This is a genomic window from Pseudomonas sp. LARHCG127 (assembly GCF_052871455.1).
This window is the reverse complement of the sequence record NZ_JBIXJT010000020.1, coordinates 1-57,437: the sequence shown is the minus strand read 5'-3', so window position 1 is coordinate 57,437 and position 57,437 is coordinate 1. Positions and strand designations below refer to the sequence as shown.

The 57,437-nt window shown below is 62.5% G+C and carries 46 protein-coding genes (1 of these 46 running past the window's edge); 27 read left to right on the top strand and 19 right to left on the bottom strand.

Going from position 1 to position 57,437, the window contains the following annotated elements; all coding sequences use genetic code 11:
* Positions 1–703, bottom strand: partial view of a cation:proton antiporter gene (locus ACIPQ1_RS26005; RefSeq protein ID WP_411386890.1) — the beginning only. 1,010 nt of this gene lie to the left of the window's left edge; 703 of the gene's 1,713 nt are visible here — the first part of the coding sequence; its start codon is at positions 701–703; its stop codon lies beyond the left edge, outside the window.
* A gap of 188 nt (positions 704–891) precedes the next feature.
* Here ACIPQ1_RS26005 and ACIPQ1_RS26000 point away from each other — a divergent pair, with 188 nt between their 5' ends.
* The 3 genes from ACIPQ1_RS26000 (at position 892) to ACIPQ1_RS25990 (ending at position 2,502) form a co-directional block, all read left to right on the top strand.
* Positions 892–1,128 carry a glutaredoxin family protein gene (locus ACIPQ1_RS26000; RefSeq protein ID WP_250962347.1) on the top strand — a complete coding sequence of 79 codons (237 nt, stop codon included), beginning with the start codon at positions 892–894 and terminating at the stop codon, positions 1,126–1,128.
* Between the two features lie 91 nt (positions 1,129–1,219).
* Positions 1,220–1,540, top strand: a complete 321-nt coding sequence (locus ACIPQ1_RS25995; protein ID WP_446535024.1) for a transcriptional regulator — start codon at positions 1,220–1,222, stop codon at positions 1,538–1,540.
* Positions 1,541–1,611: 71 nt separating this feature from the next.
* Complete coding sequence (locus tag ACIPQ1_RS25990; protein WP_446535023.1) at positions 1,612–2,502, top strand: pseudouridine synthase; 891 nt, start codon at positions 1,612–1,614, stop codon at positions 2,500–2,502.
* A 384-nt stretch (positions 2,503–2,886) separates the two neighbouring features.
* Here the strand turns inward: ACIPQ1_RS25990 and ACIPQ1_RS25985 are convergent, their stop codons facing one another.
* Together ACIPQ1_RS25985 and mobA are read right to left on the bottom strand one after the other, a co-directional pair.
* Positions 2,887–3,108 (bottom strand): YgdI/YgdR family lipoprotein, encoded by a 222-nt coding sequence (locus tag ACIPQ1_RS25985; protein WP_003199454.1) that lies wholly within the window; start codon positions 3,106–3,108, stop codon positions 2,887–2,889.
* 75 nt (positions 3,109–3,183) lie between these two features.
* The gene (gene mobA, locus ACIPQ1_RS25980; protein ID WP_411386892.1) at positions 3,184–3,786 is read right to left on the bottom strand and encodes a molybdenum cofactor guanylyltransferase MobA; all 603 of its coding nucleotides are present in this window, start codon (positions 3,784–3,786) and stop codon (positions 3,184–3,186) included.
* Positions 3,787–3,864: 78 nt separating this feature from the next.
* Here mobA and moaB point away from each other — a divergent pair, with 78 nt between their 5' ends.
* Both moaB and ACIPQ1_RS25970 read left to right on the top strand, forming a co-directional pair.
* Positions 3,865–4,404 carry a molybdenum cofactor biosynthesis protein B gene (moaB, locus tag ACIPQ1_RS25975; RefSeq protein ID WP_250962343.1) on the top strand — a complete coding sequence of 180 codons (540 nt, stop codon included), beginning with the start codon at positions 3,865–3,867 and terminating at the stop codon, positions 4,402–4,404.
* Between the two features lie 22 nt (positions 4,405–4,426).
* Complete coding sequence (locus ACIPQ1_RS25970; RefSeq protein ID WP_411387485.1) at positions 4,427–5,614, top strand: molybdopterin molybdotransferase MoeA; 1,188 nt, start codon at positions 4,427–4,429, stop codon at positions 5,612–5,614.
* 59 nt (positions 5,615–5,673) lie between these two features.
* On the opposite strand, the gene ACIPQ1_RS25965 is transcribed toward ACIPQ1_RS25970, so the two are convergent.
* Entirely contained in the window at positions 5,674–5,982 is a 309-nt protein-coding gene (locus tag ACIPQ1_RS25965) for a hypothetical protein (RefSeq protein ID WP_446535022.1), read from the bottom strand.
* A 309-nt stretch (positions 5,983–6,291) separates the two neighbouring features.
* Between ACIPQ1_RS25965 and yegS the strand changes: the two genes are divergently transcribed.
* The gene (gene yegS / locus ACIPQ1_RS25960) at positions 6,292–7,209 is read left to right on the top strand and encodes a lipid kinase YegS (protein ID WP_434571509.1); all 918 of its coding nucleotides are present in this window, start codon (positions 6,292–6,294) and stop codon (positions 7,207–7,209) included.
* Here yegS and ACIPQ1_RS25955 read toward each other — a convergent pair.
* From ACIPQ1_RS25955 to ACIPQ1_RS25945, 3 genes are all read right to left on the bottom strand, one after another.
* Positions 7,193–7,852, bottom strand: coding sequence for a response regulator (locus ACIPQ1_RS25955; protein ID WP_250962340.1), 660 nt, complete (start codon positions 7,850–7,852; stop codon positions 7,193–7,195). The genes yegS and ACIPQ1_RS25955 overlap by 17 nt on opposite strands.
* Complete coding sequence (locus ACIPQ1_RS25950; protein ID WP_250962385.1) at positions 7,849–8,742, bottom strand: sensor histidine kinase; 894 nt, start codon at positions 8,740–8,742, stop codon at positions 7,849–7,851. The genes ACIPQ1_RS25955 and ACIPQ1_RS25950 overlap by 4 nt, the downstream gene beginning before the upstream one ends.
* Before the next feature lie 220 nt (positions 8,743–8,962).
* Positions 8,963–9,430 carry a hypothetical protein gene (locus ACIPQ1_RS25945; RefSeq protein ID WP_446535021.1) on the bottom strand — a complete coding sequence of 156 codons (468 nt, stop codon included), beginning with the start codon at positions 9,428–9,430 and terminating at the stop codon, positions 8,963–8,965.
* Between the two features lie 479 nt (positions 9,431–9,909).
* Here ACIPQ1_RS25945 and ACIPQ1_RS25940 point away from each other — a divergent pair, with 479 nt between their 5' ends.
* Both ACIPQ1_RS25940 and ACIPQ1_RS25935 read left to right on the top strand, forming a co-directional pair.
* Complete coding sequence (locus ACIPQ1_RS25940; RefSeq protein WP_053120553.1) at positions 9,910–10,833, top strand: chemotaxis protein CheV; 924 nt, start codon at positions 9,910–9,912, stop codon at positions 10,831–10,833.
* Positions 10,834–10,904: 71 nt separating this feature from the next.
* Positions 10,905–11,714: an MOSC domain-containing protein gene (locus ACIPQ1_RS25935; protein ID WP_250962338.1), complete on the top strand. Its 810-nt coding sequence runs from the start codon at positions 10,905–10,907 to the stop codon at positions 11,712–11,714.
* Positions 11,715–11,945: 231 nt separating this feature from the next.
* Here the strand turns inward: ACIPQ1_RS25935 and ppnP are convergent, their stop codons facing one another.
* The 6 genes from ppnP to ACIPQ1_RS25905 form a co-directional block, all read right to left on the bottom strand.
* Entirely contained in the window at positions 11,946–12,230 is a 285-nt protein-coding gene (gene ppnP / locus ACIPQ1_RS25930) for a pyrimidine/purine nucleoside phosphorylase (RefSeq protein ID WP_014337306.1), read from the bottom strand.
* A gap of 93 nt (positions 12,231–12,323) precedes the next feature.
* Complete coding sequence (locus ACIPQ1_RS25925; RefSeq protein ID WP_250962337.1) at positions 12,324–12,866, bottom strand: exonuclease domain-containing protein; 543 nt, start codon at positions 12,864–12,866, stop codon at positions 12,324–12,326.
* Positions 12,867–12,928: 62 nt separating this feature from the next.
* Entirely contained in the window at positions 12,929–14,899 is a 1,971-nt protein-coding gene (locus tag ACIPQ1_RS25920; protein WP_446535020.1) for an acetyl/propionyl/methylcrotonyl-CoA carboxylase subunit alpha, read from the bottom strand.
* 131 nt (positions 14,900–15,030) lie between these two features.
* The gene (gene atuD / locus ACIPQ1_RS25915; RefSeq protein ID WP_446535019.1) at positions 15,031–16,188 is read right to left on the bottom strand and encodes a citronellyl-CoA dehydrogenase; all 1,158 of its coding nucleotides are present in this window, start codon (positions 16,186–16,188) and stop codon (positions 15,031–15,033) included.
* Positions 16,189–16,214: 26 nt separating this feature from the next.
* Positions 16,215–17,831 (bottom strand): geranyl-CoA carboxylase subunit beta, encoded by a 1,617-nt coding sequence (gene atuC, locus ACIPQ1_RS25910; RefSeq protein WP_446535018.1) that lies wholly within the window; start codon positions 17,829–17,831, stop codon positions 16,215–16,217.
* Positions 17,832–18,008: 177 nt separating this feature from the next.
* Positions 18,009–19,799: an acyclic terpene utilization AtuA family protein gene (locus ACIPQ1_RS25905; RefSeq protein ID WP_446535017.1), complete on the bottom strand. Its 1,791-nt coding sequence runs from the start codon at positions 19,797–19,799 to the stop codon at positions 18,009–18,011.
* Positions 19,800–19,979: 180 nt separating this feature from the next.
* Here ACIPQ1_RS25905 and ACIPQ1_RS25900 point away from each other — a divergent pair, with 180 nt between their 5' ends.
* From ACIPQ1_RS25900 to ACIPQ1_RS25890, 3 genes are all read left to right on the top strand, one after another.
* The gene (locus ACIPQ1_RS25900) at positions 19,980–20,606 is read left to right on the top strand and encodes a TetR family transcriptional regulator (protein WP_207965822.1); all 627 of its coding nucleotides are present in this window, start codon (positions 19,980–19,982) and stop codon (positions 20,604–20,606) included.
* Positions 20,607–20,720: 114 nt separating this feature from the next.
* Positions 20,721–21,497, top strand: a complete 777-nt coding sequence (locus ACIPQ1_RS25895) for a substrate-binding periplasmic protein (RefSeq protein ID WP_446535032.1) — start codon at positions 20,721–20,723, stop codon at positions 21,495–21,497.
* A 70-nt stretch (positions 21,498–21,567) separates the two neighbouring features.
* Complete coding sequence (locus ACIPQ1_RS25890; RefSeq protein WP_250962331.1) at positions 21,568–22,581, top strand: GNAT family N-acetyltransferase; 1,014 nt, start codon at positions 21,568–21,570, stop codon at positions 22,579–22,581.
* A 110-nt stretch (positions 22,582–22,691) separates the two neighbouring features.
* Here the strand turns inward: ACIPQ1_RS25890 and ACIPQ1_RS25885 are convergent, their stop codons facing one another.
* Complete coding sequence (locus ACIPQ1_RS25885; protein WP_092327046.1) at positions 22,692–23,240, bottom strand: RNA polymerase factor sigma-70; 549 nt, start codon at positions 23,238–23,240, stop codon at positions 22,692–22,694.
* A gap of 281 nt (positions 23,241–23,521) precedes the next feature.
* On the opposite strand from ACIPQ1_RS25885, the gene ACIPQ1_RS25880 reads away from it, so the two are divergent.
* Together ACIPQ1_RS25880 and ACIPQ1_RS25875 are read left to right on the top strand one after the other, a co-directional pair.
* Positions 23,522–36,526 (top strand): non-ribosomal peptide synthetase, encoded by a 13,005-nt coding sequence (locus tag ACIPQ1_RS25880; RefSeq protein WP_446535016.1) that lies wholly within the window; start codon positions 23,522–23,524, stop codon positions 36,524–36,526.
* A 198-nt stretch (positions 36,527–36,724) separates the two neighbouring features.
* Entirely contained in the window at positions 36,725–37,531 is an 807-nt protein-coding gene (locus ACIPQ1_RS25875; RefSeq protein ID WP_446535015.1) for an alpha/beta fold hydrolase, read from the top strand.
* A 170-nt stretch (positions 37,532–37,701) separates the two neighbouring features.
* Here the strand turns inward: ACIPQ1_RS25875 and dsbG are convergent, their stop codons facing one another.
* The 3 genes from dsbG to dsbD are packed head-to-tail and all read right to left on the bottom strand — an operon-like array spanning position 37,702 to position 41,041.
* Complete coding sequence (gene dsbG / locus ACIPQ1_RS25870; RefSeq protein WP_411386901.1) at positions 37,702–38,469, bottom strand: thiol:disulfide interchange protein DsbG; 768 nt, start codon at positions 38,467–38,469, stop codon at positions 37,702–37,704.
* The gene (locus tag ACIPQ1_RS25865; RefSeq protein ID WP_411386902.1) at positions 38,445–39,314 is read right to left on the bottom strand and encodes a TlpA family protein disulfide reductase; all 870 of its coding nucleotides are present in this window, start codon (positions 39,312–39,314) and stop codon (positions 38,445–38,447) included. Before ACIPQ1_RS25865 ends, dsbG begins: the two co-directional genes overlap by 25 nt.
* Positions 39,314–41,041: a protein-disulfide reductase DsbD gene (dsbD, locus tag ACIPQ1_RS25860; RefSeq protein ID WP_411386903.1), complete on the bottom strand. Its 1,728-nt coding sequence runs from the start codon at positions 41,039–41,041 to the stop codon at positions 39,314–39,316. Before dsbD ends, ACIPQ1_RS25865 begins: the two co-directional genes overlap by 1 nt.
* A 176-nt stretch (positions 41,042–41,217) precedes the next feature.
* On the opposite strand from dsbD, the gene ACIPQ1_RS25855 reads away from it, so the two are divergent.
* From ACIPQ1_RS25855 to ACIPQ1_RS25835, 5 genes are all read left to right on the top strand, one after another.
* Complete coding sequence (locus ACIPQ1_RS25855) at positions 41,218–41,898, top strand: response regulator (RefSeq protein ID WP_411386904.1); 681 nt, start codon at positions 41,218–41,220, stop codon at positions 41,896–41,898.
* Positions 41,895–43,229: an ATP-binding protein gene (locus tag ACIPQ1_RS25850; protein ID WP_250962324.1), complete on the top strand. Its 1,335-nt coding sequence runs from the start codon at positions 41,895–41,897 to the stop codon at positions 43,227–43,229. Before ACIPQ1_RS25855 ends, ACIPQ1_RS25850 begins: the two co-directional genes overlap by 4 nt.
* 284 nt (positions 43,230–43,513) lie before the next feature.
* A complete protein-coding gene (locus ACIPQ1_RS25845) occupies positions 43,514–44,035 on the top strand; it encodes a GNAT family N-acetyltransferase (RefSeq protein WP_250962323.1) in 522 nt (173 codons plus the stop codon).
* A gap of 96 nt (positions 44,036–44,131) precedes the next feature.
* Entirely contained in the window at positions 44,132–45,544 is a 1,413-nt protein-coding gene (locus ACIPQ1_RS25840; RefSeq protein ID WP_186705311.1) for an aspartate aminotransferase family protein, read from the top strand.
* Positions 45,545–45,628: 84 nt separating this feature from the next.
* Complete coding sequence (locus ACIPQ1_RS25835) at positions 45,629–45,856, top strand: MbtH family protein (protein ID WP_063322270.1); 228 nt, start codon at positions 45,629–45,631, stop codon at positions 45,854–45,856.
* A 190-nt stretch (positions 45,857–46,046) separates the two neighbouring features.
* Here ACIPQ1_RS25835 and ACIPQ1_RS25830 read toward each other — a convergent pair whose 3' ends face one another.
* Positions 46,047–46,943 (bottom strand): LysR family transcriptional regulator, encoded by an 897-nt coding sequence (locus ACIPQ1_RS25830; protein ID WP_411386905.1) that lies wholly within the window; start codon positions 46,941–46,943, stop codon positions 46,047–46,049.
* A gap of 103 nt (positions 46,944–47,046) precedes the next feature.
* Between ACIPQ1_RS25830 and ACIPQ1_RS25825 the strand changes: the two genes are divergently transcribed.
* Complete coding sequence (locus tag ACIPQ1_RS25825; RefSeq protein WP_446533336.1) at positions 47,047–47,892, top strand: type 1 glutamine amidotransferase domain-containing protein; 846 nt, start codon at positions 47,047–47,049, stop codon at positions 47,890–47,892.
* A 161-nt stretch (positions 47,893–48,053) separates the two neighbouring features.
* Here ACIPQ1_RS25825 and ppsR read toward each other — a convergent pair whose 3' ends face one another.
* A complete protein-coding gene (gene ppsR / locus ACIPQ1_RS25820) occupies positions 48,054–48,872 on the bottom strand; it encodes a posphoenolpyruvate synthetase regulatory kinase/phosphorylase PpsR (RefSeq protein ID WP_003199510.1) in 819 nt (272 codons plus the stop codon).
* Positions 48,873–49,056: 184 nt separating this feature from the next.
* Here ppsR and ppsA point away from each other — a divergent pair, with 184 nt between their 5' ends.
* The 8 genes from ppsA (at position 49,057) to ACIPQ1_RS25780 (ending at position 57,253) form a co-directional block, all read left to right on the top strand.
* Positions 49,057–51,432, top strand: a complete 2,376-nt coding sequence (gene ppsA, locus ACIPQ1_RS25815; protein WP_186705308.1) for a phosphoenolpyruvate synthase — start codon at positions 49,057–49,059, stop codon at positions 51,430–51,432.
* A 232-nt stretch (positions 51,433–51,664) separates the two neighbouring features.
* A complete protein-coding gene (locus ACIPQ1_RS25810; RefSeq protein WP_446533337.1) occupies positions 51,665–52,654 on the top strand; it encodes an alpha/beta fold hydrolase in 990 nt (329 codons plus the stop codon).
* Positions 52,655–52,780: 126 nt separating this feature from the next.
* Positions 52,781–53,272: a ribonuclease E activity regulator RraA gene (gene rraA / locus ACIPQ1_RS25805; RefSeq protein ID WP_207965835.1), complete on the top strand. Its 492-nt coding sequence runs from the start codon at positions 52,781–52,783 to the stop codon at positions 53,270–53,272.
* A gap of 25 nt (positions 53,273–53,297) precedes the next feature.
* A complete protein-coding gene (locus ACIPQ1_RS25800) occupies positions 53,298–54,293 on the top strand; it encodes a zinc transporter ZntB (RefSeq protein ID WP_446533338.1) in 996 nt (331 codons plus the stop codon).
* Positions 54,294–54,356: 63 nt separating this feature from the next.
* Positions 54,357–54,602, top strand: a complete 246-nt coding sequence (locus ACIPQ1_RS25795) for a hypothetical protein (RefSeq protein WP_014337331.1) — start codon at positions 54,357–54,359, stop codon at positions 54,600–54,602.
* Between the two features lie 2 nt (positions 54,603–54,604).
* Positions 54,605–55,429, top strand: coding sequence for a mechanosensitive ion channel family protein (locus ACIPQ1_RS25790; RefSeq protein ID WP_003199523.1), 825 nt, complete (start codon positions 54,605–54,607; stop codon positions 55,427–55,429).
* Between the two features lie 91 nt (positions 55,430–55,520).
* On the top strand, positions 55,521–56,111 hold the full coding sequence (sigX, locus tag ACIPQ1_RS25785; protein WP_003183614.1) for an RNA polymerase sigma factor SigX: 591 nt from the start codon (positions 55,521–55,523) through the stop codon (positions 56,109–56,111).
* Between the two features lie 107 nt (positions 56,112–56,218).
* On the top strand, positions 56,219–57,253 hold the full coding sequence (locus tag ACIPQ1_RS25780) for an OmpA family protein (RefSeq protein WP_250965642.1): 1,035 nt from the start codon (positions 56,219–56,221) through the stop codon (positions 57,251–57,253).
* Positions 57,254–57,437 lie beyond the last annotated feature (184 nt).

Below are 57,437 nucleotides of genomic sequence, written 5' to 3'. Positions count from 1 at the left end.
ATCCGAGCAGGTGGGTCAGCCATGCTGTCAGCAGCACGATCACCAGGGCCAGCAGCACGAACAGTTCCGCGGACCGGGACGCCGCCACTTCATGGAAAAGCCGTGGCAGCAGCAATCGGCTGGCCAGCAGCAGGCCGCCAAACAACACCAGGGTCTTGCCCAGGGTCAGGGGCAGCGCCCAATACCACGGGTGCTCGCTGCTGCCGGCGAAGACTGGCACCAGGGTCAACAGCAGCACTGCGACAACGTCCTGGAATAACAACACACCGATGGCGTTCTGGCCGTGGCTGCTGAAGATCTCGCCCAGGCTGGTCAACTCCTTGCTGACAATGGCGGTGGAGGACAAGGCCAGCCCGGCCCCGAGCAGCAACGCGGCGATCGCTGGCGCGCCGCACACAGCCAGCAATCCCGCCAGCAGCGCGCCCGAGCACAGCACCTGCAGACTGCCCAGGCCGAACACGACCCGGCGCAGTTCGAGCATTTTCGACAGGGAAAATTCCAGGCCCAACGAGAACAGCAGGAATACCACCCCAAGCTCGGCAAGGTCTGGCAATTCTTCGCTGTCGTTGACCCAGTCCAGCGCGGTAGGCCCCACCGCCAACCCGACACAGAGATAACCCAGTACGGGAGGCAGGCGCAGCCGCCTGAACAGGGCGATGACCACCAGGGACGAGGCGAGGATGATCAGCAGGTTGGCAAACAAGGGGAACTCCGTTTCAAGGTACAACGCACAGCGTAGAAGGGAAAACGTGACAAGCGTCGCTGGAAAAGCATTTGCGTTCAGTGATTTGCATCAGCGTTTTACCGAAACACCCTGAGGCGAGCCAGCGACTCGACGGTTTTCCGAGGCGGGCCTAGAATGACCGTCTATCTTTTTTGGGTCTACCCGCCATGCCTCCTGAATGCCAATTGTTCGGTACCCTGGGGTGCCATCTTTGCGAAGTCGCCGAAGCTGAGTTGATGCCTTTGGTTGAACATGGATTGTTGGTGGAATTGGTGGACATTTCAGAACGTGAAGACTGGGTGGAGGACTATGGGCTGCGTATTCCAGTGCTGCGCAGGCTGGATACCGGTGCCGAGCTGGACTGGCCCTTCGATACCGAACAGATCGTGGCATTCCTCCGTTGAACGGCTCGTTCGTCAGTTCCTGACACTGTGGTTGGCGAAAATATCGCGCTTCGGTTACTGTATGCCCATACAGCTATCTGGAGTGCACCCCTTGGTCAATGTCGAACAACTGAAAGCCAGCGTAAACAGGATGTCCGCGGACGTTGTGCGTGAGGCGGTCCTGGAGTTGCGCCTGGATGGCTTGGTGACCGAAGGCAAGACACCCTTCAATAAACTGCATTTCAATACCTGCTTCGCGGAGATCGAAGCGTTGTTCCAGCGCGCCGGCTATCACAAGCAGTTGGATGTGGTGGGTTACCAGGGCTTGCTGTACGCCCTCTACGATCCGGGTCGCTGGGAGGCGGTGGACGTACTGCGCTGGTTGAAAGAGTTCACCGAAGCGGCGGCAAAACCGACGTCGGCCACGGCGTAAAGCAATCATCGCTGGGCTGGCTGGGGCGACTGTCGGATAATGCCGGCATGCCAAATATCCAAGAGTTTTCAATGTCCGGTTCATCGTTTTCCGCCGCTCATCATCAGGCCAGTACGTTGTACCTGCCGCCCGGTTCCTGGCCGACGGTGCTGGAATGCCTGTGCGAGCATTTCAGCGCCATCAGTCGTGAACAGTGGCTGGACCGGATCGCCCGGGGCCGGGTATTGGACGGGGAGGGCAAGGCGATCCCTTTCGACTTGCCGTACCGCGAAGGCTTGCGCATCCACTACTTCCGGGAAGTACCCGACGAGAAACCGATCCCGGTGGTGGAGTCGATCCTGTACGCCGACGAGCACCTGGTGGTGGCAGACAAACCGCATTTTCTGCCGGTCACTCCGGCGGGCGAGTATGTCGAGCAAACCTTGTTGCGACGGTTGATCCGGCGGCTGGACAATCCGCATCTGGTGCCCCTGCACCGCATCGATCGGCATACGGCCGGGCTGGTGTTGTTTTCGGCCAACCCGCAAACCCGTTCGGCGTATCAGTCATTGTTCCCGACACGGCGAATCGAGAAGCGCTACCAAGCCATTGCCCGTGCGTTGCCTGGGTTGAACTTTCCCCTGGTGCATAAAAGCCGGATGATTGATGGCGAACCGTTCTTCCGGATGCAGGAAGGGCAGGGTGAGCCCAATACCGAAACGGCCATTGAAGTATTGGAAAGGAAGGGTGAGTTGTGGCGTTATGGCTTGTATCCGGTTACGGGTAAGAAGCATCAATTGCGGGTTCACATGAATGCCCTTGGGGCGGGGATCTGCAATGATCCGTTTTATCCGGATGTGCTTCGGGATGTCGAGGATGATTATGCCAATCCTTTGAAGTTGCTGGCTCAGGGGTTGCGTTTTGTTGATCCGGTGAGTGGTGGGGAGCGGGTGTTCGAGAGCGGTATTTCGTTGCAGTGGTAGTTGGTTTAGAACCCGCTATTACTGTGTGAGGTTTTGATTTTTTCGTTAGGAGAGCAAGAGCAGGGCACATGCTGGTATCTATGTGGCCGAGCCACCGCTATCGCGAGCAAGCTCGCTCCCACATTGGATCTTCAGCAGGCCCAAAGCCCTTGTGCACCGCACAACCTGTGGGAGCGAGCCTGCTCGCGAAGAGGCCGGCCCTTCCAACATCACCGCAAACTGACACACCGCCTTCGCGAGCAAACCCGCTCCCGCAGGGAAACACGGTCTCACCAAGAACCAGGTCGGCTATCCCAGAACCCAAAACCAAGCCCCAAAAAAAACCGGCGCTTCCCTCTTCAGGAAGCGCCGGTTTTTAGCAACATCGGGCAGCAGCGCTACAGATTACAAATCCTTAACGGTACGAACCTGATCCTTGTTCACGCGAGTCTGCTTGCCATCCAGTTGTTCGAATTCGTAGAAACCGCTTTCTTCATCGTAATGTGGGGTATCGACGGCCTGGATTTCGCGACCGTCATTCAAGGTGATCACCGTTGGCGAAGCGCACCCGGCAAGGGTGGCGAGGCCCAGGGCGAGCATGAACGTGGCGAGGGTCCGTTGTGTCATGGTGTTTCTCCGAAATGGATTCTTCAAGTTACTGACCTTCAGACGTATACATCGCGCGCAAGTTCCTGGCTAGTGTCAATCTGACACGCCTTTATGTCGAGCCAGTAGTTCCGGGGTGTTCAGATTGGCCAGCCGCGGATCGTCGGGAGGGCATTGCAAGGCAACGGCGTGCAGCGCGCGCATGATGCGGCCGGGGCTGCGTTCGCCTTCGCTCCAGGCTTGTTCGAAGCGTGCTGCCAGGGTCAACGGGATGACGCACAGCAGCGGTTCCCAATGCTCGCCGTGGCGCACCATCAACGGTTGGTCGGGGTGCAAGCTGGCCGTCCTGCGCATATTGTCGAGCAGGCTTGCGTCGATTTGCGGCACGTCGCATGGCAGCACCAGTAGATACGGGTGTCTCGCGGCCTTGAGACCTGCGCGGATGCCCGCCAATGGCCCGGGAAAATCGCCTTCCTCATCATGCACCAACTGATCGGCATACGGCGCATAACGTTGCGCATTGCGGTTGCAGGAAATGATCAGGTCATCGCTCATGTCGCGGGTCTGGCGATGAAGATGGGCAATCAGCGGTTCGCCTTGCCATTGCACCAGCCCTTTGTCCTGGCCGCCCATGCGTTGTCCGCGCCCGCCCGCCAGGAGCAGAATGGAGCAGGATGGCAGTGGCGTTTCCGAGGTCATGGCGTGTCTCCGCACGGGCGAAAAAATGAAGCGCTGTGATATAACACCGGGCTGTTTCCTTCACAACTGGACGAGCCTATGAAAGCCAAGGCTGATGTACCTTTCGTGCCGCTCAATATCGCGGTGCTGACAGTCAGTGACACCCGTACCCTGGAAACCGATACGTCCGGGCAGGTCTTCGTCGATCGGCTCACGGAGGCGGGTCACAACCTGGCGGCACGGGTCCTGCTCAAAGATGATTTGTACAAGATCCGGGCACAAGTCGCGACCTGGATTGCCGAGGACGTGGTGCAAGTCGTGCTGATCACCGGCGGCACCGGTTTCACGGGGCGTGACAGCACGCCGGAAGCCGTCACGTGCCTGCTGGACAAGCAGGTCGATGGCTTTGGCGAGTTGTTCCGGCAGATATCCGTGGCCGACATCGGCACTTCCACTGTGCAGTCCCGTGCGCTGGCCGGCCTGGCCAATGGCACGCTGGTATGTTGCCTGCCAGGGTCGACCAACGCGGTGCGTACCGGATGGGATGGGATCCTGGCCGAACAATTGGATGTGCGGCATCGGCCATGTAACTTTGTGGCTCATTTGAAACAGGCAGCCCCTTGTGAATCCCGTGGGTAAACCGGGCAAGGCCGGCGCCTTGATGGCCGTTGAGATAGCCTTGGCGCGGCTGCTCGAGATGGCGGAGAGCACACCGATTGTCCAACGCGAGCGTTTGCCTTTGGCCGAAGCATCAGGGCGAGTGCTGGCCGAGGACCTGATATCGACCCTTGACTTGCCGCCATGGCCCAACAGCGCCATGGACGGTTATGCCTTGCGGCTGGCGGACTGGAGCGGCGAGCCGTTGGTGGTCAGCCAGCGGATTTTTGCCGGGCAGGCGCCGGAGCCGCTGGCCGCTGGCACGTGCGCGCGGATCTTCACGGGGGCGCCAGTTCCTGCCGGCGCTGATTGCGTCGAGATGCAGGAAAACGCCGTGGTCGAAAGCGACCAGCGGGTGCGGTTTACCGAGCCCATGGTCAGTGGACAGAACATTCGTCCTCAAGGACAGGAGACCACCGTTGGCGAGCAGGTCCTCTCTGCCGGCACTCGCCTGGGGCCGATCGAGCTGGGCTTGGCGGCATCCTTGGGCTGTGCATCGCTGGACGTGGTGCGCAAGGTCCGCGTCGCCGTTCTGTCCACGGGTGATGAGCTGGTCGAGCCCGGCCAGGCACTGGGGCCTGGTCAGATCTATAACAGTAACCGCGTGCTGCTGTGTGGCTGGCTACAACGCCTGGGTTGTGAGGTGCTTGATGCCGGTATCCTGCCCGACGATTTGCCGGCCACCCGCGAGCGCTTGGCGCAGTTGTCGGATGTCGATCTGATCCTGTCCACCGGTGGTGTCTCGGTGGGGGAAGCGGACTTCCTCGGCATCGCCTTGCGTGAGGACGGTGAGCTGGCATTGTGGAAGCTCGCCATCAAGCCAGGTAAGCCGCTGACGTTCGGGCATTACCGTGGCGTGCCGGTCATAGGCCTGCCTGGAAATCCCGCGTCGACCCTCGTGACGTTCGCACTGCTGGCAAGGCCTTACCTGTTGAGACGCCAAGGCGTTCAGTCGGTGACGCCGCTCAAGTTCAAGGTGCCGGCCGGTTTCGCCTGGCCGAAGGCGGGCAGTCGCCGAGAATACCTGCGAGGCCGCATGGAGAATGGTCGAGCGGTCATCTACCGGAATCAGAGCTCGGGGGTCCTGCGCAGCGCGGCCTGGGCCGAAGGATTGGTCGAAGTGCTTGAGGGACAGATGCTGGTGGAGGGTGACGAAGTGGGCTTCATCCCCTTGAGCGAAGTCCTGGGCTAGCATGCCTACCAGGTGTTCTCCGGCCCGAGTGGGACGCTCGGGCCGTTGCGCGCCTCACCTTATCGCGTGAGCAGCATCACCAGCTGATCGAATCGGTTGTTGGCGACCCAGCCCAGCAGGCCGAGCACCACCGCCGCGGCGCCGGCCGAATAGGCCAGCCTGTGGCGGATCACCTTGACGTCGGTACGAATTTCATCCATGTCTTTGCGGATGTATTTGAGGTGGGTTTCCAGTTCAACGACGCGCGGTTCCAAATCAATTCCTCCAACGGGATTACTGCAACTTTTGCATTCGTTTCGAGTATCGGCCTGCCCGCTTCCAAAGGACGCGAGCTGCCGGGGAGACAGCTTGTATTCACGGTTATGCATGGGACGGTCCATCCCCATAACTGTTCGAGCGAGTGATCCGGCCCCTGCGGGCCGTAACGTATCCATCCATGGGAGCATGCTTCCTTGTGTGATGAGGTTTAAGCGATCCAGCAAAACATGAACCCAAGGTGTCTCAATACCGCTGGAGGGTCAATTGAGCTGATTCGCCAGACCCTGTAAGAAAACTCTTCGAATCAGGGCATGTTGATCGGACGAGCCGTCCTGCGCTTTTAAAATAATGGGGTGCACTGGGCTTTTTCGCTCGAATGAGCGGTCTCATGCCTGAACCTTCCAATGACGGAGACCACGATGAGCAAAGGCAAGGCGCTGTTGATTTTGCATGGCAAGCAAGCGCTCAACGAAGAGGTTCGCTCGGCCGTGATGCTCAAGCGCGAGCAGGGCTGGGACCTGGCGGTACGGTTGACCTGGGAAGCCGGTGATGCCCAGCGCTGGGTCGATGAAGCGCTGGCTGCCGGATATACGCGACTGATCGCTGGCGGCGGTGATGGGACCTTGCGTGATATCGCCGAGGCGATCGCTCACAAGTCCAGCGATGCCAGCCTGGTCCTGTTGCCGCTGGGCACGGCCAACGATTTCGCCCGGGCGGCCGGTGTGCCGTTGGAACCTGCGCAAGCCATGGATTTATTGGACGTTGCGCCGCGGGCCGTTGACGTGGGCGAAGTCGGCGGGCGGATTTTCCTGAACATGGCCACCGGTGGTTTCGGCAGCCAGGTGACGGCGAACACCTCCGAGGACCTCAAGAAGGTCCTGGGCGGCGCTGCCTATCTGTTCACGGGCCTGTCGCGATTCAGTGAGCTGAGTGCCGCCTATGGTGAGCTGCAGGGGCCCGATTTCCACTGGCAGGGCGATTTGCTCGCGCTGGGCATCGGTAACGGCCGGCAGGCGGGGGGAGGCCATGTGCTGTGCCCGGAGGCGTTGGCGGATGATGGGTTGCTGGACATCAGCATCCTGCCGGCGCCCCAGGAAGTGGTCAGTACCTTGAAGGACTTGCTCGCGGGCGGCCTGGGCATCGACAACATGTTTGTCCGCGCGCGTTTGCCCTGGGTGGAGATCAAGGTCGCGCAAGGCCTGGACATCAATCTCGATGGCGAGCCGTTGCAGGTCGATACCCTGCGCTTCACTGTCCGCCCAAAGGCGTTGCGGCTGCACCTGCCGTCCGATTCGCCGCTGTTGGGCGGCGCGACGGCGCTCAATCGTCCAGGCTGATGATTTGCTCGCGCACCGCGAACAGCACAAGGCCGGCCACGTCATGGATCTGTAGGCGCTTCATGACTTGCGCCCGGTGGGTTTCCACGGTCTTGATGCTCAGGTTCAGGCCGTTGGCGATTTCCCGGGTGGACTTGCCGCGCACGATCAGCCGCAGGATCTCCAATTGGCGTGCGGTCAGGTTATGGGTCTGGGCTGGGTCCGGCTGATGTTTCTGGACACGGGTCAGCGCCTGGTTGATCACGGTATGGGCAATGGCCGGGCTCAGGTAGCGTTCGTTGTTGCGCAGCGCCTCCAGGGCGTGTTTCAGCTCAGTGGCGGTGGTGTCCTTGAGCAGATAGCCATGGGCTCCGTATTCCAGCGCCTGCATGATCAGCGCCGGATCCGTATGCATCGACAGGATGAGCACCTTGCTGTGGGGGCGCACCCGCTTGAGCTGCTGCAACGCGTCCAGGCCACTGGTGTCCTTCATGGAAATGTCCAGCAGCACGATGTCGGGGTTCAGTCGCTCTACCAACGCCACCAAATGCGTGCCGTCATTGGCTTCGCCGATCACGGCATAACCTGGGATATCCATGACCAGGGCTCGTACGCCGGCCCTGATCAGGGAGTGGTCATCTACCAGAAGCAAATTACAAATCAAAGGAGAACCTTATTCTTACTGGCTCGTTCCAGGGCACGCGGCGCCCAGGGAAAGCGTGCTTCGATGTGCGTGCCTTTGCCGGCCTCGCTGATGACCTTGAGGGTGCCGCCTAATTGTTCGACCCGCTCCGACATGCCGGCCATGCCCCGCTGACCTTCGCGAGCGGGGTGGCTGGCGGGCGCAAAACCCAGGCCATCGTCGCTGATCAGCAGGGTCAGGCCGTCGGGCAAGCGTTGCAGGCGTACCAGCAGATTGGTCGCCCGGGCATGGCGCAAGATATTGGTGACCGCTTCCTGGGTGATCCGGAACACCGCCACCGACATCTCCTCCGGGATGCCCGTCATGCGCTGCTGGCAATCGAGGCTCCACTTCACCGGGGCGTTGGCCAGGGTCTTGAGCAGATGCGCCCGCAGACTGGCTTCAAGCCCGAGACTGGTCAGTTCCCGCGGATTGAGGATCGCCGATACATTACGGACCTTGTTGAGGGTTTCGTCCAGGGTCTCGCACAGGAGTGCGCACTGGTCTTGCAATTCTTCCGGCATCCGCCGCTTGAGCCATTCGCCTTGCAGTTTCGCCGCGGTCAGCAACTGGCCAATGTCGTCGTGCAATTCACGGCTGAGCCGATGGCGCTCATTCTCCTGGACCTCCAGCAGCCGGTCGGCCAGCTCCTGGGGCTGGAACTTGATGGATTTGCGCGACAATCGATGGTGGATCCAGACACAGCTCAAGGCCGCGACGTTCAGGGCCAGCAGGCCCAGCGGCACCGTGTGGGCGTACAGGTAGGCCAGCAGGCAGCCGAGGGTCGAGCAGATGCACAATAGTAATGTGAAGCGACGGGCGTTATCTCGGGAAGGAGGCCAGGTAATAAATGACTTGAGGCTGGCGTGCATAGCGGATGGAGCCAATGAATGTTCGCTGCGGGCAGGCCGGTCAGCGCATCTGACAAGCCGGGTCGGGTAAACGTTTCAGGTCGAAGGCAGCTTCGGTCGGCGGCTTTTACGGCGCTGTCTTGAAGTGGCTGACGCAGGAGATAGTACCACTTCGCCTATCGTGGGTCGCGCTCGGCATGGTGCCGTGAACGGGCTAAAGCGCAGGCTAATTGCCATCAGATCAGGCTTGTTTCTGGGGGTAGGACACCAACGCCAATGAACGTGACGCGGCCAATGCCTGGCCGGGACTTTGGCCTACCTGGAAAGCGAATGCCTCAATCAAGGAGGTCTGCTCGCTGCTGTCCAGACCCAACTGGCCGGTGGTGTGATCGACCAGCTCCAATTGCCAGGCCATCAGGGTGAAGCAGTCCTTCAAGGCTTCCAGGGCCTGATCATGTAATTCCATGTTTTGCGCGTGGCTGAGCAAACCATGGATGTGCAGGGAAAACTCCGAAACGGCTTCCAGCGCCAGGGCATTGGCTTTGTTCGACAGCTTCAGCAAGGTGCTGAGCATGCAATCGATGGCGTCCTTGTCGTTGTTGATCAATTGCAGATGGCTCAGGCATTCCTCCGACTTGGCCAGCAGCGTCTCGGCCTCGATCAGAAATTCGGGAAGACGTTGATTCCAGTTTCTACGATCGTTCGGCATGCTTATCTCCACAACATCATGTCAGGCGAAAGGAAACCGCGTATGGCGAACGGCTGGATCTCAAGGACGACCGCGGGCGGACGCACGACGACACGCCCGCGCCGTTGCGCGAAGGCGAGTTCGCAAACGATTGCACGGATGGGATCGGCCGAAAGGCAGCAGGTCCGATGTCCTGTGGTCGCGCACAAAAGCCTGACTCCGTTCAGCAATGAGAATGGCGTCACATTAATGGCTATTGGAAAGCGGGAATATCAGGTTGGACCTGATTGTGCCTAGGGGAATCCCTTAGGCAGGGGAACTTAGTGCGCAAACCGGAGTCGCGCAGCGGGAAAAACGGGGAATGAAATCGTGAAGCCAGTAAAGCATGATGTTAATGTGATATCAATTCCCCACGCTGTATTTTATCTGGGGTCAAGATTCGGCTCGTGCCGCCGATAGCTGTTTTATTGGATTCATCCGAACAAGCCCAGGAGTCACCGATGGCCGGCATTCTCGACACAGTAGATCAACGAACCCAATTGGTGGGTGAGAATCGCCTGGAAATTCTCATGTTTCGCCTGGCGGGTCGACAGCTGTTCGCCATTAACGTGTTCAAGGTCCAGGAAGTCCTGCAACTGCCGAAGCTGACGTTGATGCCGCAACGTCACCCGTTCGTGTGCGGTGTGGTCAATCTGCGCGGCCAGACGCTGCCGGTGATCGACCTGTCCCAGGCCATTGGCATGCGCCCGTTGGTGCCGGGCGCCAACAGCACCATTATCGTGACCGAATACAACCGTTCGGTGCAGGCATTCCTGGTGGGCGGCGTCGATCGCATCGTCAACATGAACTGGGAAGCCATCCTGCCGCCGCCGACCAGTGCCGGCCGCGAGCACTACCTGACGGCCATCAGCAAGGTGGACGATCAGCTGGTGGAAATCATCGACGTGGAAAAAGTCCTGGCCGAAATCGTGCCGTACAACGCCAAGGTCTCTCGTGACAAACTCGAAGATCCGGTGCTGGAACGTGCCCGTGGTCGCGAAGTGTTGCTGGTGGACGACTCCAATGTGGCGCTCTCGCAACTGCGCGACACCTTGGGTCAACTGGGCGTGAAAATGCACATTGCCAGCGACGGCCTGAAGGCGCTGAACATGCTCAAGGCCTGGGCCGATACCGGCGAGGTCATGACCGATAAATTGCTGATGATCTTCACCGACGCGGAAATGCCGGAAATGGACGGCTACCGCCTGACCACCGAAATCCGTAACGACCCGCGCTTGCGCGGACTCTATGTCGTTCTGCACACCTCGCTGTCGGGCAGCTTCAACGACTCGATGGTCAAGAAGGTCGGCTGCGACAACTTTCTCTCCAAATTCCAGCCGGACAAGCTGGTCGATGTCGTGCGCCAGCGGTTGATGCTCGACTGAAACCGATGGTGGTTTGCTTCAATGGCCGGCTCGTATAAGGTGGCATTTTTTTGCCCCTGGGGAAGTTGAGCATGTTGCGGCTGAGCGCGCTGTATCGGTATCCGTTGAAGTCCGGCAAGGGCCAGCCCCTGTCGGAAATCGGCCTGGACAAGCTCGGGCTGGACGGCGATCGGCGCTGGATGCTGGTGGACGAGGGCACGGGGCGATTCCTGACCCAGCGCGCCGTAGCGAAGATGAGCCAGCTTTCGGCCTTGTGGAACGAGGCGGGGGGGCTGACGCTCAGTGCGCCTGGCCATGGTGCCATCGACGTGTCGTTGCCACCTGCCCAGGAAGAGCAGCGGCGCGGTGTGATCATCTGGCGTGACACCTTGCGTGTGCCGGACGCCGGTGACGAGGCCGCGGCCTGGGTCAGTGAATTCATCGGCAACCCTACGCGGCTGGTGCATGTGCCGGTGGAGCTGGCGCGCACCACCGCAGCCGGTTATGGCAAGGACGACGACAAGGTCGCCTTTGCCGATGGTTTCCCCTTGTTGCTGATTGGCCAGGCCTCGTTGCAGGACCTGTCGAGTCGGGTCGGTCGTTCGCTGGACATGTTGCGCTTTCGTCCCAACCTGGTGGTCGAGGGCAGCGAAGCGTTTGCCGAGGACGGGTGGAAGCGCATTCGTATCGGCGAGGTGGAGTTCCGGCTGGTCAAGCCTTGCTCGCGGTGCATCATGACCACGGTCGATCCGCAAACCGGCGAGCGCGATCCGAATCGCGAACCCTTTGCCACGCTGCAGCAATACCGTTCGACACCGGACGGCGCGATGTTCGGCCAGAACCTCGTCAACGACAGCAACGGTCGGCTTGAAGTCGGCATGCCGGTTGAAGTGCTCGAATAAAAAGATCCGTGAATAAAAATGCCCGTGTCATTGGACACGGGCATTTTTGTTTATCACGCAACCGCTTTAGCTTTTGTGGCGAGGGAGCTTGCTCCCGCTGGGCTGCGAAGCGGCCCCCGCATTTCAGTCATCACATCGTAGGGGACGCTGGCGCGTCCAGCGGGAGCAAGCTCCCTCGCCACAGGGTTAACCATGTCCCCAAAAGGGGAGCATCTCTGGTGGTTCGTCGGCTTAGCCGCGGTACTCACACAGATAGGCAGTGTCGACAGCCACTTTGAGCTGGAACTTGCTGTTGGCCGGTACATTGAACTGGCTGCCGGCCTCGAAGGTTTCCCAGTCGGTGCTGTCGGGCAGCTTCACGGTCAGGGCGCCGGAGACGACGTGCATGATTTCCCGTTGGGCCGTGCCGAACTCATATTCGCCCGGAGCCATGACGCCGATGGTCGCTGGGCCTTCGGCAGTGCCAAAAGCGATCGACTTGACGGTGCCGTCGAAGTACTCGTTGACTTTGAACATGGGCGATTCCTCGAAAAAGGGGCTGAAAAAGGCCGGCCAGTATGCACAAGGCTGCAACATTCGTCATCTGCCGCGCCGGGTGGCGGACACCGCTCAACCCGGCAGCACCAAGGGCAACAATCGCGCGGTATTGCGGGCATCTTCCAGGGCTCGGTGCTGTTGACCGCAGAATTGCAGGCCCGCCAGTTGCAGTGCGCCATTGAGCCCCAGCGGTCGTTCCAGCCGACGGGCCTTGGCGAAGCGTTGCTTGAGGTTCATGTGCGGCACTTGGCCGAGGACACTGTGTAACTGCTGTTGCTGCCATTCCTGCAGCAGTTGCTTGCGGTCGTAGTCGCCCCAACTGACCCAGCTTTCCAGCTTCGGATGATACGGCGCCAGCCAGCGCTCGAACGCCGGCCAGACTTCGGTCAAGGGCTCGGCGCTGTCGATATTGGCCTGGGTAATATGGGTCAGTTCGCGACAAAAAGGCGTGAGCAGCGGGCGTCTCAGGGGCCGCACGAAGCGCTGGAAGTGATCCACTTCGCGGCCGTCACGATTCACCAGCGTGGCGCCGATTTCGATAATTTCCATTTCGGTTACCGGCCAGCCACCCTCGTCGGTGGTGGCCTCCAGATCAATCACCAGCCAGTGAGGCATTGCAGGGTTCCCGGTATCGGCGTGCTGATGGGTTTGAGCGTAGTCAAACCCCGGGCATCCGACTAGTGGGCTGTTTCGACACGCAACAAAACCTGACGGTTTTTCACTTGGTCACCGCGCTTGACCTGCAATTGCCTGACCACGCCGTCGACGCCGGCCATGAGTGGATGCTCCATTTTCATCGCTTCGAGCACCATCAGCAGTTGGCCCTGGCGCACCGGGCTACCTTCGCTGACCAGCAGCTCGACAATGGCGCCGTCCATGGGCGCCTTGAGCGTTCCGTCGCTGGTGGTGGCCTTGGCGGCGACCGGAGCCAGGGTCCGGTCTTGCAGGTGCAGGCCGCCGGGGCGGGTGGACAGCCAGAGGTCGTGGCCATCGAGGCGCCAGGCCTGGCGCTGGCGAATCCCATCGATCATCAGCGACGCGCCATTGGCGTCAACGTCGAGCAGCCTCAGTTCGACCAGGCGTTCGGCACTGCGGATGTTCAATGTCCCGTCGGTTTCGGCCTCAAGGCTCAGCGTCCAGTCGCGCTCCCCGACGCCAATCCGAAAATGCCGCGCCATGCCGACGCTGTTGCGCCACCCGCCCAGGCCGGGTGCATGCCGTGCCTGCGAGGCCTGATAAAACGCCGCCGTGGCGATGGCCAGTTGTTCGGTGGAGGGCTCAATGGGCAGTAGTGCGGGATGATTGGCAAAGTGCTGGCCGATGAAACCGGTACCGAAGTCGCCGTCGATGAAGCGTGGGTGCGCCAGCAAGCCGGCGAGCAAGCGCTGGTTGCTCTGGACGCCCAGCAGCACGCAATCTTCCACCGCCCGGAGCAATTTGCGCCGGGCGTCTTCGCGGGTGGCGCCGTGGACGATGAGTTTGCCCAGCATCGAATCGTAGAATGGCGTGATGACCTGGCCTTGCAGTAGGCCGTGGTCGATCCGCACGCCGTCCTGTATCGGCGGCGCCCAGCCGATCAACCGCCCGGTCTGGGGCAGGAAATCCGTCGCCGGGTCCTCGGCGTACAGCCGCACTTGCAGGGCATGGCCGCTAAACATCACTTGATCCTGGCGCAAGGGCAACGGCTTGCCGGCGGCGACATCCAACTGCCAGGCTACCAGGTCCAGGCCAGTGATCAACTCGGTGACGGGGTGTTCGACCTGCAAGCGTGTGTTCATCTCCAGAAAGTAAAATCGACCGTCCGTCGCGAGCAGGAATTCCACGGTCCCGGCACCGACGTAATTCACAGCACGCCCTGCTTTGAGTGCCGCCTCGCCCATGGCCCGGCGCAGGTCGGCGGTCATGACCGGGCAGGGCGCCTCTTCGATGATTTTCTGGTGGCGCCGCTGAATCGAGCAGTCCCGTTCCCCCAGGTGGATCAGTTGACCGTGATGGTCGCCGAATATCTGCACTTCCACATGCCGTGGATCGATCAACGCCTGTTCGAGGATCAACTCGTCGCTGCCAAAACCGTGCAAGGCTTCCGAGCGTGCACTGCGCAATTGCTCCAGCATGTCTTCGGCGCGTTGGACCAGGCGCATGCCGCGACCGCCGCCACCGGCACTGGCCTTGATCATCAGTGGGTAGCCGATGCGCTCGGCTTCGCGTAGCAGCGTGTCGTCGTCCTGGGCCGCGCCCTGGAAACCGGCGATGCAGGGAACACCGGCTGCGAGCATGGCAATTTTCGCGCGGCGCTTGCTGCCCATCAGGTCGATGGCCTGGGGGCTGGGGCCGATGAAAACCATGCCGGCTTCTTCGCAGGCTTGGGCGAACCCCGCATTTTCCGAAAGAAAGCCGTAGCCGGGATGGATCGCGTCGGCGCCGCTGCGCCGGGCTGCGTCGAGCATGGCCAAGGGATTGAGGTAGGACTGTTGCACCGGGGCCGGGCCGATCAGCACGGCTTCATCGGCCATGCGCACGTGCAGCGCATCGGCGTCGGCCTCGCTGAACACCGCCACCGTGCGGTAGCCCAGGGCCTGGGCGGTGCGTTGGATGCGACAGGCGATTTCGCCGCGGTTGGCGACAAGGAGTTTGCTGAAGGTGGGCATGGGTCATTCCTGGGTTTTTGCGCTGTCTGTCCGGGCCTCATCGCGAGCAGGCTCGCTCCCACAATGGAGGGTGAACACAGTCCAATGTGGGAGCGAGCCTGCTCGCGATGGCGGTTTTGCAGACTGAGCACTCACTTGTTCTTCCCCGGCAAAATCCCCATGAGCTTGTAGATGATGCCCAGCATGATCTCGTCCGCACCGGCGCCGATGGACACCAGCCGTACGTCGCGATAGGCCCGGGCGACCGGGTTGTCCCACATGAAACCCATGCCGCCCCAATATTGCAGGCAACTGTCGGTGGTTTCCCGGGCCAGGCGCCCGGCCTTGAGCTTGGCCATGGACGCCAGCCGAGTGACGTCCTGGCCGTGGATGTACTGCTCGGTGGCCTGGTAGACCAGCGCCCGCAGGCATTCGATCTCGCTGGCCAGTTCCGCCAGGCGAAAGTGGATCACCTGGTTGTCGATCAGGGCCGTGCCGAAGGTCTTGCGTTCCTTGCAGTACGCGATGGTGCTGTCGATGCACTGTTCCAGGCCCTTGAGCATGTTGGCCGCGCCGAACAGGCGTTCCTCCTGGAATTGCAGCATCTGCATCATGAACCCGGCGCCTTCCTGGCCAATGCGGTTGCGTTGTGGCACGCGCACGTCGTCGAAAAACACCTGGGCGGTTTCCGAGCTGCGCATGCCGAGTTTGTCCAGGTGCTGGCCGAGGCTGATGCCGGGGCTGTCCATCGGCACCATGATCAGCGATTTGTTGACGTGGGGCTTGTCGTCCGAAGTGTTGGCCAGCAGGCAAATGAAATCGGCGCTCGGCGCATTGGTGATCCACATCTTGCTGCCGTTGATGATGTAGTCGTCGCCGTCCTTGCGCGCGGTGGTCTTGAGCCCGGCGACGTCGGAACCGGCGCCGACTTCCGAAACCCCGATGCAGCCCACCTGTTCACCGCGAATGGCCGGGCGCAGGAATGCGTCACGCAACTCATCGGAGCCGAATCGGGCCAGGGCCGGGGTGCACATGTCGGTCTGCACGCCAATGGACATCGGCACGCCGCCGCAATGAATGGTGCCGAATTCCTCGGCCGCGACGATCGAATAGCTGTAGTCCAGGCCCATGCCGCCGAATGCCGTTGGCTTGGAAATGCCCAGCAGGCCCAGCTCGCCGGCCTTGCGAAAAATCCCGTGGATGGGGAAACGTCCAGCGCGCTCCCATTCGTCGACGTAGGGGTTGATGTCGCGGTCGACAAATTGGCGAACGGTGCGCCGCAGTGCTTCATGTTCTTGGGTGAAGATCATTCTTGTTGTTCTCCTGGAGTCAGCGCTCAGAAACGGGCCACGCCAAAGCTGTTGGCTTGCAATGGCCGCTGTTCGGCCTCGTGACAGATGTCCAGCAGAAAGCCTAGCAATGTGCGGGTATCACGCGGGTCGATAAGCCCGTCGTCCCACAGGCTGGCGCTGCCGTAGAGGGCGGTGGATTGGCTGTCGAGTTTCTGCGCGGTGGTGTGCTCGAGCAGGTCCAGCATCTTCGGGTCGGGGCTCAGGCCGTTCTTGAGTTGCGTGGCCTCGGTGATCATTCGCAGGACCTTGCCGGCCTGGGCGCCGCCCATCACGGCGGTGTGGCTGTTGGGCCAGGCGAAGATGAAGCGCGGATCAAGCCCGCGGCCGCACATAGCGTAGTTGCCGGCGCCGTAGGAGCCGCCTACGACGACGGTCAGCTTGGGCACCCGGGCATTGGCCACGGCCTGTATCATCTTGGCCCCGTGCTTGATCACCCCTTGTCGCTCGGACTCGGTGCCGACCATGAATCCGGTGGTGTTGTGCAAGAACAGCAATGGTGTGCGGCTCTGGTCGCACAATTGGATGAACTGCGCGGCCTTGCTGGCGCCCTGGGGCGTGATCGGTCCGTTGTTGCCGATCAGGCCACAGGCATGGCCGCGAATGTGCAGGTGGCCGCAAATCGTCTGGGCGTCGAATTCGCTTTTGAAAGCCAGGAAGTTCGAGCCGTCGGCGATGCGGGCGATGATTTCCCGCACGTCATAAGGCTTCTTCGGGTCGTCGGGCACCAGTCCCAATAATTCGTCGGCGGGGTAGAGCGGCTCGGTCCAGGTTCGTTCGGGTTGTGACGGCAGTTGTGCATCCCAGGGCAGCAGGCTGAGGATTTCCCGGGCCAGGCGTACGCCATCGGCATCGTTCTCGGCCAGGTATTCGGCGGTGCCGGCCACCTGCGCGTGCATCAGCGCACCGCCCAGTTCTTCTTCGCTGGCCACTTCGCCGGTCGCGGCCTTGAGCAACGGCGGCCCGGCCAGGAACAACCGCGCCTTATCGCGCACCACCACCACGTAGTCCGACAAACCCGGCTGATAGGCTCCGCCGGCCGTGGCGGAGCCATGCACCACGGTGATCTGCGGCAGGCCCATGGCCGACATACGTGCCTGATTGGCGAAGCAGCGCGCGCCTTCGACGAAAATCTGCGCGGCGTAATTGAGATTGGCGCCGCCACTTTCGGCCAGGGTGATGACCGGCAGTTTGTTTTCCATGGCGATCTGTTGCAGGCGCAGGGTCTTGAGCAAGCCGCTGGGGGAAATCGTGCCACCCTTGATCGCGCTGTTGTTGACCACCACCAGCACCCGCGTCCCGGACACGTAGCCGATCCCGGCGATCAGGCCGCCTCCGGCCTGGCTGCCATCCTTGTCGTCATGGAGTTTGTAGCCGGCCAGGCTCGCCAGCTCAAGAAACGGCGCGCCGGGGTCCAGCAGCAGGTTCAGGCGTTGGCGCGGCAACAGTTGGCCGCGCCGTTCGAATTTGCCCTGGGCCTGGGCCGCTTTCTCCACCACGGCCTGTTCGAGCTGGCGCAGTTGTTCGACGCCGGCCAGCATCGCCGTGTAATGGCGCGCGAAGTCAGCGCTGTGGGGATCCAGGTGCGATTCGATGACCGGCATGCAGACTCCTCGTGTTGGAACGGATTAGCGCCAAACCCTGTGGCGAGGGAGCTTGCTCCCGCTCGATTGCGCAGCAATCGCAAAAGCCGGGGTCGCTGCGCAACCCAGCGGGAGCAAGCTCCCTCGCCACAGGTTTCACAGGTGCTGCAGATCGTTCATTTGCCATGGCGACCGTCCTTAGCCGACCTGATCGGCAACGTGTTGCGGCACCGGTATCTGAATCTCCAGCAATTGCTGGGCGAACGCCTTGCCCTGGGGGTCGATGCGCAGGCTGGCGACACCGCCGCCACCGAGGGCGTTTTCCAGCAGGAAATTCAAACTGTGGGTGCCCGGCAGGTACCAGCGTTCGACCCGGCCCAACTGCGGGTCGAGCACGTGGCTCATCCAGTCGACCATCACCTCCGGGGTCAGCGCTTCGGCGATCCAGGGCAGGTATTCGGGCTCGCGGGCAATCACGCCAATGTTGCTGTGGTTGCCCTTGTCGCCGGAGCGCGCCACCGCCAGTTTGATCAGCGGCACGCTGGCGTCGGCCCGGCCCTGGGGTTTGGGCAGGTCCGGGGCGACCGGCAGGCCGGTGATGTCCAGCGGTTCGAGGGCGGGCAGGGGACACGGGTGGCGCTGGCCGTCGAACTCGATGTCGAGCCGGCAAGTGGCTTTGTCGATCAGGAACGAGAAAAGGCGAATCAACGGCGACACCGTCGGCCGGCCACCGACCAGGCCGGTCAGTCCCGGCGCCATGCCGGTGGCGGCTTGGGCGATTTCCCTGGAAAACAGCACCAACGGTTGTTTGTCCGGGTGTCGCACCGCCAGTTTGATGACCACCTCACGGCTGTCCCGGCGCTGGCCATGTGGGCCGTAAGTGGCTTCGCTGCCCAGCAGTTCGATGTTCACTTCGCTGAAGGGCGCCCAGCCACGCTGGCGCAATAGCTGCGAGGTCTTGGCGATGATCGCCTGGCTGACCCGTTCAGCCTTGGCCACGGCATCGATGCCGGCGATCAGGCACGTGGCGGTGCAGCGCCAGCCGTCCAACCAGGTGGTGCAGACCTTGTACCGGTCGCTGGGCGGCAGCCCCTTGGCCCCGTGGACGCGCACGGCGTGCTTGCCCTGCTGGGTCAACCTGACCTGGCTGAAATCACAGATCACGTCCGGCAGCAGGTAACCTTGCGGGTCGCCGATTTCGTAGAGCAACTGCTCGCCGACGGTCAGCGGCGTGACCAGTCCACCGCTGCCTTCAGGCTTGGTGACGATAAATTGGCCGTCGGCGCTGGCTTCGACGATGGGGAAGCCAATGTGCTCGAAATCCGGCACTTGCTGCCAGTCGGTGAAATTTCCGCCGGTGCACTGGGCGCCGCACTCGATGAGATGCCCCGCCAGCGCGGCCTGGGCCAATCGGTCGTAATCGTCCCAGGCCCAGCCGAACTCATGCACCAGGGCGGCGCTGACCACGGCGCTGTCCACCACTCGCCCGGTGATCACCACATCGGCGCCCAGGCGCAACGCTTCGACGATACCGGGCGCGCCGAGGTAGGCATTGATGGACACGCACGCGGGCGGCAGGGGCTCGCCGCTGGACATCTCGCGGATGCCTTGGGCGGCGAGCCATTCGCCTTGCGGTTGCAGGTCATCGCCCAGCAGCACGGCGATTTTCAGCGCTACGCCGGCCTGATCACAGGCGGCTTGCAAGGCCCTCGCACAGGCCTGGGGATTGACCCCGCCGGCGTTGCTGATGACGCGGATCCGGTCGTCATGCAATCGCTTGAGCAGCGGGGTGAGGACCTCGATGAAGTCCGTGGCATAGCCGCTCGACGGGTCCTTCAAGCGCGCCCCGGCCATGACCGACATCGTCACTTCGGCCAGATAGTCGAACACCAGGTAATCCAGCTTCCCTCCCTCGATCAGTTGCGCCGCCGCGGTGCAGGTATCGCCCCAAAAGGCACTGGCGCAACCGATACGGATCGTTTTTCCCATGGCGTTCCCTCCGGCAAAGGTGGTTCGAGACTACCAAGCAAGCGCTTGGTTTGTAAACGCTGTCCCGTACTTGTGGCCGAGCGCTTGCTTGGTTGCCTCGCTCGGCTTAAATTGCCCGCGCCACCGATGGTTTGACGTGCAATGGCGGCGCGTTGGTTGATCGACTGTAGGAGAGAATGGGTGGACGAGCAAAAAGCCCTGGGCGTGATGCGTGAGCTGGTCGACAGCGGGCAACTGACCGATCCGGACAGTGCTCGCGGCAAACTGCTCCAGACCGCCGCCCATCTGTTTCGCAACAAGGGCTTCGAGCGCACCACGGTGCGCGACCTGGCCAGTGCCGTGGGCATCCAGTCGGGCAGCATCTTCCACCATTTCAAAAGCAAGGATGAAATCCTGCGGGCGGTGATGGAAGAAACCATCCGCTACAACACTGCGCTGATGCGCGCCGCCCTGGCCGAGGCCGACAGCGTGCGCGAGCGGGTGCTGGCGCTGATCCGCTGCGAATTGCAGTCGATCATGGGCGGCACGGGCGAGGCCATGGCCGTGCTGGTCTATGAATGGCGTTCGCTTTCGCAGGACGGACAGCGGCAGGTACTGGCCCTGCGTGACATTTATGAAGACTTGTGGCTGGAGGTTCTGGGCCAAGCCAAGGAGGCCGGGTATATTCGCGGGGACGTGTCCATTACTCGACGGTTCCTAACCGGGGCGTTGTCCTGGACCACCACCTGGTTTCGCGCCGAAGGCAGCTTGAGTCTCGATGAACTGGCCGAGCAGGCCCTGATCCTGGTGCTTGAAGAAAAACAATAATCGAACGGTGCTTTGAAGGGCCGTGTGGCTGGCTAAGCGGCTGAAACCGCCTAGCTTGATTGTAGTGACGGGACTTTTGGGGAGTGGGTTATCTTGACGTTTTCGCCGATGGGGATGACCTCGCGTGTGCTAATGGCTGCTTTGGCCGCTTTCCTGGCGTTGCCGATCGAGGCGGCGCAACAGGTGCGGATCGGCGCGGCGCATTTTCCGCCCTACACCGTTCGTCCCGAGAACGGCGCCGACACCGGCCTGTTGCCGCAGATGGTCGAGGCCTTGAACCAGTCGCAAAGCGACTATCAGTTCGTACTGGTGCCGACGTCGATCCCGCGCCGCTTCAATGATTTCAAGCAAGGCCGGGTCGACATGGCGATTTTCGAGAACCCCGAATGGGGTTGGCAGGATGTGCCACACACTGCCGTGGACATGGGCCTGGAAGATGCGGAGGTCTTCGTCGCCCAGCGCCAGCCGGATCGCCAGCAAAGTTATTTCGCCGACCTCAGGGGCAAGCGCCTGGCGTTGTTCAGTGGTTACCACTACGCCTTTGCCGAATTCAACCCCGACCCCAAGTTCCTCGCCGGCCAATACAACGCCACGCTGACGTACTCCCATGACAGCAACCTGCTGATGGTGTTGCGCGGGCGGGCGGACATCGCCCTGGTGACCCGTTCGTACCTCAACGATTACGTGTTGCGCAACCCGGAAGTCGGCCCGCAATTGCTGGTGTCCGAACGCATCGATCAGGTTTACCACCATTACGCGTTGATTCGGCCGCAGGCGCCCATTTCCAGTGAAGCGTTCGCACAGTTGCTGCAAACGCTGCGGGACAACGGTCAACTGCTGAAGATTTTCCAGCCGTACCAGATCCAGCTGGTGCCCACGCATTCCCATTGACGGTGCCACTAAATTTCCCTTCCCGGCTCACGTCCCACGTTGACTACCGACGAATACGCGAGCCGCTCCCATGTCCAACCTCAACCACCCGACGACGCTGCCCTTGCCCGGCGGTCGTCGCCTCGGCGCCGATGAAACCGAACGCCACCTGAGCCTGATGCTCGAAGGCGCGCCGCTGATCCGGCTGCGCCTGGTGCGCGGTCCCGAGTTGCATGTGCATTTACAGGAAATCAACGACCGTCCGATGGGCCCGGCGTTGTGGGCAGCCTGCTATTGGCTGTTTGCCCGCGATCCCGAGTGCCAGCGCCTGACCTGGCACCTCGACGAGCGCCCTGGCGAAGCCTTGCTCAGCGGTTTACTGACGGGCACCGAACGTGCCGGTGAATACCGTTGCGAGCGCACGCTGTTCTGGCAATTGCCGCAGCCTTGGCTGGGGGAGTCGTTCAGCGGCAGTTACCCGCAACAGATGGTCATCACCGATGGTCGTCGCCATCCACGCCGGCCGATCAAGCCGCGCGGTGAGGTGTACCGACGTTTCGATGCGCGGCTGGGGGCCTGGGTGTCCTTGCGCACCCTGGAAATCGAGCAGGACCTGGAACGTTTCAACCGCTGGCAGAACAGCCCGCGGGTGGCGAGTTTCTGGCAGGAGGAGGGCAGCCTGGAACAGCATCGCGAGTACCTGGGCAAGCTGCAGGCCGATCCGCGGGTCTTGACCCTGATCGGTTGCTTCGATGACCAGCCGTTCGCTTACTTCGAAGCCTATTGGGCCAAGGAAGATCGGATCGCGCCGTTCTATGAGGCCGACCACTACGACCGCGGCATCCATATGCTGGTGGGCGAAGAGCAGCACCGCGGGCCGCACAAGGTGGCGAGCTGGCTGTCGGCGCTGGTGCACTACCTGTTCCTGGACGACCCGCGCACCCAGCGCGTGGTCGCCGAGCCCCGGGCCGACAATGCGCGGATGATCGGGCACTTGCATGACCAGTGCTTTCATTGCGAGAAGGAATTCGATTTTCCCCACAAGCGCGCGGCGCTGATGATCCTGGGGCGTGAGCGGTTCTTTGATCGGTGTGGGTTGATGTGAAACCTTATGGCCTCATCGCGAGCAAGCTCGCTCCCACAGTGGATCTTCAGTGATTGCCAGAATTGTGGGAGCGAGCTTGCTCGCGATGAGGCCGGCAAAACCACCGCAAGTTACCGCCGGGCGAACGTATCCCCGCGAACCCCCGACACCTTGCGGCAATGCACCAGCGCGTCGCGGATCATGAAGTTCACCAGGGTCGGCGAGACGCCCAGTTCCTTGGCGATGTCCTTCTGCGGCACGCCGTGCAGGCGGTACATCTCGAAGGCATAGCGGGTGCGGCTGGGCAGTTCGGTCAGCGCGTCGGCGATGTGCTCCAGCGTGGAGAAGTTGATATGGGAGGTTTCTGGCGAAGCACCCTGGATCACCACGTTCAACCCTTCCTCTTCCGGCCCCGAGTATCGCTGTTCCAGCGCCTGCTTGCGGTAGTGGTCGATCGCCAGGTTGCGCACGATCTGAAACAGGTAACTGAGCTGCGCCTTGAACGAGGAGGTGATTTGTGGCGCCGATTGCAGCCGGAAAAAAGCGTCCTGCACCACATCTTCCGCGCGGGACCGGCAGCCGGTAATGCGCGCCGCGATCTTGACCAGGATCAGTCGGTTATCGACGAACGCCTGGAGTAACGGTGAGTCGCACCTGCTTGTGGATACTTGTTCCGTCATGGAATTCACCTTGCTGCAAAAAGTTAGCGGGACGTCCGGATGCCGGACCCGTCCTACACATCGAGCGCCAAATTAGGCTTAATGATAATGATTGTCAATTGAGAAGAAGAATTATTGATGCAATAAAGTCCAGTCTCGGCGCCGCGACCCATTGCCGCGGCGCCTGGCTGTCGGATGCTTCGCGGCAGGCCTTGGTGAGTCAGCTGCCCGACTAATTATTTGCCGCCGCTATCCGTTCCATGGGGGACAACTTGCAAGCCGAATTCAGGCAGGAAACCCCCATGACCGACGCGTTCGAACTCCCCAGCACCCTGGCTCATGCCCTCCAGCGCCGTGCCGCGCTGACGCCGGACCGGGTGGCCCTGCGCTTCCTTGCCGACACCCCTGGGCAGGGTGTGGTGTTGAGTTATCGCGACCTGGACCTGCGCGCCCGGACCATCGCCAGCGCCTTGCAGGCCGACGCGGCGCTGGGCGATCGCGTGGTGCTGCTGTTCCCCAGTGGCCCGGATTACGTCGCAGCGTTCTTTGGCTGTCTCTACGCCGGGGTGATTGCCGTGCCGGCCTATCCGCCGGAATCCACTCGTCGCCACCATCAAGAGCGACTGTTGTCGATCCTCAAGGACGCCGAACCGCGCCTGCTGCTCACCAGCAGCGACCTGCGCGAACCGCTGCAAGCCATCGAATCGGCGCCACCGGTAGTGTGCGTCGATACCCTCGACCCGGCCCGCGCCGGACAATGGCGGATGCCGATGCTGCAGGACGATGACATTGCCTTCCTGCAATACACCTCCGGTTCCACTGCATTGCCCAAGGGCGTGCAGGTCAGCCACGGCAACCTGGTGGCCAACGAATTGCTGATCCGCCATGGCTTCGGCATCGACCTGAACCCCGACGATGTGATCGTCAGTTGGCTGCCGCTGTACCACGACATGGGCCTGATTGGCGGCCTGTTGCAGCCAGTGTTCAGTGGCGTTCCCTGTGTATTGATGTCCCCGGCTTATTTCCTGGCCCGCCCCCTGCGTTGGCTCGAAGCGATCAGCGAATACGGCGGCACCATCAGCGGTGGTCCGGATTTCGCCTACCGGTTATGCAGCGAGCGGGTCAGTGATTCAGCCCTGCAGCGTCTCGACCTGAGCGGCTGGCGCGTGGCCTATTCCGGCTCCGAGCCGATTCGCCTCGACACCCTGGAACGATTTGCCGAGAAGTTCGCCCCGTGCGGCTTCACGCCAGATAATTTCATGGCCTCCTACGGCCTGGCCGAAGCGACCTTGTTCGTCGCCGGCACGCCACGCCACCATGGCATTCCTTCGCTGCGGGTGGTTGAGGCGGCACTGGCGCAAAACCGGGTCGAGCCGGGGCAGGGCAGCGCGGTGATGAGTTGTGGTGTCAGTCAGCCCGGGCACGCGGTGCTGGTCGTCGAGCCGGCGACGTTGCAGCCATTGGCCGACAATCAGGTCGGTGAAGTCTGGGCCGCCGGGCCGAGCATCGCCCTGGGCTATTGGCGCAACCCTGAAGCCAGCGCCAAGACCTTTGTCCAGCACGACGGCCGGACCTGGCTGCGCACCGGTGACCTGGGATTCCTGCGCGGCGGTGAACTGTTCATCACCGGGCGCCTGAAAGACTTGCTGATCGTGCGCGGGCACAACCTTTATCCCCAGGACATCGAGCAAACCATCGAGCGTGAAGTGGAGGTGGTGCGCAAGGGCCGGGTGGCGGCGTTCTCGGTCAACGACGGGGGGGAGGAAGGCATCGGCATCGCCGCGGAAATCAGCCGCAGCGTGCAGAAAATCCTGCCGCCGGAAGCCCTGATCAAGCTCATTCGCCAGGCGGTGGCCGAGGCCTGCCAGCAAGCCCCAAGCGTGGTTGTGCTGCTCAATCCCGGCGCGTTGCCCAAGACCTCCAGCGGCAAGTTGCAGCGCTCGGCCTGCCGCACCCGATTGGCCGACGGCAGCTTGGACAGTTATGCCCAGTTCCCCTCAGCCGAAGTAACCCCGTCAACCGAAGTCACCGTGGCGGATGAGTCCGCGCAGTCCTGCGAATTGCAAACCCTCATCGGCCAGGTCTGGCGAGAGCAGCTACAGGTCGAGCAAGTCCAGGCTGATGATCATTTTTTCCTGCTGGGTGGCAACTCCATCGCTGCCACCCAGGTGATTGCGCGATTGAGTGAAACCCTCGGACTGGCGCTCAACCTGCGCCTGCTGTTCGAAGCCCCGACCCTGGCCGCGTTCGCGGCAGCGGTGGCGAACCAGCAGCAGGGCGGCGGCCAGGCCCGGGGCGCCATCAGCGCGTTGCCGCGCCACGCGCCACTGCCGCAATCCCTGGCGCAGAACCGTTTATGGATCACCTGGCAGCTCGACCCGACGAGCCGCGCCTACAACATTCCCGGTGGCTTGCACCTGCGCGGCGAGTTGGACGAAGACGCCTTGCGCGCCAGCTTCCAGCGACTGATCGAGCGTCATGAATCCCTGCGCACACGGTTCCTGGAGCGCGATGGCGTGGCCCTGCAACAAGTCGATCCGGCCGGCGAGTTCGAGCTGCATGTCATCGACCTTGGCGACCTGCCTGCCGACTCGCGCGCAGCCCGGGCGCGACAGGTTCGAGAAGACGAGGCGGCCACGCGGTTCGATCTGGAGAAGGGACCGCTGCTGCGGGTCACCCTGCTGCGCCTCGACGAGGATGACCATCAACTGCTGGTGACGCTGCATCACATCATCGCCGATGGCTGGTCGATGAATGTGTTGATCGAAGAGTTCTCCCGCTTGTACGCCGCCGCTTCCCAAGGGCAGGTCGCCGAGCTGGCGCCATTGCCCTTGCAGTACGCCGACTACGGCAGTTGGCAACGCCAGTGGCTGGCCGAGGGCGAGGCCGAGCGTCAACTGAGCTATTGGAAGCAGCAACTGGGCGCTGAACATTCGGCCCTGATGTTGGGCACCGATCATCCACGCAGCGCTCAACGCCAACGCAGCGCCGCGCGGCACAGTTTGCGCCTGGACAAGGACCTCGGCGAGGCCCTGCGCCAAGTGGCCCAGGCCCATGACGCGACGCCGTTCATGCTGTTGCTGGCCGCCTTCCAGGCGCTGTTGCAGCGTTACACCGAGCAATCCGACTTGCGCATCGGTGTGCCCAACGCCAACCGTCCGCGCCTGGAAACCCAGGGGCTGATCGGCTTCTTCATCAACACCCAGGTCCTGCGTGGGCAGGTCGATTCCCGGCAATCGTTCGCCGCGCTGCTGGCCCAGGCCCGGGAAGCCACGCTGGGTGCCCAGGCTCACCAGGACCTGCCGTTCGAACAACTGCTCGAAGCGTTTCCCGAGGCGCGCGAGCACGGCTTGTTCCAAGTGATGTTCAACCACCAGCAACGTGACCTGAGCGCCTTGCGACGCCTGCCGGGGCTGCTCGCCGAAGAGTTGCCGTGGCACAGCCGCGAAGCCAAGTTCGATCTGCAACTGCACAGCGAAGAAGATCGCAACGGTCGCTTGACCCTGTCGTTCGACTACGCCGACGAATTGTTCGAGGCGACGACCATCGCCCGCCTGGCGGAGCACTACTGCAACCTGTTGCGGGCGGTCTGTGCCGATCCGCAGCAAGCCATTGGCGACGTGCCGCTGTTGACCGCCGATGAGCACCGCCAACAGCAGCAATGGAGCGCGGCCCCGTGCGCGCCGGCCAGTCAATGGCTGCCGGAGCTGCTGAACGAGCAGGCCCGCTGCACGCCGCAACGGATCGCGTTGCGCTGGGACGGCGGTCAACTCGATTATGCCGAGCTGCACGCCCAGGCCAATCGCTTGGCCCATTACCTGCGGGACAAGGGCGTTGGCCCGGATGTCTGCGTGGCGATTGCCGCCGAGCGTTCGCCGCAGTTGCTCATCGGTGTGTTGGCCATCATCAAGGCCGGCGGCGCCTATGTGCCGCTGGATGCGGACTACCCGGCCGACCGCCTGGCCTACATGCTCCACGACAGTGGCGTCGATCTGCTGCTGACTCAAACCGCGCTGCTCGAACGTTTGCCGGCGTGCGACGGCGTCAGTGTCATCGCCATGGACGCCCTGCACTTGGAGCAATGGCCAAGCAATCCGCCGGGCCTGCACCTGCACGGCGATCACCTGGCCTACGTGATCTACACCTCCGGTTCCACCGGCCAGCCCAAAGGCGTCGGCAACACCCACGCGGCCCTGGCCGAGCGCCTGCAATGGATGCAAGCGAACTACGGGCTGGACGCCAGCGATGTGCTGATGCAAAAGGCCCCCATCAGTTTCGACGTGTCGGTCTGGGAATGCTTCTGGCCGCTGATCACTGGCAGCCAACTGGTGCTGGCCGGCCCCGGCGAACACCGTGACCCGCACCGCATCGCCCAGTTGGTGCAGCAGTTTGGCGTCACCACGCTGCACTTCGTGCCGCCGTTGCTCAGCCTGTTCATCGATGAACCCCTGAGTGGCCAATGCGCTAGCCTGCGCCGGCTGTTTTCCGGTGGCGAAGCCTTGTCGGCCGAGTTGCGCAACCGGGTGTTGGCGCAACTGCCGTCGGTGCAGTTGCACAACCGCTACGGCCCGACCGAAACCGCGATCAACGTCACCCATTGGCAGTGCACCGAAGCCGATGGCGAGCGCTCGCCCATCGGCCGTCCCTTGGGCAACGTCCTGTGCCGGGTGCTCGACAGCAACCTCAATCCGGTGCCGGCCGGTGTCCCGGGCGAGCTGTGCATCGGCGGCCTGGGCCTGGCCCGGGGTTACCTCGGACGTCCGGGCCTGAGCGCCGAGCGTTTCGTCGCCGACCCCTTGGGCCCGGCCGGGGCGCGGTTGTACCGGACTGGCGACCGCGCCCGTTGGAGCGCCGACGGTGTGATCGAATACCTCGGCCGCCTCGACCAGCAGGTCAAGCTGCGCGGCTTCCGGGTCGAGCCGCAGGAAATCGAAGCGTGCCTGCTGGCCCAGGACGGCGTCGCCCAAGTGGCGGTGCTGGTGCGCGACACCTCGGCCGGCCCGCAACTGATCGGCTATTACACCGCGCCGGATGTCGCTCAAGGTCAGGACGAGTTGAATAGTCGACTCAAGGCCGCCCTGGCCGCCGAGCTGCCGGACTACATGGTGCCGGCCCAACTGCTGCGCCTGGACACCATGCCCTTGAGCCCGAGCGGCAAGCTCGACCGTCGCGCCTTGCCCGAACCGCACTGGCAGGTGCGCGAGCACGTCGAGCCGGTCAGCGCCCTCGAACAGCAAATCGCCGGCATCTGGCGCGATGTGCTGGGACTGGCGCGTATCGGCCTGCGGGACGATTTCTTTGCCCTCGGCGGCCATTCGCTGCTGGCGACCCAGATCATTTCCCGCACTCGCCAGGCCTGTGACGTGGAACTGCCGTTGCGGGCGCTGTTCGAGGCCAGTGAATTGGGAGCCTTCGCCGAACAGGTGCGCTTGATCCAGGCCAGCGGCCAGACCAACCGCCAGCCAGCCATCGAGCAGGTCGACCGCAGTCAACCGGTGCCGCTGTCGTATTCCCAGCAGCGCATGTGGTTCCTCTGGCAAATGGAGCCGGACAGCCCGGCCTACAACGTCGGCGGCATGGCGCGCTTGCGCGGGGTACTGGATGTCGGGCGCTTCGAGGCGGCCTTGCAGGCATTGATCCTGCGTCACGAAACCCTGCGCACCACGTTCCCGAGCGTCGACGGCGTGGCCCGCCAACAGGTGCACAACGAGACGGGCCTGCGCATGGACTGGAAGGACTTCTCGACACTGGCCGCCGACACGCGCCAGCAGCGGGTGCAGCAACTGGCGGACAGCGAGGCCCACCAGCCATTCGACCTGGAAACCGGGCCGCTGCTACGGGCCTGCCTGGTCAAGACCGCCGAGCATGAACATTACTTTGTCCTGACGCTGCACCACATCGTCACCGAAGGCTGGGCGATGGACATTTTCGCCCGGGAACTGAGCGCGTTGTACGAAGCCTTTGTCGACGACCGCGAGTCGCCGCTCGAGCCCTTGCCGGTGCAATACCTGGACTACAGCGTCTGGCAGCGCCAGTGGCTGGAGTCCGGCGAGCGTCAGCGGCAGCTGGATTACTGGACCGCGCAACTGGGCCGCGAACACCCGCTGCTGGAACTGCCCGGCGACCGCCCGCGTCCGTCCGTGCAGAGTCATCGCGGCGAATTGTTCCGTTTCGATCTGAGCGATGAACTGGCGGCGCGGGTCCGCGCCTTCAATGCGCAACAGGGCCTGACCCTGTTCATGACCATGACCGCCGCCCTGGCGGTGCTGCTTTACCGCTACAGCGGGCAGACCGACCTGCGCATCGGCGCGCCGGTGGCCAACCGTATCCGTCCGGAAAGCGAAGGGCTGATCGGTGCGTTCCTCAATACCCAAGTGCTGCGTTGCCAACTCGACGGGCAAATGTCGGTGGGCGAGTTGTTCGAACAGGTCCGCCATACCGTCATCGAAGGCCAGTCCCATCAGGACTTGCCGTTCGATCATCTGGTGGAAGCCCTGCAACCACCGCGCAGTGCGGCCTACAACCCGCTGTTCCAAGTGATGTGCAACGTGCAGCGCTGGGAGTTCCAACAGAGCCGCACGCTGGCCGGCATGAGCGTCGAATACCTGGTCAACGACGCCCGGGCCACCAAGTTCGACCTCAACCTGGAAGTCACGGATCTGGACCAGCGCCTGGGTTGCTGCCTGACCTACAGCACCGACCTGTTCGACGAGCCGCGCATCGCGCGCATGGCCGGGCACTGGCGTAACCTGCTGGAAGCGTTGCTGGTCGATCCGGCCCGCCGGTTGAGCGAGCTGCCGTTGCTGGAGGCTGGCGAGCAGCAACAATTGCTCGACAGCCTGGGCGTCGAGCCCGGTGAGCATCGCCTCGACCAATGCATCCACGGACTGTTCGACGAACAGGCCCGGGCGCGTCCCGATGCGCCGGCCCTGACCTTCGCCGGGCAGACCCTGACGTATGCGCAACTGGACAGCCGCGCCAATCGCCTGGCCTGGCACTTGCGCGAGCGAGGCGTCGGACCACAGGTGCGGGTCGGCCTGGCCCTGGAGCGTTCGCTGGAAATGGTCGTCGGCCTGCTGGCGATCCTCAAGGCCGGCGGTGCCTACGTGCCGCTGGATCCGGAATACCCGCTGGATCGCCTGCACTACATGGTCGAAGACAGCGGCATCAGCCTGTTGCTCAGCGATCGGGCTATGCTCCAGGCCCTGGGTGCTTTGCCCGAGGGCGTGGGCTGCTGGTGCCTGGAAGACGACTCGGCGGCCTTGGCCCACTACCCGGACCACCCGCTACCGTTGATCAACCTGCCGCAACACCAGGCGTACCTGATCTACACCTCCGGCTCCACCGGCAAGCCCAAGGGCGTGGTGGTGTCCCACGGTGAAATCGCCATGCATTGCCAGGCGGTGATCCAGCGCTTTGGCATGCGCCCGGACGATTGCGAGCTGCATTTCTATTCCATCAACTTCGACGCCGCCACCGAACGCCTGTTGGTGCCGTTGCTCAGTGGTGCCCAAGTAGTGCTGCGTGCCCAAGGCCAGTGGGACGCCGAGGAGATCTGCGAGCTGATTCGCCAGCATCGCATCAACATTCTCGGCTTCACCCCCAGCTATGGCAGTCAGTTGGCGCAGTGGTTGGCGACCCAAGGGCAGACCTTGCCGGTGCGCATGTGCATCACCGGCGGCGAAGCCCTGACCGGCGAGCATTTGCAGCGCATTCGCGCAGCGTTCAGCCCGAGCCTGTTCTTCAACGCCTACGGTCCGACCGAAACCGTGGTCATGCCGCTGGCGAGCCTGGCCCCCGAGCAATTGGAGGAGGGCGCGGCCAGTGTGCCGATTGGCAGCGTGATCGGTGCCCGGGTGGCCTACATCCTCGACGCTGACCTGGCGTTGGTGCCGCCAGGTGCCACGGGTGAGTTGTACGTCGGCGGTGCTGGCCTGGCCCAGGGTTATCACCAGCGTCCGGGCATGACCGCCGAGCGTTTCGTCGCCGACCCGTTCGCCTCCGAAGGCGGACGCTTGTATCGCACCGGCGACCTGGTGCGCCAGCGTGCCGACGGTCTGGTGGAGTATTTGGGACGGATCGACCATCAGGTGAAAATCCGTGGTTTCCGCATCGAGCTGGGGGAAATCGAAACCCGCCTGCTGGAACATGAGACGGTGCGCGAGGCCGTGGTCCTGGCTCTCGACCTGCCGGGCGGCAAGCAACTGGCCGGCTACCTGGTGAGCGACATCGCCAGCCAGGACGGCGAGCAACAAGCGACCCTGCGCGACGCCTTGAAGAACCATCTCAAGGCCCAACTGCCGGACTACATGGTGCCCACGCACCTGATCCTGCTGGCGAGCATGCCGCTGACCGCCAACGGCAAGCTCGACCGCCGCGCCTTGCCGCTGCCCGATCCTGAACTCAATCGCCAACACTACGTGGCGCCGAGCAATGCCCTGGAGCAGACCCTGGCGGCGATCTGGTGCGACGTGCTGAACGTGACGCAGGTGGGCCTCAACGATAACTTCTTCGAACTGGGCGGCGATTCGATCCTGTCGATCCAGGTGGTCAGCCGCGCCCGGCAGCAGGGCATTCATTTCACGCCCCGGGACTTGTTCCAGCACCAGACCGTACAGACCCTGGCCGCCGTCGCCACGCGCAGCCAGCAGGTGCACGCCGAACAGGGCCTGGTGCAGGGTGAGTCCGGGTTGACGCCGATCCAGCATTGGTTCTTCGACCGCCCGATGCCCAACCGGCATCACTGGAACCAGGCGTTGCTGCTGGAACCGACCACGGCCCTGGACCCGCAACCGCTGGAACAGGCCCTGCACGCGATCTTCCAGCACCACGATGCCTTGCGCCTGGTCTTCGGCGAAACCGCCGGGCACTGGCGCGCCGAGCACCAGCCGCTGTCTGACGCCGTGCTGTTGCAGCAGGTATCCGTGGACACCGCGCAAGCGTGCGAAGCGTTGTTTGCCCAGGCGCAGAGCCGTTTCAATCTAGCCACCGGGCCGTTGCTGCATGCCGTGTTGGCGCAAACGCCGGATGGCCGGCAACGGTTGCTGATCGTCATCCATCACCTGGTGGTGGACGGTGTGTCGTGGCGGGTGCTGATGGACGACCTGCAAACCGTCTACCGCCAGCTCGTCGCCGGGCAAGAGGCGCAATTGCCGGCCAAGACCAGCCCGTTGCGTGACTGGACTGCGCGTTTGCAGGCTTACGCCGGCAGCGAATCCCTGCGCGAAGAACTCGGTTGGTGGCAAGCGCAGTTGAGCGGTGCGCACGTCGCGCTGCCGTGCACGAACCCCGAGGGTGGAGGCCAGGAGCGTCACGGGCAAACCGTCAGCGTGCGCCTGGACGCCGAGCGCACCCGGCAGCTGCTGCAACAGGCGCCGAGCGCCTACCGCACCCAGGTCAATGACCTGCTGCTCACGGCGCTGGCTCGAGTGTTGTGCCGATGGAGCGGCCATGATTCGGCCCTGGTCCAGCTCGAAGGCCACGGCCGCGAAGCGCTGTTCGACGACCTCGACCTGACCCGCACCGTGGGTTGGCTCACCAGCGTCTACCCCGTGCGCCTGACTCCCGCGAGCGAAAGCGTCAGCGGCTCGATCAAGGCTATCAAGGAGCAGCTGCGCGCGGTGCCCCACAAGGGCCTCGGTTATGGTGTGCTGCGCTACCTGGCGGACGCGGCGACTCGCGAGGCGATGGCCGGCCTGTCGCACGCGGCGATCACCTTCAACTACCTGGGCCAGCTCGACCAGACCTTGGGCCAGGAGGCGCTGTTCCAGCCGCTGGATGCGCCGCTGGGAGCGATCCATGATCCCGCCGCGCCGCTGCCCAATGAGCTGAGCGTCGACAGCCAGGTCAGCGGCGGCGAGCTGGTGTTGCGTTGGACCTTCAGTGCCGAACGTCATGAGCCCGAGACCATTGCCACGCTGGCCGAGGCCTACCTCGATGAGTTGCAACGCCTGATCGAACACTGCCTGACGGACGAGGCGGGCGGCCTGACGCCTTCGGACTTCCCCCTGGCGAAGCTGACCCAGGGCCAGCTCGATAGCCTGCCTGTGCCGGCCGCGCAGATCGAAGATGTCTATCCGCTGACGCCCATGCAGGAAGGCATGCTGCTGCATACCTTGCTGGAGCCGGGCACTGGCCTGTACTACATGCAGGATCGCTACCGCATCGACAGCGAACTGGACCCGCAGCGTTTCGCCCAGGCCTGGCAGGCGGTCATCGCTCGCCACGAAGCCTTGCGCGCCTCGTTCTGCTGGAACGTTGGCGAAGACATGCTGCAAATCATCCACAAGCCCGGCCGCACGCCAGTGGACTATCTCGACTGGACCGAGGTGGCCGAAGACGCCCAGGAAGCCAAGCTCCAGGCCCTGCTCAAGGATGAGCGCGAGGCCGGTTTCGATCTGTTGAACCAGGCCCCGTTCCACTTGCGGCTGATCCGGGTCGGCGCGGCACGCTACTGGTTCATGATGAGCAATCACCACATCCTCATCGATGCCTGGTGCCGTTCGCTGCTGATGGACGACTTCTTCGAGGTCTACACCGCCCTGGGTGAACAACGCGAACCGCAGTTGGCCGTGCCGCCGCGCTATCGCGACTACATCGGCTGGCTGCAGCACCAGAGCCTGGACGAAGCCCGGCAGTGGTGGAAGGACAACCTGCAAGGTTTCGAGCGGACCACGCCGATCCCTGGCGACCGGCCGTTCCTGCGCGAGCACGCCGGTGACAGCGGCGGCATGATCGTCGGCGACTGCTACACCCGCCTCGACGTTCGGGACGGTGCGCGGCTGCGGGAGCTGGCCCAGGCCCATCAACTGACGGTCAACACCTTCGCCCAGGCGGCATGGGCCCTGGTACTGCGCCGGGTCAGCGGCGACCGCGACGTGTTGTTCGGGGTCACCGTGGCCGGGCGCCCGGTGGAGCTGCCGCAGATGCAACGCACCGTGGGACTGTTCATCAACAGCATCGCCTTGCGCGTGCAGATGCCCGAGGTTCATCAGCGCAGCAGCGTGCGCCAGTGGCTCAGCGATCTGCTGGACCGCAACATGCAACTGCGCGAGTACGAATACTTGCCGTTGGTGAGCATCCAGGAAGTCAGCGAACTGCCCAAGGGCCAGCCATTGTTCGACAGCTTGTTCGTGTTCGAGAACGCGCCGGTGGAGGTTTCGGTGCTGGACCGCGCCCAAAGCCTCAACGCCACTTCAGACTCGGGTCGTACCCACACCAATTTCCCGCTGACGGCGGTCTGCTACCCGGGAGACGACCTGGGGCTGCACCTTTCGTACGACCAGCGCTACTTCGATGAAAGCACCGTCCAAGGCCTGCTGGGCGAGTTCAAGCGGCTGCTGCTGGCGCTGATGGAGGGCTTGCACGGCGATATGAGCGAGCTGCCGCTGATCGGTGCCGAAGAACAGGCTTTCCTGATCGAAGGCTGCAACCAGAGCGAGCATGCTTATCCGCTGGAGCAGAGCTACGTCGAGTTGTTCGAGGCGCGGGTCGCGGCCCATCCGCAACGCCCGGCGGTCAGTTGCCCGGACGCGACCTACAGCTACGCCGAGTTGAATGCCCGCAGCAACCGCCTCGGTCACGCCCTGATTGCGGCCGGTGTCGGCCTGGATCAACCGGTGGCGCTGCTGGCCGAACGAGATGCCGAGTTGCTGGGCATGATCATCGGCAGCTTCAAGGCCGGTGCCGGTTACCTGCCGCTGGATCCCGGCCTGCCAAGCCAGCGCCTGAGCCGCATCATCGAATTGAGCCGCACGCCGTTGCTGGTCTGCACCCAGGCCTGCCAGGCCCAGGCACTGGCCTTGTTGGATGAGTTCGCCTGCTCCGGGCGGCCGAAGCTGCTGGTGTGGGAAAGCGTCCAGGCCGGCGACTTTTCCCCGCAAAACCCTGGCGTCTACAGCGGGCCGGACAACCTCGCCTACGTGATCTACACCTCCGGCTCCACCGGCCTGCCCAAAGGCGTGATGGTGGAGCAACGGGGCATGCTCAACAACCAACTGAGCAAAGTGCCGTACCTGGCGCTGAGCGAGGCGGATGTGATCGCCCAGACGGCTTCCCAGAGCTTCGATATTTCGGTCTGGCAGTTCCTTGCCGCGCCGTTGTTCGGCGCCCGGGTCGACGTAGTGCCCAACGCCATCGCCCACGATCCGCAAGGGCTGCTAGGGCATGTGCAACAGCAGGGCATTACCGTGCTGGAAAGCGTGCCGTCGCTGATCCAGGGCATGCTCGCCCAGGAACGCATCAGTCTGGACGGCCTGCGCTGGATGCTGCCCACCGGCGAAGCGATGCCGCCGGAACTGGCTCACCAGTGGTTGTTGCGCTACCCGGACATCGGCCTTGTCAACGCCTACGGCCCGGCGGAATGCTCCGACGACGTAGCGTTCTTCCGCGTCGATCAGGCGTCGACCCGCGGCACTTACTTGCCGATTGGCACGCCCACCTACAACAACCGTTTGTATTTGCTCGACGGCGCGCTGGACCTGGTGCCGCTGGGCGCGGTGGGCGAGTTGTGCGTGGCGGGCACCGGGGTCGGGCGTGGTTATGTCAGCGATCCGTTGCGCACTGCCCCGGTGTTCGTGCCGAACCCGTTCGGGGCGCCGGGGGAACGGCTGTACCGCACCGGCGACTTGGCGCGGCGGCGCAGCGACGGGGTCTTGGAATACGTCGGGCGCATCGACCATCAGGTGAAGATCCGCGGCTACCGCATCGAGCTGGGGGAAATCGAGGCTCGGTTGCATGAACAGCCGGAAGTGCGCGATGGCGCGGTGGGCGTGCAGGATGGGGCCAATGGCAAACATCTGGTGGGCTACCTCGTGGCCACCGACTCGGCGCTGAAACCCGCCGAACGCCTGGAGCGTATCAAGCAGCGCCTGCGGACCGAACTGCCCGAATACATGGTGCCGCTGCACTGGCTGTGGCTCGACCGCCTGCCCCTCAACGCCAACGGCAAACTGGACCGCAAGGCCTTGCCTGCCCTGGAGATCGGCCAGTTGCACAGCCAGGACTACCGGGCCCCCGGCAATGAGCTGGAACAGACCCTGGCCGACATCTGGGCCCAGGTGCTGAAAGTCGAGCGGGTAGGGGTGAAGGACAACTTCTTCGAACTGGGCGGCCATTCCTTGCTGGCGACGCAAATCGCCTCACGGGTGCAAAAGGCCCTGCAACGCAATGTGCCACTGCGGGCAATGTTCGAGTGCAGCACGGTGCAGGAACTGGCCGAGTACATCGACGGGCTGGCGGCCAGTGAGATGACCGAGGAGAAGGTGGATCGGTTGAATGACCTGATGGCGGAGTTGGAAGGCATGTAGTTTTGCGCTGTCTTTGATGTCCTCATCGCGAGCAAGCTCGCTCCCACATGGGATTTGCGTCGATCACAAAACCCTGTGGGAGCGAGCTTGCTCGCGATGGCGGTGGCACAAACAGCAAAAAACCCAAGGTTGACGCCTCGCGCCTGGCGGCTCAGTCTCCCCAGGGCTTTTTTCCAGACTCAAACAAGGAGGTCACCGATGCCCTTTGCAATGATCGACGGACAACCGCTCCATTATCTGGACCAGGGCCAAGGCCCGGTGGTGCTGCTGGGCAGCAGCTATCTGTGGGATCACAGCATGTGGGCGCCGCAGATCGAGGTGTTGTCCCGGCATTACCGGGTCATCGCATTGGACTTGTGGGGCCACGGCCAGTCCGGACGCTTGCCAGAAGGCATGTCTTCCCTGGACGACCTGGCCCGCCAGACGCTGGCATTGATGGATAACCTAAATATTGACTGCTTCAACCTGGTCGGGCTTTCAGTGGGCGGGATGTGGGGCGCGCGGCTGGCACTGGCGGCGCCCGGGCGCGTGCAGTCGCTGGTATTGATGGACACCTACGTCGGTGTCGAGCCTGAGCCGACCCGGCTTTACTACTTCTCGCTGTTCGACAAGATCGAAGCCAGCGGCAGTATCCCCGAGCCGTTGCTGGACATCATCGTGCCGATCTTCTTCCGGCCGGGTATCGATCCGCAGTCGGCGCTCTACCAGCAGTTCCGCGCCACCTTGGCCGCGTTGCCGACCGAGCGCCTGCGCGACAGCATCGTGCCGCTGGGGCGGATCATTTTTGGCCGGGACGACATCCTGCCGCGCCTGCATGAACTGGACGCCAAGCGCACGCTGGTGATGTGCGGCGACCAGGACAAGCCGCGTCCACCGTCCGAGGCGTTGGAAATGGCCGAGCTGATTGGTTGCTCTCATGTGCTGATTCCCGAGGCTGGACATATTTCCAACCTGGAGAATCCGGAATTCGTGACAGAGGCGTTGCTGGAGTTCCTGCGTCGCTGAACTATCCCCATCGCGAGCAGGCTTGCTCCCTCAGGGATTTCGTAACCAATGCCAATCTACTGTGGGAGCGAGCTTGCTCGCGATTGCGGTGTGTCTGTCATATCAATGCTGACTGATCTGCCTCTATCGCGAGCAAGCTCGCTCCCACAAGGGGTCTGCAGTGAGGCTCGTCACTTCGGCCCGAGAATCTTCACCAGCTTGTCCGGCGACGGCGCGCCTTGCTGCTGTTGCAGGTCGCCTTTTTCATCCAGGTAGAAAATCGCCGGGGTGGAAGACAGTTCCAGTTCGTCCATCAACTGCTGGTTGGCGTCCAGTTTGGCCTGGATGGCGGCTGGGATGTCCTTGAGCGGTTTGAGCGGACTGCCCTTGCCGGCCTTTTCATGCTCGGCCAGGGTTTTTTCCGGGTCCTTGGCGGCCAGCAAGGCAGCGGATTTACCCGGGCTGTCTTCGCGAATGATGCCCACCATGATGTGGCGCAACTGCACCTTGCCAGCCTTGACCCAAGGCCGGGCCTGTTCCCAGAACATGTTGCAGTACGGGCAGTTCGGATCGCTGAACAGATACACCGTGCGCGGTGCGTCCTTGTTGCCGTCGGCGATCCAGTTGCTGGCTTCCATTTTTGCCCAGATTTCCTTGGCCATCGGGGCGTAGACCAGTTTTTGCAGCGGTTCGGCGCTCAAGTCCTTGCCGTCGGCGTCGTACAGGTTGCCCAGCAGAACGTGTTTGCCGTCCGGCGTCAGGTACAGCGCCATCCCGCGGTTCTGGTATTGCGCCGCGTAGCCGCGCAGGCCGTCCGGTGCTTCGAAGGTGCCGACGATCTTCGCGCCCTTGGCTTCGATCTTCTTGATGGCCGCTGGCAAGTCTTCGGCGTGAAGCAGCGGTGCCTGCAGCAACGCGCCGGCGAAAGCCAGGGTCAGCAGGTGGCGGAGGCGGGGCATGGCAGTTTCCTTGTAGGGAGTGGGTTCGCCGAGGTCGGATCCGGCGTTTCGAAGTTTTCCAGGGCGCGGGCCAGGCTCGCTTCCGACAGTTCACCCAAGTGACTGCCGAGCAGGCGGCCGTCGGCGCCGTAGAACAGCGTCGTCGGCAAGGCCATTGACCCGACGGCCTGGGCGAGACGGCCACTGCCATCGAACAGCACATTGTGCAGGCTCAGGCCCTGGGTGGCGAGGTAGGTACTGACGCTGTGCATGCCTTCGGCCTGGTTGACGAACAGGAATGTCAGGTCCGGGCGTTCCTGTTGGGCGGCTTCCAGCACCGGCATCTCGCGCCGGCAGGGCGGGCACCAGGTGGCCCAGAGATTGACCACCAGAGGCCCACCCTGATAGTCGGTGAGTTTGACCGTCTGGCCGTCGGCGTTGCGTAGCTCGATCTCCGGCAGCCGCGTGCCCTGGTCATAGATGGTCAACGACATCGTCGCCACCAGCCAGAACAGCAGGCCGCTGCCGACACCAAAGCCCAATGGCCGACGCAGGGCTGGTCGGCGCCGCGCCCAAAGCAGCGCCGCGGCCAGCAGCACCAGGATCCCCGGCCATGCAAGGAAACCGCCATCGCGCAGATCGATGATTTGCCACAGGTCGTCCCGATAGTGGCTCCAGTAGGCCACGACAAAACCTGTCCGCGCGGCGAGCAGCCCGAGGAGAAACAGCGCGAATAGCACCGATTCGGGGTTCTCGCCACCGCGCTTGGCTACTCGCCAGCCGATGAACGTCGCCAATGCCAACGCGCTGATCAACAGGAGGTGATGGATAGCGATGGCGAAGGTGCCCAGGGTAAAGGTCAGCATCAGCCTGCGTCCCGGGTCAGGTTCCAACGTTCCAGGAAACCTTTGGCATCGATCTCGCCCGTGATGCGCTGGCCGCGGCGTTCCTCTCCGTCGGCTCCGATCCACAGCAGGCTTGGCGGGCCCGGCACCTGATAGCGCTGGAGCAGCGCTCGGCTGGCGGCGTTGTCGGCAGTGACATCAAGGCGCAGCAGGCGTACGTCTTTAAGCGCGGTCATGACTTCGGCGCGGCCAAACACCTGTTTCTCGATGATTTTGCACGACACGCACCAATCGGCGTAGTAGTCCAGCAGTACCCATTGGCCTTGGGCCTTGGCGCTGTCCAGTTCCCGTTGCAGGGCGGCGGGCTCGCTGACGGTGATGAAGGCGTCGTGGGCGTCGGCAGTCGCATTGCCCCGGGCACCGCTGTAGACCTCCAGCGGCTTGAACAGGTCGTCGCTGCCTCCCGCCGCCCCGACCACCAGCAGGCTGCCCCACAACCCGAACAGCAGCGATACGCTGCCCCACAGATAGGGCGCGCGCCCGAACCCTTGGGTCTGGCGCCAGGCGCAATAGGCGGCTATCACCAGCAGCGCGCCCCAGAGTCCGATCCACAGTGAGCCATCGATGACCGGACGGATCATGAGCAACGCGGTACCCAGGAACAAGAAGCCGAACACGCCCTTGAGCAGGTTCATCCAGGCACCGGGCTTGGGCAGGAAACGGTTGCCGACGGTCACCAGCAACAGCAGTGGCAGGCCCATGCCGACGCCCATGGTGAACAGGATCAGGCCACCGTGTAGCGCATTGCCGCTCTGGGCGATATACAACAGCGCGCCGGCCAGTGGCGCGGTCATGCAAGGCCCCACCAACAGGCCGGACAGCGCCCCGAGAACGCCAGCGCCCACCAGGCTGCCACCGCGGCGCTGACGGCCGGCGTTTTCCAAGCGGTCACGCAGGGCGGCCGGGAGTTGCAGTTCGAAGAAGCCAAACATCGGCAGGGCCAATACAACGAAGATTGCCGCGAAGGTACCCAGCAACCACGGCTGCTGCAGCAAGGCCTGCAGATTCGCCCCCAGCAGCGCGGCGAGCACGCCCATGGCGGCGTACACCAGCGCCATGCTGAGCACGTAGCTGCCGGCCAATGCCAGGCCGCGCCGAGGGCCGGCGCCGCTGCCCACCACCAATCCCGCCAGGATCGGCAGCATCGGCAGCGAGCAAGGCGTAAACGCCAACAACAGCCCAAGGCCAAAAAACACCAGCAGGCTCCAGCCCAACGCGCGCTGTTGCAAGCCGCTGGCCAGCGCCTGATCCTGCGCCTCGCCAGTGTTTGCCAGCGACGGGCTGCCGCCCAGGTCTACCATTTGCGTCTGGGGCGGATAGCACAGGCCGGCGTCGGCGCAGCCCTGGAAACCGACCTTGATCTTGCCCGTGGCACCGGCGGGTATCTTCAGTTCCAGCGCCTGGCGATAGACTTGCTGGTCGCCGAAAAACTCGTCGCTGTGAGCCTCGCCCTCCGGCAGTTTCGGTTTCTGGGCCTCGCTGAGCCCATCGAACTTGAGGCGCTGCTGATACAGGTAGTAGCCGTCGGCGATCTGCCAGAACAGCTGTGTTTCACCGGAGTCCAGACGTTCGGAAGTCAACGCGAACGCCTTTTCCACCGGCAGGAAATCGGGTTTGGTTTCGAAGGGATTGGCGGCCTGGGCCAAGCCCGAGATCAGGAACAGCCACAACAAAAACAATCGACGCATGGATAAAAGCCTTAGAACGGAACAAGTGACGAGGACAATGGCGGCTGGCGATTAACCGTCGATTAACCCGGCGGCGACCGGCAGGCAGCAATGATCGCCCATGTTGGCCGGACTCGTCGCATAATGTCGGCTTAATCGGCCGGCGGCCTAATGTACCTTTTTCCACGGGGCTTACCATGCATGTACTGGTGTGCGAAGACGATGAGTTGATTGCCAGCGGGATCGTTGCCGGCCTCACGGCGCAGGGCCTGACGGTCGAGCACGTCGCCACCGCATCGGCGGCGCGGGCGATGGTCGGCGTGGCGGAGTTCGATGTCATGGTGCTTGACCTGGGATTGCCCGATGAAGATGGTCTCAAGCTGCTCAAGCAATTGCGCCAGCAGGGGCTGGAGACGCCGGTGCTGATCCTCACCGCCCGCGACTCGGTGACCGACCGGGTCGACGGCTTGCAGGCCGGCGCCGACGACTATCTGCTCAAGCCCTTCGACCTGCGCGAACTTGCGGCGCGCCTGCACACGTTGCTGCGGCGCGTGGCGGGGCGCAGCGTCAACCTGATCGAGCACGGTCGCCTGACCTACGACCCCAGCAGTCGGGAAACCACCCTCGACGGCCAGCCGGTGGATCTGTCCCGGCGCGAGCAGTCGCTGTTGCAGGCACTGCTGCACAGTCGTGGCCGGGTGCTGTCCAGCGAGCAACTCAAGGACAGCGTCTACGGGTTTAACGACGAACTGGAAAGCAACGCCCTCAACGTCCATATCCATCACCTGCGGCGTAAATTGGGTAACGGTATTGTCGAGACCGTGCGCGGCCTGGGTTATCGCCTGGGGCCGGCCGAAGGCGGAGAGTCGTCCAAGTGATGAGCCTGCGACTGCGCCTGAGCCTGACCCTCGGCGCGGCCTTCGCCCTGATCTGGGCCCTGGCCGCGGCGTGGATGCTCAGCGACCTGCGCAACCAGATGATGTTTTCCCTCGATCAGCGCCTGGTGGCTTCGGCGCGGATGGTGGCGGGGTTGCTGGAGCAACTGCCGCCCTTGCCGACGAAGGGTGACGGCACGCATATCAGCGCCGAGCAACTGAGCATTCCCGGCGGCATGGCCTGTCAGGTCAGCTCCTTGCGCGGCGAGATCCTGGCCCGCAGCCACGGCACCCCGGAACAGGTCCTAGAAGCCGAGAAGATGGGCTTCCACGACCAGATGATCGATGGTACGCCGTGGCGCAGCTTCACCCTGGCCCAGGGCGACTTGCGCATCACCACCGCCGACCGCCAGATCGAACGCGAAGCCCTGAACATGTCGGTATTACTGGCCGCCTCGGTGCCGGTGGGGGTGGCGCTGCTCGGTTGCCTGTGCCTGTTGTGGCTGGGCATCGGCCAGGGCCTGGCACCGCTCAATCGCATGCGCGATGCGCTGATGCGGCGCAATGCCGATTCCCTGGAGCCCTTGCAGATCCATCCGCTGCCCAGCGAGTTGCAGCCGTTGCTGGAAACCCAGAACCAATTGTTCCAGCGCATCGGCAAGGCCATCGAGCGCGAGCGACGACTGACCGGCGACGCCGCTCACGAACTGCGCAGCCCATTGACCGCCATCAAGACGCACCTGCAAGTGGCGCGCATGACCGAAGGGGTTGCCCGCGACCAGTCCCTGGCCCGGGCCGAAGAGGGCGCCGACCGCTTGCACCGCACCCTTGAACAGTTGTTGTTGCTGGCGCGGGTCGAAGGCAGCCTGTCATTCGACGATGGCGTGCACTGCAACGCCGAGCAGGTCGCGCGGTTGGCGATCCAGGACTCTGCCGGCAGTGAGTCCCGGCGCATCAAGCTACACCTGGCCCCAGGGCTGTCCGACGCACCCGTGCAGATGCCGGCGGTGCTCTCTATCGCCGCCCTGCGCAATCTGCTGGATAACGCCCTGCGCCATACCCCGGACGATACCGATGTGGAACTGAGCCTGGAAATGATCGGCCAGCGCGTGCGCTTCCAAGTCCGCGACCATGGCCCCGGCATCGCCGCCGACGACATCCAGCACCTGACCCAGCGCTTCTGGCGCAACGGCCAGAGCACCGGCTGCGGACTGGGGCTGGCGATCGTCCAGGCCATCGTCCAGCGTTGCGGCTGTGGCCTGCATTTCGACAGCCGCCCGGATGGGTTGCGGGTCGAATTGACGATGCCGGTGCAGGCAACCGTTGTTAAGTAGGTGATTGCGTGGCGAGGGAGCTTGCTCCCGCTGGACCGCGAAGCGGGCCTGGATCCACCGCCGCGGACCGCCAGACCCACCGCACTCTCTGACTTTGGGGCTGCTGCGCAGCCCAGCGGGAGCAAGCTCCCTCGCCACAGTGTTTCAGGCTGAGCCCCAAGCGTATTGGGAATACCTCGGCGTGGTTGTTGTACATCTGCTGTAACGACCTGGCATTGGCGCACTGGCGTTATCCAGGTCTATGTTTTTTTCAGCTCGACTCAAGGACTGAGGAAAACCGTGCCATGGATACCTTCATTGAAATCTGCACGGCCACGCCCAGCGATGCCGGCATCATCAGCCGGATCGCCGAGCGTTCCATCCGGGTCGGGTGTGCCGCTGAACACCGCAACGATCCCACTGTCGTGGCCGCCTGGGTGCGCCACAACACCCTCGCGCATATTCGCCCCTGGCTGATCGACCCACGGTTGCGCCTGACCCTGGCACGTTTGCAGGGTCGCCCGGCGGGTGTCGCCATGGCCACGGCCAGTGGCCGGATCGCCTTCTGCTACGTGCAACCAGAATCCTTCCGCCGGGGTGTCGGCCAGGCGCTGGTGGGAGACATCGAGACCTGGCTGCGCGGACGCGGGGTGGCCCGGGTGCGCCTCAATAGCACCCGTTCCAGCCAGGCCTTCTATCGACACCTGGGCTTCGAGCAAAGCGCCGAGGCCTTTGCCCTTGGCGGGGTCAAGGCCATCGCGATGCACAAGCCACTGATCGCGCCGACGGCGAAAGTGTTGTCCGAGAGTAAATCCCCCCGTGGCTGATGCGTTTCCACAACAGGAAACCTGCATGTGCGCCCCGACCGGATGCGCACCTGCCCGGTGTGCCGTTTGGGTCACTACCTATTGCGGGGTCGAGAGATGTCAGTCGCCAACAGCCTTATCGAAGCACAGCCGGCGCGGGTCAGCCCCGTGCCGGCCGAGACGCTCTACCAGTTCAATGAATCGCCACTGCTGGCTCGCCAGAGTCGGCAGGAGTCCAATGCCCGCAGCTATCCACGGCGGATTCCCCTGGCCCTCAAGCGCGCCAAGGGGTTGTACGTCGAGGACGTCGAAGGCCGCACCTTCATCGATTGCCTGGCCGGGGCCGGCACGCTGGCGCTGGGGCATAACCACCCGGTGGTGATCGAAGCGATCCAGCAGGTGTTGGCCGATGAGTTGCCGTTGCACACCCTGGACCTGACCACGCCGGTCAAGGACCGGTTCGTCCAGGATCTGTTCGGCCTGTTGCCGGCGCCGCTGGCTGCCGAGGCGAAGATCCAATTCTGCGGCCCCACCGGGACCGACGCGGTGGAAGCTGCCCTCAAACTGGTGCGCACCGCCACCGGACGCAGCACCGTGCTGTCGTTCCAGGGCGGTTACCACGGCATGAGCCAGGGCGCATTGAGCCTGATGGGCAGCCTGGGACCGAAGAAGCCCTTGGGCGCCTTGCTCAGCAATGGCGTGCAGTTCATGCCGTATCCCTATGATTACCGCTGCCCGTTCGGGCTGGGCGGTGCCGAGGGCGTCAAGGCCAATCTGCATTACCTGGAAAACCTGCTGCACGACCCGGAGGCAGGCGTGCAATTGCCAGCGGCGGTCATCGTCGAGGTGGTGCAGGGTGAGGGCGGCGTCATTCCCGCCGACCTGGACTGGCTGCGCGGCTTGCGGCGAATCACGGAACAGGCCGGGGTGGCGTTGATCGTCGACGAAATCCAGAGCGGCTTCGGCCGTACCGGCAAAATGTTTGCCTTCGAACATGCCGGGATCATCCCCGACGTGGTCGTGCTGTCCAAGGCCATCGGCGGCAGCCTGCCGCTGGCGGTGGTGGTTTACCGCGATTGGCTCGACACCTGGCTGCCCGGCGCTCACGCCGGCACCTTTCGCGGCAACCAGATGGCCATGGCCGCCGGTTCCGCAGTGATGCGCTACCTGCAAGAGCACGACCTGCCGGCCCATGCCGCGGCCATGGGCGAACGCTTGAGCGAGCACCTGCACATCCTCCAGCGGGACTTCCCGCAACTGGGCGATATCCGCGGTCGCGGGCTGATGCTTGGCGTTGAACTGGTTGATCCGGCGGGTAAGCGGGACGCCCTGGGCCATCCGCCGGTACACGCACAGCTGGCGCCACGCCTGCAACGCGAATGCCTCAAGCGCGGGCTGATCCTGGAACTGGGCGGTCGGCAGGGTAGCGTGGTGCGGTTCCTGCCACCGTTGATCATCACCCGGGCGGAAATCGACCGGGTCGCCGAAATTTTCGGGCGAGCCCTGCAGGCGGCGATCACCGATCGTTAATTTTCACCCGACCCTATACGTTCCTTTCATATCCTGGCTGCGCATGTGATGCAGCGAACCTCGAGCATAGATGGAGAGACACCCATGACTTCAGTATTCGACCGCGAGGACATCGTCTTTCAGGTCGTGGTCAACCACGAAGAACAGTATTCGATCTGGCCAGACTATAAGGCCGTGCCCGAGGGCTGGCGCACCGTTGGCAAGAGCGGGTTCAAGAAGGAATGCCTGGCCTACATCGAAGAAGTCTGGACCGACATGCGCCCGCTGAGCCTGCGCAAGAAGATGGAAGAGCAGGCGGCTGCGGCCCACTGAATCCAGAACCTGTAGCAGCAAGGAAGCTTTCCACAGGAGGGCTGCGGGGGGAATGCAAATCCTGCAGTCACACCAGACCCCCTGTGGGAGCGAGCTTGCTCGCGATGGCGGCGGATCAGCAATATCGATGCTGCTGACACTCCGCCATCGCGAGCAAGCTCGCTCCCACAGGGTCCGGTCGGTGTTATAGCTATTGCCCAATCAGAAAATCAATCAACGCCCGTGCCGCCGCCGGCAATTGCCGATGGGGCGGATAGATGATTGAAAACGGTCGGCTACGCCCGCCAACGTCTTCCAGCAACACCACCAGTTCCCCGCGCTCGATTCGCTCCCGGACGATGAATTCATAGGTCTGGCAGATTCCCATCCCGGCCTGGGCCAGGGACACGATGCCCAATACATCGTCGGACACCTGGACATTGCCCGCCGGCAGCCATTCCCGATCTTGCTGGTTTTCGCGAAATAGCCAAGGTGCGATGCGTCCGCTGCTGGGCATCACGAAGGGCAGGCAGGCGTGGGCCGCCAGTTCATCGACGTGCCGGGGCGTTCCGGCGCGTGCCAGGTAGTGCGGCGCGGCCACCAGGCAAAGGCGGGCGTCTTCGAGCTTGCGGCCGACCAGCCCGCTGTCCGGCAATGGCCCGAGACGGATCGCCAGGTCATACCCCTCGGCCACCAGGTCGACATTGCGGTTGGTAATGCTCAGCTCGACCCGAACCTGTGGAAAAGCCTGGACGAAACGCGACAGCAGCGACGGCAGGCGGTAATGGCCGTAGGTGGTCGGCACGCTCAGGCGCACGCGACCGGTCAGGACGCCGTCCTGGCCTTGGATTCGCCGCTCCGCATCGTCAATCAGGGCAAAGGCCGAGCGCGACTGTTCCAGGTACAACGTGCCGGCATCGGTCAGGTTCAGCCGCCGGGTCGTACGACGCAACAACTGCACGCCGAGCCGGGCTTCGAGGCGGGAGATGGCGCGGCTCAGGACCGAAGGCGTGGTTCCCAGCGCCACGGCGCCGGCGCTGAGGGTGCCTTTTTCCACGGCCGTGACGAAGGCTTCCACGTCGGCCAGATGATCGAATCGACGGGGCATTGTTGCCTCCAGGGCCCAAGTGATGTTCCGGGAAGCCAGTTTATCGCCGGTAAGCGCATCAATACAGTGAGCGCATCTTTTATCGAAGCGTCCTGGAGTCATCATGAAAAAGCTCACTACCTTGGCAACGTCTGTCGTTCTGGCGGGCATCAGCGTCGCGGCCCATGCCGATAACGTGCTGGTGGTCCTGTCGGACGCCGATCATCTGGACCTGAAAAATGGCCAGGTCTTCTCCACCGGGTTCTACCTCAACGAATTGCTGCAACCGGTGAAACTCTTGCTGGAGGCGGGTCACCAGGTAACGTTCGCAACGCCCGAGGGCAAGGTGCCGACGCTGGACCTTTCCTCGGTGGACAAGATGTATTTCAACAATGACTCGGCGGAGCTGGAGCGTTACCAGGCGTTGTTGGCGCAGTTGAAGATCACGTCGGCCAAGGACTCACCGGTGATCAGCCTGGCCCTTGTCGAGCAGATCGGCCTGGACCGGTTCGATGCCCTGTACATCCCGGGCGGACATGCGCCGATGCAGGATTTGCTCACGAGCGCGCCGCTGGGGCGGGTGCTGACGCATTTTCATGGCAAGGGCAAGACCACCGCGCTGGTCTGCCATGGCCCGATCGCGTTGCTGTCGACCATGACCGATGCCCAGGGCTTCGTTGGCCAGTTGGCGGCCAAAGGCCAGGCCTCGGCCAAGGCCGGCTGGATCTATGCCGGGTACAAGATGACGGTGATCAGCAATCAGGAGGAAGAATTGGCCAAGGGGCTGCTAGGTGGCGGGAGCATGAAATTCTACCCGCAGAATGCGTTGGAGCAGGCGGGCGGCCAATACAGCAGCAACACATCACCCTGGACGTCCCATGTGGTCATGGATCGTGAGTTGATCACCGGCCAGAACCCGGCGTCGGCGCTGGAAGTGGGGAAGGTGTTGGTCGAGCGGTTGAAACACTGATCCAGGAACACCACGGATTCCCCTGTGGGCGATTCCCTTGTGGGAGCGAGCTTGCTCGCGATTGCGGCTCGTCAGCAGCATTGGTGTTGGCTGACACTCCGCTATCGCGAGCAAGCTCGCTCCCACAGGGTTTTCCCACAGGTTTTAGTGGTGTAGCGGGTTTACTTGAACCGCCGCTCCACCCCTTTCTCCACCAGGATCTTCGCCGAAATCTCTTCCACAGAAAAATGCGTGGAGTTGATATGGGGAATGTTCTCCCGCCGGAACAGGTTTTCCACCTCGCGCACTTCGAACTCGCACTGGGCGTAGCTTGAATAACGACTGTTGGGCTTGCGCTCGTTGCGGATCGCGGTGAGGCGGTCCGGGTCGATGGTCAGGCCGAACAGCTTGTGCTGGTGGGCGCGCAGGGCGCTGGGCAGTTGCAGGCGCTCCATGTCGTCTTCCGTCAATGGATAGTTGGCCGCGCGGATGCCAAATTGCATCGCCATGTACAGGCACGTCGGTGTCTTACCACAACGCGACACACCCACTAGGATCAGGTCGGCCTTGTCGTAATAATGCGTGCGGGCGCCGTCATCGTTGTCCAGCGCGAAGTTGACCGCCTCGATCCGCTCCATGTAGTTGGAGTTGTGGCCAATGGAATGGGACTTGCCGACCGAGTAGGAAGAATGCTCGCTCAGTTCCTGTTCCAAGGGCGCCAGGAAGGTGGAAAAAATGTCGATCATGAAACCATTGGACGTTGCGAGAATCTCACGGATGTCCTGATTGACGATGGTATCGAAGATGATCGGGCGGAAACCGTCGGTTTCGGCGGCTTTATTGATTTGCTGTACCATGGCCCGCGCCTTGTCGACGCTGTCGATGTACGGACGTATGAATTTGGCGAAGGTAATGTTTTCGAACTGTGCCAACAGGCTTTGGCCTAGCGTTTCGGCCGTGATGCCGGTGCCGTCGGAGATAAAGAAAGCAGATCGTTTCATTTGCGCCTTGGGCCTTAAGCTAGTGAGCTAGTGACGATTCTTGGATATGATAGGCGCGATTTGCCGGCCACCATTGGCCCGCATTCTCACTTATTTTCCAGGTCCAGGCCATATCGCCGGCAAGCGCTCCCCTGGAGCCGCCGGTGCCTTGAGCTTTTCCAACACAGTTAGTGGAGAGATCACCTTGGTAGAGTACGTAGTTTCCCTCGATAAGCTCGGCGTCCATGATGTGGAGCATGTGGGGGGCAAGAACGCATCCCTGGGCGAGATGATCAGCAACCTCGCCGGTGCCGGCGTATCGGTGCCAGGTGGCTTCGCCACGACCGCCCAGGCTTATCGTGATTTCCTGGAACTGAGCGGCCTGAACAAGCAGATCCACGATGCGCTCGATGCCCTGGACGTCGACGACGTCAATGCCCTGGCCAAGACCGGTGCCCAGATCCGCCAATGGATCATGGAAGCCGAATTCCCCGAGAAACTGAACGCCGAGATCCGCACCGCTTTCGCCAAGCTGTCCGAAGGCAATCCTGACATCGCCGTCGCCGTGCGTTCCTCGGCCACCGCCGAAGACCTCCCGGATGCCTCCTTCGCCGGCCAGCAGGAAACCTTCCTGAACATCCGTGGCGTGGAAAACGTCATCCGCGCCGCCAAGGAAGTCTTCGCCTCCCTTTTCAACGACCGTGCCATTTCCTACCGCGTGCACCAGGGCTTCGACCACAAATTGGTCGCCCTCTCCGCCGGTGTGCAGCGCATGGTCCGCTCCGAAACCGGCACCGCCGGCGTGATGTTCACCCTCGACACCGAGTCGGGCTTCCGTGACGTGGTGTTCATCACCGGCGCCTACGGCCTGGGTGAAACCGTCGTGCAAGGCGCGGTGAACCCGGATGAGTTCTACGTTCACAAAGGCACGCTGCAAGCCGGTCGCCCGGCCATCCTGCGCCGCAACCTGGGCAGCAAGGCCATCAAGATGATCTACGGCGACGAAGCCAAGGCCGGTCGCTCGGTGAAGACCGTCGACGTGGACAAGGCCGAGCGCGCGCGTTTCTGCCTGACCGACGCTGAAGTCAGCGAGCTGGCCAAGCAGGCGATGATCATCGAGCAGCACTACAAGTGCCCGATGGACATCGAGTGGGCCAAGGACGGTGACGACGGCAAGCTGTACATCGTGCAGGCCCGTCCGGAAACCGTGAAGAGCCGCACCCAGGCCAACGTCATGGAGCGCTACTTGCTCAAGGAAACCGGCACCGTGCTGGTGGAAGGCCGGGCCATCGGCCAGCGCATCGGCGCGGGCAAGGTGCGGATCATCAAGGACGTCTCGGAGATGGACAAGGTCCAGGCCGGCGACGTATTGGTATCCGACATGACCGACCCGGACTGGGAACCGGTGATGAAGCGCGCCAGCGCCATCGTCACCAACCGCGGCGGGCGTACCTGCCACGCGGCAATCATTGCCCGTGAACTGGGAATCCCGGCAGTGGTCGGTTGCGGCAACGCCACCCAACTGCTCAAGGACGGCCAGGGCGTGACTGTTTCCTGCGCCGAAGGCGACACCGGCTACATCTTCGAGGGCGAACTGGGCTTCGACATCAAGAAGAACTCCGTGGACGCCATGCCGGAGCTGCCGTTCAAGATCATGATGAACGTCGGCAACCCGGATCGTGCCTTTGACTTCGCGCAGTTGCCGAACGCCGGCGTGGGCCTGGCCCGCCTGGAGTTCATCATCAACCGCATGATCGGCGTGCACCCCAAGGCGCTGCTGAACTACGACGGCCTGCCCCAGGACATCAAGGACAGCGTCGACAAGCGCATTGCCGGCTACGACGATCCGGTCGGTTTCTACGTCGAGAAGCTGGTGGAAGGCATCAGCACCCTGGCGGCGGCGTTCTGGCCGAAGAAGGTCATCGTGCGCCTGTCGGACTTCAAGTCCAACGAATACGCCAACCTGATCGGCGGCAAGCTCTACGAGCCGGAAGAAGAGAACCCGATGCTGGGCTTCCGGGGTGCGTCGCGCTACATCAGCGAATCGTTCCGCGATTGCTTTGAACTCGAATGCCGCGCCCTCAAGCGCGTGCGCAACGAGATGGGCCTGACCAACGTCGAGATCATGGTGCCGTTCGTGCGGACCCTGGGCGAAGCGAGCCAGGTGGTTGACCTGCTGGCGGAAAACGGCCTGGCCCGTGGCGACAATGGCCTGCGCGTGATCATGATGTGCGAGCTGCCGTCCAACGCCATCCTGGCTGAAGAATTCCTTGAGTTCTTCGACGGTTTCTCCATCGGTTCCAACGACCTGACCCAGCTGACCCTGGGCCTGGACCGCGATTCCGGGATCATCGCCCACCTGTTCGACGAGCGGAACCCGGCGGTCAAGAAGCTGCTGGCCAATGCCATTGCCGCCTGCAACAAGGCTGGCAAGTACATCGGCATCTGCGGCCAGGGCCCTTCGGACCACCCGGACCTGGCCAAATGGCTGATGGAGCAGGGCATCGAAAGCGTTTCGTTGAACCCGGACTCCGTGCTGGAAACCTGGTTCTTCCTGGCCGAGGGTCAGGCGGCGGTCTGATCGAGTGAAGGGGCCTGATCGACTAAAGCCCGTCAGTTAGTCGCAGAACCTGTGGGAGCGGGCTTGCTCGCGAAAGCGGTGCGTCAGACAACATCCATGTTGACTGTTCCGCCGTCTTCGCGAGCAAGCCCGCTCCCACAGGGGGCTCAACTGATGGGCATTATCCGGGCCCCTTTTGATTGAAGTAGGGCGGGCTCCACAAGGAAGCCGCCCTTTTTTGTGCAAGAAGATTATGCAAAGCAGCAGCAACCTCTTTCCTGTCGCCCTGATCAGTGCCGAGCGGCGCGGTGATCTGAGCGAAGACGTCTATCGCTTGAAACCCGGCAACAGCCCGGACGCCAGCGTCGAACTGGCCGTCACGCGGCTGGGCATGGCTGATCCCGGCGAAACCCGTGGTGTCCCGGTGATTTTGTTGCACGGCAGTTTTTCCAATCGGCGTTTCTGGTATTCGCCCAAAGGCCTCGGCCTGGGCGCGTACCTGACGCGCCTGGGATTCGATGTCTGGATTCCCGAAATGCGCGGCCATGGCTTATCCCAGCGTAACCAGGGTTATCGCCACAATCGGGTGGCTGACTACGCCCGTTACGACCTGCCGGCCATCGGCGCCTTCGTGCGTGAGCAGAGCGGACAAGTGCCCCATTGGATCGGTCATTCCCTGGGGGGCATTACCCTGGCGGCAGCCTTGGGCGGCCACTACCTGGGCGAGCCCGCAGTGGCGTCGGCGGCATTTTTTGGCACCCAGGTCAGCCGCACCTACTGGCCGCTGAAGATCCCGCCGGTGGAATGGAGCGGCCGCTTCATCCTCAAGCGCTTTGCCCAGTTGTCCGGTTCAAGGCTCAAGCGCGGCCCCGAGGACGAGCCCATTGGCCTGGCCCTGGAAAGCATGCGCTGGTACGGCCTGTTCGGGCGTTTCGGCGATGCCGAGAAGAACTGGTGGGCCGGCTTGGCCGATGTCCAGTTGCCGGTGCTGGCGGTGAGTGCCACCGGCGATCACCAGGACCCGACTTGGGCGTGCCGCAAACTCTTCGACCAGATCGGTTCCACGCACAAGCAGTTTGTCTGCCTGGGTCGGGGACAGGGTTTCACTGACGATTTCGGTCACGTCGAGATGCTGGTCAGCAAGGCCGCCCACCTTGAGGTCTGGCCGCTGGTGGCTCGTTGGCTCGAGGATCAGCAGGCGCCCTTGCTGGGTGAACAGCCGCAGTTGGCCGAGGCGGTTTGAGGCGAAGGCTCTGACAAGGGCATTTCGCTCTGGTCTGCTTGCGGCTAAGATATGACGCTTCAAGCGGTTCCGGTCACAAACGGTTGCACATTCAATCTGACGTTCCAGCCTTTCAGGAGTTGTTCGATGAACCATTACCTCACGCCCGACCTGTGCGACGCCTACCCGGACCTGGTGCAGGTGTTGGAGCCGATGTTCAGCAATTTCGGTGGCCGCGATTCCTTCGGCGGCGAAATCGTGACCATCAAGTGCTTCGAGGACAACTCGCGGGTCAAGGAGCAGGTTGAACTCGATGGCAAGGGTAAAGTGCTGGTTGTGGATGGCGGCGGGTCGCTGCGCCGGGCCCTGCTGGGTGACATGTTGGCCGAGAAAGCGGCTAAGAATGGCTGGGAAGGCCTGGTGATCTATGGCTGCATCCGCGACGTCGACGTCATTGCCCAGACCGACCTCGGGGTCCAGGCCCTGGCCAGCCATCCGATGAAGACCGACCGGCGTGGTGTCGGCGAGCTCAATATAGCAGTGACCTTTGCTGGCGTGACGTTCCGCCCGGGCGAGTATGTCTATGCCGACAACAACGGCGTGATCGTTTCGCCAAGCCCACTGAAGATGCCTGAATAAAGCACCGCAGCCATAAGGGATGAGGATGTTCGAGGAAGAAAACGCGCAATGGGGGCTGGTGCATGCCCTGGTGCTGGACGGTAAAGGCGGCGCGCGTTCCATAGCCCGGACCGAACTCGACGATTTGCAGCTGAAGGCCCACGAAAGCCTGTGGCTGCACTGGGATCGCAGTCATCCGCAAACCCACACCTGGCTGCGCAAATCCAGCGGCCTGAGCGAATTCAACTGCGACCTGCTGCTGGAAGAGAACACCCGGCCGCGGTTGTTGCCGTTGCCCAACGCCGAACTGCTGCTGTTCCTGCGCGGGATCAACCTCAACCCGGGCGCCGAGCCTGAAGACATGGTCTCGGTACGGATCTTCGCGTCTGCCCAGCGAGTGATCTCCCTGCGCCTGCGGCCGTTGCGCGCCACCGATGAACTGTTGGCGCAACTGGCCGAGGGCAAGGGGCCCGAGAACGCTTCCGAACTCATCCTTTATATGGCGCAATACCTCACCGACAAGGTGCAGGACCTGGTCACTTGCCTCTCGGAAATCGTCGATGGCGAGGAAGAAAAACTCGACGCCGACGAACGGTATGCCCCCGAGCATGACGCCATTTTGCACATCCGTCGAAGGGCTGCCGGACTCAAGCGATTCCTGGCGCCACAGCGAGATATCTTCGGCCAGATGTCGAGGATCAAGTTGCCCTGGTTCGTCGAGGACGATGGCGACTATTGGAACGAATTGAACAACAGCCTGACCCGTTATCTCGAAGAGCTGGAATTGACCCGAGAGCGCGTGGGGCTTGTGCTGGAGGCCGAAGACCGGCGCCTGTCGGTGCGCATGAACCGCACCATGTACCGCTTCGGCATCATCACCGGGATTTTCCTGCCGATGAGTTTTCTCACCGGCCTTTTAGGTATCAACGTCGGTGGCATTCCGTTTTCCGAAAGCCCCTACGGTTTCATGGTCGCGTGCCTGCTGATGATCTGCGTCGCGACGGGGCAGTGGTGGTTGTTCCGCCGTTTGCGCTGGGTGTGATGGGGTTTCATGTGACCCGACGAAATGTGATCGCGTCTTCCACAGACATCACGAGAGGTGCGTATGCACGATCCGTTTGAACAGTCTTTGCGCGACATGCTCAAGGCTTCGCCGTCCAGCCGGGACGACGACGCATGCTTGGGGCGTGTACTGAAAACCGCCAACCGCCAGGTCGGCGCGGGCGATCTGTTCAGCCTGCTGGGCCGCTGGTTGCCCGCGCTGATGATCGCCCTGAATAATGGATCGGCCCATGTCTCGCCGGTTTCCCGCCGTAAACCTGTTACTCGCACCGCTGATAAGGCTGATTGAATATGGAACTTGATCTCTGGACCCAGAGCCTCGTCACGGCAATGACTGCGTTGTGGACCAAGGTAGCTAACTTCATCCCGAACCTCTTCGGCGCGCTGGTGGTGCTGTTGCTGGGTTTTGTCGTGGCCAAGTTGCTGGACACGCTGCTGTCCAAGCTGCTCGCCAAGCTGGGTCTCGATCGCCTGATGGGCGGCACCGGCCTGACCAAGCTGCTGTCCCGTGGCGGCATCCAAGTGCCGATCTCGACCCTGGTCGGCAAGATCGTGTATTGGTTCGTATTGCTGATTTTCCTGGTTTCCGCAGCAGAATCCCTTGGCCTTGAGCGAGTTTCGGCTACGCTCGATATGCTTGCATTGTATTTGCCGAAGGTTTTTGGTGCCGCGCTGGTGTTGCTGGTCGGTGTCCTGCTGGCGCAACTGGCCAATGGGCTGGTGCGCGGTGCGGCCGAAGGCGTCGGGCTGGATTATGCCGCTGGCGTGGGGCGTATCGCCCAGGGCCTGGTGATTATCATCAGTATTTCGGTGGCGATCAGCCAGTTGGAGGTCAAGACTGACCTGCTCAACCATGTGATCGTGATTGTATTGATAACCGTTGGTCTGGCGGTTGCGCTGGCAATGGGATTGGGAAGCCGGGAGATCGCCGGTCAGATTCTTGCGGGAATCTATGTGCGTGAATTGTATGAGGTTGGGCAACAAGTGCGTGTTGGCGAGGTCGAAGGCCAGATCGAAGAGATCGGCACGGTGAAAACCACATTGCTGACCGAGGAGGGCGAACTGGTGTCGCTTTCCAATCGGATCTTGCTGGAACAGCATGTGAGTAGCCGCTAACCCGGCAAATCCTGCTAATGTATGCCGCCGCGAAATGCCTGCTAGCCCAGGCTGCGGCGCACATTGACCTAGACTGTCGGCCCGACTTGTTTTGAACAAACCCCAATCGCTATCCACGCGCTACGACCCCCGTGATCTCTCCGATGAGGAGTTGGTCGCGCGCGCGCATACGGAGCTGTTTCACGTAACACGCGCCTATGAAGAGTTGATGCGTCGTTACCAGAGAACTTTATTTAACGTTTGTGCGCGCTATCTCGGGAACGATCGTGATGCTGACGATGTCTGTCAGGAGGTGATGTTGAAGGTGCTGTATGGCCTGAAGAACTTCGAGGGGAAATCGAAGTTCAAGACATGGCTTTATAGCATCACGTACAACGAATGCATCACGCAGTATCGCAAGGAACGGCGAAAGCGTCGCTTGATGGACGCGTTGAGCCTGGACCCTCTCGAGGAAGCGTCGGAAGATAAGGCGCCCAAGCCCGAGGAAAAGGGTGGACTCGATCGCTGGCTGGTCTATGTAAACCCGATCGACCGGGAAATTCTGGTGCTACGATTTGTCGCAGAGCTGGAATTTCAGGAGATCGCAGACATAATGCATATGGGTTTGAGCGCGACAAAAATGCGTTACAAGCGCGCTCTTGACAAATTGCGTGAGAAATTTGCAGGCATTGCTGAAACTTAGTTCGGCGCAAATATCTCTTACGTGTAGGCAAGTTCTGATAGACTTGCCGCCGAGTTGTCCCCCGGTTTGCGGGACTGCTTCACAATCACCAGATGGGGATTTAACGGATGAAACTGAAAAACACCTTGGGCTTTGCCATTGGTTCTTTGATTGCTGCCACTTCGTTCGGCGCTCTGGCACAAGGCCAAGGCGCAGTTGAAATCGAAGGCTTCGCCAAGAAAGAAATGTTCGACAGCGCTCGTGATTTCAAGAACAACGGCAACCTGTTCGGCGGTTCGGTTGGTTACTTCCTGACCGACGACGTTGAACTGCGTCTGGCCTACGACGAAGTGCACAACGCACGCACCGAAGACGGCACTAACGTTAAGGGCGCGAACACCGCTCTGGACGCTCTGTACCACTTCAACAACCCAGGCGACATGCTGCGTCCTTATGTTTCGGCCGGTTTCTCCGACCAGAGCATCGACCAGAATGGCAGCAACGGTCGTAACCGTTCTACCTTCGCCAACGTTGGTGGCGGCGCCAAGCTGTATTTCACTGACAACTTCTACGCCCGTGCTGGCGTTGAAGCTCAGTACAACATCGACCAGGGCGACACCGAGTGGGCTCCTAGCGTTGGTATCGGTGTGAACTTCGGTGGCGGCTCCAAGCCAGCTGCTGCTCCAGTTCCAGCACCTGCTGAAGTCTGCTCCGACAGCGACAACGATGGCGTGTGCGACAACGTCGACAAGTGCCCTGACACCCCAGCCAACGTAACTGTTGACGCTGATGGCTGCCCAGCTGTTGCTGAAGTCGTTCGTGTTGAGCTGGACGTCAAGTTCGACTTCGACAAGTCGGTCGTTAAAGAAAACAGCTATGGCGACATCAAGAACCTGGCTGATTTCATGAAGCAGTACCCATCCACCACCACTACTGTTGAAGGTCACACTGACTCCGTCGGTCCTGACGCTTACAACCAGAAGCTGTCTGAGCGTCGTGCAAGCGCCGTTAAGAACGTTCTGACCAACCAGTACGGTGTTGAATCGTCCCGCGTTCAGTCTGTTGGCTACGGCGAATCCCGCCCAGTTGCCGACAACGCCACTGACGCTGGTCGTGCAGTTAACCGTCGCGTAGAAGCGCAGGTTGAAGCTCAAGCTAAGTAATTAGCCTACAGCTTTGGAAAAGCCCGGCCTCGGCCGGGCTTTTCTTTGCCTGCGATTTATGGAGATGGGTGGAACACAAGACCTGTGGGAGACCTGTGGGAGCGAGCTTGCTCGCGAGGCGGCCTCTTCGGTCATACCCCGATCCATTGTGGGAGCGAGCTTGCTCGCGATGGCGGTGTGTCAG

Excerpts from the sequence above, each read along its gene's own strand:
- ACIPQ1_RS25830 (WP_411386905.1), bottom strand. The coding sequence starts at position 46,943 with ATGCCCCGTCGATTCGATCATCTGGCCGACGTGGAAGCCTTCGTCACG.
- ACIPQ1_RS25895 (WP_446535032.1), top strand. The coding sequence starts at position 20,721 with ATGACCTCGCGTGTGCTAATGGCTGCTTTGGCCGCTTTCCTGGCGTTG.
- ppnP (WP_014337306.1), bottom strand. The coding sequence starts at position 12,230 with ATGTTCAAAGTCAACGAGTACTTCGACGGCACCGTCAAGTCGATCGCT.
- ACIPQ1_RS25865 (WP_411386902.1), bottom strand. The coding sequence starts at position 39,314 with ATGCTGACCTTTACCCTGGGCACCTTCGCCATCGCTATCCATCACCTC.
- ACIPQ1_RS25970 (WP_411387485.1), top strand. The coding sequence starts at position 4,427 with ATGGCCGTTGAGATAGCCTTGGCGCGGCTGCTCGAGATGGCGGAGAGC.
- ACIPQ1_RS25845 (WP_250962323.1), top strand. The coding sequence starts at position 43,514 with ATGGATACCTTCATTGAAATCTGCACGGCCACGCCCAGCGATGCCGGC.
- ACIPQ1_RS25985 (WP_003199454.1), bottom strand. The coding sequence starts at position 3,108 with ATGACACAACGGACCCTCGCCACGTTCATGCTCGCCCTGGGCCTCGCC.
- ACIPQ1_RS25825 (WP_446533336.1), top strand. The coding sequence starts at position 47,047 with ATGAAAAAGCTCACTACCTTGGCAACGTCTGTCGTTCTGGCGGGCATC.
- dsbG (WP_411386901.1), bottom strand. The coding sequence starts at position 38,469 with ATGCCCCGCCTCCGCCACCTGCTGACCCTGGCTTTCGCCGGCGCGTTG.
- rraA (WP_207965835.1), top strand. The coding sequence starts at position 52,781 with ATGAACCATTACCTCACGCCCGACCTGTGCGACGCCTACCCGGACCTG.
- ACIPQ1_RS25840 (WP_186705311.1), top strand. The coding sequence starts at position 44,132 with ATGTCAGTCGCCAACAGCCTTATCGAAGCACAGCCGGCGCGGGTCAGC.
- ACIPQ1_RS25935 (WP_250962338.1), top strand. The coding sequence starts at position 10,905 with ATGTTGCGGCTGAGCGCGCTGTATCGGTATCCGTTGAAGTCCGGCAAG.
- ACIPQ1_RS25835 (WP_063322270.1), top strand. The coding sequence starts at position 45,629 with ATGACTTCAGTATTCGACCGCGAGGACATCGTCTTTCAGGTCGTGGTC.
- ACIPQ1_RS25875 (WP_446535015.1), top strand. The coding sequence starts at position 36,725 with ATGCCCTTTGCAATGATCGACGGACAACCGCTCCATTATCTGGACCAG.
- atuC (WP_446535018.1), bottom strand. The coding sequence starts at position 17,831 with ATGCCGGTCATCGAATCGCACCTGGATCCCCACAGCGCTGACTTCGCG.
- ACIPQ1_RS25855 (WP_411386904.1), top strand. The coding sequence starts at position 41,218 with ATGCATGTACTGGTGTGCGAAGACGATGAGTTGATTGCCAGCGGGATC.
- atuD (WP_446535019.1), bottom strand. The coding sequence starts at position 16,188 with ATGATCTTCACCCAAGAACATGAAGCACTGCGGCGCACCGTTCGCCAA.
- ACIPQ1_RS25780 (WP_250965642.1), top strand. The coding sequence starts at position 56,219 with ATGAAACTGAAAAACACCTTGGGCTTTGCCATTGGTTCTTTGATTGCT.
- ACIPQ1_RS25950 (WP_250962385.1), bottom strand. The coding sequence starts at position 8,742 with ATGCACGCCAGCCTCAAGTCATTTATTACCTGGCCTCCTTCCCGAGAT.
- ACIPQ1_RS25990 (WP_446535023.1), top strand. The coding sequence starts at position 1,612 with ATGTCCGGTTCATCGTTTTCCGCCGCTCATCATCAGGCCAGTACGTTG.
- yegS (WP_434571509.1), top strand. The coding sequence starts at position 6,292 with ATGAGCAAAGGCAAGGCGCTGTTGATTTTGCATGGCAAGCAAGCGCTC.
- ACIPQ1_RS25905 (WP_446535017.1), bottom strand. The coding sequence starts at position 19,799 with ATGGGAAAAACGATCCGTATCGGTTGCGCCAGTGCCTTTTGGGGCGAT.
- ACIPQ1_RS25810 (WP_446533337.1), top strand. The coding sequence starts at position 51,665 with ATGCAAAGCAGCAGCAACCTCTTTCCTGTCGCCCTGATCAGTGCCGAG.
- ACIPQ1_RS25795 (WP_014337331.1), top strand. The coding sequence starts at position 54,357 with ATGCACGATCCGTTTGAACAGTCTTTGCGCGACATGCTCAAGGCTTCG.
- ACIPQ1_RS25790 (WP_003199523.1), top strand. The coding sequence starts at position 54,605 with ATGGAACTTGATCTCTGGACCCAGAGCCTCGTCACGGCAATGACTGCG.
- moaB (WP_250962343.1), top strand. The coding sequence starts at position 3,865 with ATGAAAGCCAAGGCTGATGTACCTTTCGTGCCGCTCAATATCGCGGTG.
- ACIPQ1_RS25920 (WP_446535020.1), bottom strand. The coding sequence starts at position 14,899 with ATGCCCACCTTCAGCAAACTCCTTGTCGCCAACCGCGGCGAAATCGCC.
- ACIPQ1_RS25800 (WP_446533338.1), top strand. The coding sequence starts at position 53,298 with ATGTTCGAGGAAGAAAACGCGCAATGGGGGCTGGTGCATGCCCTGGTG.
- dsbD (WP_411386903.1), bottom strand. The coding sequence starts at position 41,041 with ATGCGTCGATTGTTTTTGTTGTGGCTGTTCCTGATCTCGGGCTTGGCC.
- ppsR (WP_003199510.1), bottom strand. The coding sequence starts at position 48,872 with ATGAAACGATCTGCTTTCTTTATCTCCGACGGCACCGGCATCACGGCC.
- ACIPQ1_RS25940 (WP_053120553.1), top strand. The coding sequence starts at position 9,910 with ATGGCCGGCATTCTCGACACAGTAGATCAACGAACCCAATTGGTGGGT.
- ACIPQ1_RS25965 (WP_446535022.1), bottom strand. The coding sequence starts at position 5,982 with ATGCATAACCGTGAATACAAGCTGTCTCCCCGGCAGCTCGCGTCCTTT.
- ACIPQ1_RS25925 (WP_250962337.1), bottom strand. The coding sequence starts at position 12,866 with ATGCCTCACTGGCTGGTGATTGATCTGGAGGCCACCACCGACGAGGGT.
- ACIPQ1_RS26000 (WP_250962347.1), top strand. The coding sequence starts at position 892 with ATGCCTCCTGAATGCCAATTGTTCGGTACCCTGGGGTGCCATCTTTGC.
- ACIPQ1_RS25885 (WP_092327046.1), bottom strand. The coding sequence starts at position 23,240 with ATGACGGAACAAGTATCCACAAGCAGGTGCGACTCACCGTTACTCCAG.
- ACIPQ1_RS25880 (WP_446535016.1), top strand. The coding sequence starts at position 23,522 with ATGACCGACGCGTTCGAACTCCCCAGCACCCTGGCTCATGCCCTCCAG.
- ACIPQ1_RS25890 (WP_250962331.1), top strand. The coding sequence starts at position 21,568 with ATGTCCAACCTCAACCACCCGACGACGCTGCCCTTGCCCGGCGGTCGT.
- ACIPQ1_RS25945 (WP_446535021.1), bottom strand. The coding sequence starts at position 9,430 with ATGCCGAACGATCGTAGAAACTGGAATCAACGTCTTCCCGAATTTCTG.
- mobA (WP_411386892.1), bottom strand. The coding sequence starts at position 3,786 with ATGACCTCGGAAACGCCACTGCCATCCTGCTCCATTCTGCTCCTGGCG.